This is a genomic window from Microbulbifer maximicatervae (SeqCode) (assembly GCF_052467695.1).
On the sequence record NZ_CP174320.1, the window covers coordinates 3359888 to 3417558 of the forward strand.

The following is a 57671-nucleotide window of genomic DNA, read 5'->3' on the forward strand; positions in this document are numbered from 1 at the left end:
AATATTATCGAAAGTAACTTACTAGATGGGATTCAGTTGGATGGTGATGCCCCAAATTTAACCCAAAATTATATATATGATAATAATCGATATGGAATTTATATTGCTGATTCCAGCTTCGGGAACTATAGCCAGAACACCTCTGAGATGAATGGTTCAGTGGGTATCTATATGGAAGCAGCTAATCAGTTTTTTAACTTTATTCTCAACAACACATCCAAGGGAAATGCTGATTTTGACTTGGAGGATCTAAATGCAAATGCATGTAGTAATATTAATGTCTGGCGTGGAAACACTTTTACTACTGCTAATCCCAGTTGTTTAAATTAAGGCTTTTTGCAAGGTTCACCTTAAAGTAAACTGGGTGAGCCTGTGTTCAATTCGTATCCGCTCAACTATTTTGCTTGTTGTCTATAAGGATTAAATTTCACTGATACATTATGTGGTAATGTAGTATCAGACATGTTTCTAACTCTGATTACAAGGTGCTGATTAATCCATGAAGCCTGATAGCTTAATTGATCATCCTGAAGGCGGGAAATTTCTTCAGGTGTTTAAGTCGAGCTCAATAGTAACAAGGGAGGATGGGCAGAAGCGAAGCGCATTGACGCATATTTACTTCTCCTTACAGAAAGATGAAGTATCTAGGTTTCACCGGGTCGAATCTGATGAGGTTTGGAACTTATATAGGGGGGAAGGCTTATATCTCTATATTTGGACTGAGGGGGATAGCTGTTTGCAAAGGACTGAGATTTCCGCAGAGAATAATACATTTTGTCATGTTTTTCCTGCTGGTGCTTGGCAGGCTGCTGAGCCAATTGGGAATTCTGTTTTGGTCGGATGTTCGGTAGGCCCGGGGTTTGAATTTTCGGATTTCAATTTAATCAAGGTTGATGATCCTGTAGCAAAACAACTGTGTGAGATAGATAGTTGTTTGAGTCGCTTCATTCGTTAAGCCTAAAGTTTAAGCTGTAGTTACGCTTTACTATTGATGGATATTTTGGCGTAAATTTTATGGAGTCTATTTTAAGCTTTTCACTTCACGTCTATGCACGAGTTTTGATTATTTTACTTGCCCAAGCTTCTCTATGCCATTACCTTTTACATGCCAGAGCTATTGAGAATATTTTCCTATGGATATTTCACTCTTTGGGCTCAAAATGTATCCCAATATTCTTTTTTCTGATTTCAAGAATTTTTATTGCCTGGGCATAATGGTTATGACTAAAAATTGTTATTGGGTTTACTTCAGCTCTTTCGGATAATGTAAATGCCGATGATGTGTACGCTGATACCATTGCGAGTACAGAAATAATAAGTAAGGATCTCAATTGTAATTTGATTGGGTTAACAGTTGCTGGGCTGACCGGTAGCTCGGGTTTAAGTGGCAACTAGCTGTGGTGGTGAGTAGTAATCAATAGCTAAACAGTTTTATTAGGGGGGTACAATACTATTTTAGGAGTTCATTATGAATATTTGGCAGGAAGGAACGCAGTCTAAACTATATTCTTATCTATTTTTCGGTAGTGCGTTAGTAATCTCTGGAAGTGTAAATGCAGATATAGTGTGTGGCGGTACTATTACAACTCCAGAGGTGTTAACTGGGAACTTTTCTTGTAATTCCGGTGTAATAGTAACTGGCCCTACAGGAAGCCTGAACTTGAATGGATTTACGTTTGATTGTGAAGGGGGGGCAGGTGTCATTCTTGAAGGTACAGGAGCTGTATTATCTGGAGGTGCATCAGGAGGTACATTGGATGAATGTGGTACAGGAGTCATTGCAGCAGGTTCCGGTAGCCACACAATTACGGGTATAACATTTAGTGAGGTTTTTGGAGAAGGGGTTTTCCTCGACTCGGACAACAATACGCTGTCTGGTTCGATTATTGATGTACCAATTGGTGGTGAAGGTGTGTTTATTAGAGGCAGTAACTCAACGGTGATAAATAACGAGATTGTTAGTTCAGATGGATTCGGGGAAAGTGGTATCTTTTTTGATCTCGGGGCAGATAATTCGACCGTAATATCTAATAAGATAACCGGTTTTAGTGATTATGGTATGGAAATATGTAGCAATGGTAATTTCATTGCTCAAAATACGGTTGAACTCACTGGTTTTACAGATCCTATTCCCGGCACTGCGGTAGGTATATCGTTGGCTAAGTTCGCCATTCCCATCTGCTTTTTTTTTGATCCGGATAGCCAATTCGGAAATGTAATTATTGGCAATATAGCAACTGATAACAACTCTACCGATCTTGAGGATACTAATCCCTTCCCCTGCCTTAATACCTGGTTTGGCAATACGGCTGATAATATAGAAGGGGCCTGTATTGATCAATGAGCCGTAAAATTATTCCCTAGAAGGCCAGCGAAATCTTATTCTTTTGACTGATGTTTGGTGAAAGGGTGCGCGGATATTAATATAAGCCTTGGCCGATTGCTAAAATATCACACCGGGATTATCCGGTGTGATATAGACGTGATTAGCTCATTTAGAGGTTCGTTATATATTGGAGTCTTGCTGCTTGCATGGTAGAGCCATAGGGTTCTAATCTATTTTTTCGTTGGGTCGTTTATCGATATTCATATTTTGACGAATGCCGGACTCTGCTAGTACAGATAAGAAAAAGTCATTTGGTGTAAATTCCAATAGGGTTGCCAGGGTGTAGTCAGCATCTTTAAGGACATCTGGGCTGCCTATGCCTACAGCCGTCATGCCATTTGCGGACTTAATTGCACTGACTCCAGCGGGGGCATCCTCAAAAGCAATACAAAACTCTGGATCAATTCCGAGACCTTTGGCGGCGGCTAGGAATATATCTGGTGCAGGTTTAGGTGCAGATTTTTCCGGGTCTGCAATAACAGAAAAGCAACGGGATATTCCCAGGGCTTCCAATACCGCCGGTGCGTTTTTACTCGCTGAGGCGAGGCCGACCGGAATATGCTGAGAATTTAACCATGCGAGCAGTTCACCGGCGCCCGGTAACAGGTCTGCGGGGGATAGGCTGCGGATTAATTCCTGGTAGCGGCTGTTTTTCCTTGCAGCCAGTGCAATTTTTGCTTCTTCAGTGTAATTCCTGCTTTTTTCCCCGAGAATTACCTCAAGGGAAGCCATTCTTTCCAGGCCCTTTAAGCGCTCTTCAGTATCCGCTGTCCAGGAAAGGTTGAGCCCTTCAGCCAGCTGTTGCCATGCGATCAGGTGGAGACGTGCGGTGTCTGCAATAACGCCGTCGAGATCAAAAATTGCTGCACGATAGATCATCAGGATACCTCCTCCATCGGTGCTATTTGAATGGTTTCTGTTTGCCCTGGTGTCTCCAGGAATAGAATTTGCTTGCCGTGATGAAGACTGAGTGCTTCACCTTTCACCAAGGTGTACCTGGCGCTGTAAGAATCGACATCGACTGCGATCGTGCGGCCACGGAATTGCAACCGGAAACGATAGCCGTCCATTCCATTGGGCAGATATGGATTGAAGTTGAGTTCATTGCCGTGCAGCCGCATGCCAGCAAATCCCTGGACCATACACATCCAGGTGCCCCCCATACAGGCAGTGTGTATACCGTGCTGGGTATTGTTGTGGTGGTTATCCAGATCCATTCGCGCAACTTGCTGGAAGTAGTTCAGCGCTTTATCCGGATACCCAACTTCACTGGCAATAATGCTGTGAATACAAGCGGATAAAGTGGAATCGTGCGTGGTGAGCGGTTCATAGAAGTCGAAATCCCGACGCTTCTGCTCAATTGAAAATTCTGAACTTTCCAGTAACAGGCCAAGAACGACATCCGCCTGCTTACAAACTTGGTGTCGATAGATCACCAGGGGATGATAGTGAAGTAACAGCGGGAATTGACCGGCTGGCGTTTCGGCAATATTCCAGCGGGGTTTGTTTAGAAAACTATCGTCTTGAGAATGTATACCCTGCTTTTCATCGTAGGGCAGATACATGCTTTCTGCGGCCTTGGCCCAGTTATCAATTTCCTGTTTGCCGAGTTGAATACGCTGGGTTAACTCATCGCACGCTGCAGGATCGAATGATTTTAACCACTGTAATACTTCAACAGCATATTCAAGATGGGCTTTGGCCATCAGGTTTGTGTAGAAATTATTGTCAACCAGGGCGGTGTATTCGTCTGGTCCGGTAACCTCATTGATACAGAACTGGTTGTCGCGAAGTGCGTTGAAGTGGCCAATCTCCAACCACATACGAGCGCCTTCTATCACGACTTCTGCGCCCTTGTTGCGCAGAAAATCGACATCACCGGTAACCCGGCAGTAATGTCGTACGGCGTAGGCAATATCCGCATTGATATGGTATTGCGCAGTACCTGCCGGGTAATAGGCTGAGCACTCCTCACCGCCGATGGTGCGCCAGGGAAACAGTGCTCCCTTTTGAATCGACATCTCCCTCGCTCTTTTTCGTGCGGCATCGAGGATTGAGTAGCGGTATTCCAGTAGGCCGCGCGCTAATTCGGGTTGGGTGTAGAGGAAAAACGGTAGTACATAGATTTCTGTATCCCAGAAATAGTGGCCGTCATAGCCGTCACCGGAAAGTCCTTTGGCTGCAATATTGGTATTGCCATCCCGACCTAGGGATTGGAACAAGTGGTACTGGTTGAAACGTACTCCCTGCTGCAGGGCATCATTTCCACTGACCTGAATATCGGACTCAAGCCAGAAATTGTCCATTTGTATACGCTGAGTTTCGACATGGCTCGCAAAACTTTTAGCCGCACAGCGCTCCAGGTAATGATGCAATTCGTCTGCTGATATCGGCTCAGCATTTTGCTGTGCAAAGTAAGCGACGTACTTGGTTAGGCGAATAGGGGTGTTGCGGCGGGCAGCAAAGCGATAGTCAACCGAGACGCAGTCTTCACTGCGGAGGTTATTGGACGTGTAATCGCTGTCACTCTCACAATGGTGCAGGGCTGCGCATCGTATAGAGAAGCCACTGCTCTTAACGGATAGAGGCAGGGCTAAATAACCATCTTCAGCTGTATTTTCCAGCCATTCGATATCTCCCCGATCAATAGGGGAGGCTAGGCGTGGGTCCTCACTGCGTTCTGCTTGGGCAAGGTCACCATCTAGGCAGGATTGCAGGTGTACCTCTCCGTCAAAATCGATGGGAGTGAGTTCCAATTGCAGAGCTAATAGGTTTTTCTCACTGAGGGAAACCAGGCGCTGCACTTTGAGTTCAATGGTTTTTCCTTTTGGGGAGCGCCAAGTGAGTTTTCTCTCGCTGATCCCCGCGGCCATGTCTAGGCGACGCTCGTAGTTGAGCAGCTCGCCTTGGGCGAGACTAAAGCGTTCTCCATCCAAGCTGATATAAATGGTCTTGCCGTCGGGAACCGTCAACATCCTCTGGTTGTTGCGCGCGTAGCCATAAGCAGACTCACCATAGGTGATAGGTTCGCTGGCGTAGACTCCATTCAGGTAACAACCATCCGTGAAGGGTTCTGGATCGAAACCCTCCTCAAAGGTACCGCGCAAGCCGATATAGCCATTTCCGAGGGAGAATAGGGTGGCATTGAGGCTGTAATCTTCGGGCTGGAAGGTGTCCTCCACCAAGTCCCAGGGGTGGATCTTGTGTTTGATTTGTTGTTTTTGCTTCATACCACTTTCACTGGATTGGAGATTGGGTCCTAGGGCCGGGCCTGCTGGGCCTTCGGCAACTGGCATTCAGTCTATCCGTAGTTGATGTCTTTTTGCAATCGATTGCAAGCCTGGGGTTAAGCCTGGCTGTTACCAGAATATAGACCTGATTTTCATTCCCGAAAAGTCTGTAAGTTACTGAAAAATAGAGGTTATTTTCTTTTGCTGGGTCAACTGCCAGTTGATTTGTGACTGATCGGCATAAGACATTCCCAAATTTTTATTGGTTTTTATGCAAGCGATTGCAATGTTTTGCCTGACTGATACATACTGGGTCCCTTCAGGCATTGGGGCGAAGTCGCCTTTCTCCACAAAGTCTGGGTAAAAAATGTACAATAACAGGTTGGTACGGCTGACTGCCTAAACCACAGAGCCAGATAGAATCCACTATGAAGAATCAGCGCATACTCTTATCTCTATTCGCTATCTACTTTGTCTTTGCCATTTTGTTGAACAGCGTAGGCACGGTGATCCTGCAGGTAATCAATACCTATGGGGTGAGTAAGTCTGCTGCGAGTGTGCTGGAGGGATTCAAGGATATCCCCATCGGTATTGTGTCTTTCCTGATTGCCTCCCAGCTTCCCCGACTGGGGTTTAAGCGGGCGATGCTGGCGGGGTTGGCAATCGTCACCCTGGCTTGTACAGCTATGCCCCTGTTACCCGGGTTTTGGACGGCGAAGTTACTGTTCTTGTCCGTGGGTGTTGCGTTCGCATTGGTAAAGGTTGCCGCATACTCCACCGTGGGATTACTAGCGCAGGGCCGCAGCGCACATGCGAGCCTTCTAAACACCCTGGAGGGGGTGTTTATGGTGGGGGTTCTCAGTGGTTACTGGCTGTTTAGCGCTTTTATTGATTCATCGAACCGAGGGTCGACTGCCTGGCTCAATGTCTATTGGGTGTTGGCGGTGGTCTGTGTGATTGCATTTGTATTGCTCTGGTGCACAGAGCTGGATGAATCCGGGGCGCGAATCGAAGAGGCTAGCCCGAAACAGGACTTTATCGCGATGATAAAGTTGATGGCCAAACCCCTGGTATACATCTACGTGATCTCCGTATTTTTCTATGTATTGATTGAGCAGGGGATAGGAAGTTGGTTGCCGACCTTTAATAATGAAATTCTTAAGCTGCCCGCTGCAATGAGTGTTCAGGCTGCAAGTATCTTTGCCGCAGGGCTGGCGTTGGGGCGACTTGGTGCCGGTGTGATGATGCGTAAAGTACACTGGTACCCGATGCTGAATGTGTGCTTAGTTGCGATGGGAGTACTGGTGGTCGTTAGCTTGCCCCTGGCGAGTAATATTGTGGCGAATCCCGATGTAAACTGGCTTAGTGCCCCAGTGGCGGCTTTTGTTTTACCGCTGATTGGCTTGTTTATGGCACCTGTGTACCCGGCTATCAATTCTGTGATGCTCAGTTCATTGCCCACCCACCAGCACTCTGCAATGACAGGTTTACTGGTGATTTTTTCTGCGCTGGGCGGTACAACTGGCTCACTGATTACCGGGTCGGTTTTCGAGGCCTTTGATGGCCAGGTGGCTTTCTACTTATCCCTGGTACCCATCACAGTAATTCTGATTACCCTGTTCTTTTTCCGTCGCGCCGTAGAGCGGGGGGATGAGACGCTTGAGGCCTCAGCCCCCCTGGCTGGGTAGCGGGGTGGTTTTACAAACTTGGGCGACGGGCCTAAGATGGCATTTTTCCCGCGAACAAGGTGAAGTACGCCATGCCCAAGGGGTCCTCCTCTCCCGTTTCCATGTCCGATATTGCTCGGTTGGCGGGAGTTTCTGAATCTACTGTTTCGCGAGCGCTGAACGATAATCCATTGATTAACGAAAAGACTCGCGAGCGTATTCAAAAAATCGCGAGCTCCATGAATTACAAAATCAATGAGAGCGCGCGAAACTTACGCCTGCAACGCAGCCATACAATTTCGGTTGTGATTAATACGGGGCGCAGTGGTGGCCAGACATTTTCTGATCCATTTATGATCGATATGATTGGTTCAATTGCCGATCGCCTCGCAGTGCATAAATACGATTTACTGTTTTCCAGCAGTATCGCCAGCCGCTCGGATTGGCATTCTTATCTGATGAGTTCCAGGCGGGCTGATGGCGTTATTGTGATTGGCCAGGGGGTGGACGATACCCCACTTCGTGATCTGCAGCAGCAGGGGGACCCTCTTGTTGTCTGGGGAGGGACCTCAAGGCAGGGGGCCGAATATTGCATCGTCAGTAGTGACAATCAAATGGGTGGGCGTCAGGCCACAGAGCACTTAATGAACTTGGGGCGGCGGCGAATTCTCTTTCTCGGCGACACAGCTCACCCGGAGGTCAATGGGCGATTTGAAGGTTACTGTGCCGCGCTCAATGAGGCTGATCTGTCTGGCACGACCAGGCAGTTGGCTGCAGGCTTCTCCAGTGAAAGTGGTTATCAATCCATTATCGACCTGGTTGCGCAGGAAGGGCTTAGTTTTGATGGCATTTTCGCCGCCAGTGACAGTATCGCTATGGGGGCGATAAAAGCGCTACAGGCCCGTGGCTATAAGGTGCCGGAAGATGTTGGCATAGTGGGTTTTGACGATATCCCAATCGCGCCGTTTTTTACCCCTCCTCTGACAACCGTGCGCCAGAACATCCACCGAGGTGGCGAATTGATGGTGGAGAAAATGATGGAACTTCTCTCTGGAAAACCGGCGATGCCAGATGTACTACCTACCGAGCTGGTAGTGCGGGGTTCTTGTGGTGCCAATCCGGATTACCAGCCTGTAGAGGAGTTCTTTCAAGACACTTCAGGTGACCGTTAGTCGCAGGCCCTCACCATTTTGTTTGCCAGCAGGGGCGTAGTTAGTGCCCCTGCCGTTTCCCAAGTTTGAGCCACACTTGTAAAACCGAACTCTGTGGCTGGACTCGAAACATGGCAGGTGAGAAAACTAAACTGACCAGAATTCAGGTACTGGGACTGTTTGCCCTAAGCTTGGCAATTTTTCTGATTGGAAATGACCTCACTGCGTTTTCCGTAGCAATTCCAGCCATCGAAAAAGACTTCAACTCCAATATCACCACCACCCAATGGATTATCAACGGCTATACACTGGCTTTTGGGGTGCTGCTGATCTCGGGCGGGCGTTTGGCGGATATGTTTGGCCGGCGTAAAATCTTTTTCCTCGGCATGGCCGCCTTTGCATTTTTCTCCCTCCTCGGCGGCATAGCTACCAATATTCCAATGCTGTTGGCGGCGCGGGGATTGATGGGGATCGGTAGTGCCCTTATGTGGCCGGCAATCCTGGGGCTGATCTACGGGATGTTACCGGAGGATCGCTCGGGCTTTGCCGGGGGCTTGGTGATGGGCATGTGTGCCGCTGCGAATGCAATTGGTCCGGTATTGGGGGGCATTCTTACAGACTTACTGAGCTGGCGCTGGATTTTCTTTATCAACTTGCCGGTGGCTGCATTGGCATTTTGGGTCTGCTGGAAGGTTATCCCGGATGACACACCGGAAAATGTCACTGAGCGTATTGATTACGGTGGTGTAATCACCCTGACCACATCGCTGTTTTGCCTTCTACTGGCGCTGGATTTAGTCGTGGATATCGGCTTTAAGAGCCCGGTGATTATTGTCTTGGCACTAGCCACCTTGCTGTTTATGGGGGCGTTTATCCTGGTTGAGCGCCATGTGGGCAGAGATGCGTTAATTCCCGTAGATGTAGCAACGAATCACGGTTTCTTTGCCGCAGGTATAGCTACCTTGTTGCTGTCTGTGGTGTTCTTTGCAGCCCTTGTATACGTTCCCCAATACTTGAGTAAGGTCCATAATCACTCGGCGATGTACTCGGGAATGGGGCTACTTCCTATGATGGTCTCATTTGGTTTGGTGTCTTTTATTGCCGGTGGGCTCTACGAAACGCTCGGTGCAAAAACGATTGTCTCAGCGGGCACCATTGCCATGTGTATCGGTATGTTTATGCTTTCTCATTTACATAAGGAAACAACTTTTTTGCAAATGGTACCGGGACTGGTGGTTCTCGGGGCGGGTATTGGCCTGTTTTACTCTGCTATTACCACTGCCGCAATTACGGTTGTAGCGCCGGAGCGAGCGAGCTTGGCGGGAGCAATTCTCTATATGTTTCAGATTGGTGGGGGAGCAATAGGCTTGGGTATGAATACCACAATTGTGGCAATGGCTCCTGATATCTCTACGGGGATTGATCGCGCTTTTACGGTTAATGCCTATCTGGCGATGGTGGGGCTGGTAGTGTGCCTTTTGTTTGTTTCAGGGAAGCCAGCGGATAGGGCTCCCCTGTCTGAGAAATGATTTATTGCTCGCTTAAATTTCTATTGCCTAATTCTGCAAAATTTACGTTCGTGATGATGCCATCAGTATTGTAACTGAGAATCAATACTTTTTGATAAGAGACCGGTTGGAAAATAGCCTTATTGGTTTGGCTATACATATACACTTTGGCTTTCTCGGATTTATTGCTGATCAGTGGGTACTGATATTCGCCAGAGGGTTTGCCCAATAAATCCAGAGCTTCGAGAATACTGGTTTGGCCTTCGCTGATAAGTGGTACTTTTGACTCATCAAAATCGGTGGAATCTTCAGCAAGAGAGCTGACAAAATCCTGCCCAACCAATTTATCGTTATAAAAGTAGAAACCCTGGTTACGGGTACCGCTAATATTTTCGCTAACCGCCTTTTTGCCAGTAGTGGGGTAAGCATAAGCGAGTGTTAAAATTTGTTGGTTGTTTTTTACAAACATGCCTTTTTCATAAGGCTTACCGAGCTTCTCTTTAATGGATTGCTCAGTATCCACGCCTAACGCTACCTCTTTTTCTCCCAGGGGTTTTGTGCCAATGCCGGTACATCCGGATAGCACAAATAGGGAAAAAATAACCGTTACCAGTCCTTTCACTACAACCTCCTGCACTGTATCTTCCAGGTTCCCTGTGGCCTGAAATATTCGGCGCATCCTACAATTCGCATGTTTTAATTGCCAGTGATTTATAAAGATGATCGATGACCCGAGATTACACTGCTGTAGTATGAATTGAGTGGGTATAGAGAAGTGCACGAATTTAGGCATGTCGTGCGCTTTTAGAAAATACAGCGTAGTGAATGACAGCGTAGTGAATGACAGCAGAAGAAGAACTCAGTTCCTGATACTGCCCCCTCATTCCATTATTTTTTTAAATAAAATTGATAGGCATTTTTTACCAGGACATTTTCTGCTTGTGCTTCATCGAGGGTGTCGCGAATTAATAAAATGTCTTCAGGTTTGAAGGGGCGCGGTGCCCTGGTAGAGGGAAGATCGGAGCCAAACATCAGGCAATGTGGGTTGGCCTGGTAGAGGTCGACAATTGCCGCTGCGGGGTCGAAATCCAGGCGGCCAAAGCCGCTCGCTTTTACCTTTACCCCTTTTTCTGCCAGTTTGAGCAAGATGGGAAAACCCTGCTTAGTGATTCCCATGTGATCGATAGAGGCGGCTGGTAACGCGATCAATTTATTATAGAGAGGGGTCAATGCAGAGGCTTCAACGTATAGTTCGACATGCCAGCCTGCCAAGTCAAAAACTCGCCGGGCAAGAGTATCGATAAAACCGATCTGTTCCGAGCCACCCCGTACCAAATTAAAGCGCAGGGCTCTGACTCCATGCTTGTGGAGTGACAAAATGGTGGTGTCGGGAGTGTCGGCGGATAGCTGTGTGACCCCAACATAGCTTTTGCCCAGCTTTTCCAGGGCATTAATAAGGTAGGTTTGATCCAGCTTCTGGAATGAGCCGGAAACTACAGCGCCCCCCACTAGCTGGTAGTTTTGTAACTTGAGTTGATAGTCGTCCACGGTAAATGTTGGCGGCAAGTAGCCGTGATTTGGGAATAGGGGGAACTTGGGATTTATGATGTGGAAGTGACTATCAAGTAGTCTCTGTTTTTGCTGTTCCATAGTCGGGTGTACCGTGCTCGCTTAGATTTCCTGGATGACTCTTACTCGATCTGCAAGAGCGCGCTGTGAGACGGGAATGTCCGGGGCGAATAGCTCCCAAGAGTGAATCACGCCAGGTCGAACATGGAGCTCTGTACTAACACCGGCATCGGTGAGTAATTGGGCGTATTGCATATCCTCATCGCGAAAAATATCTAGCTCGCCAACATCGATAAATGCTGGCGGTAGACCCTTGGCATCTTGCAGGCGGGCAGGGGCTGCATGAGGACTGACCGCAGGGCTGCCCACCTGATTGCCCAGGTAAGCGGTCCAGCCGGTGAGATTATCTTCATAGGTCCAGATAATAAATGGCAATAACTCGGGATCGGGAGTAACCGTCCTGTCGTCCAGCATTGGGTATAACAATATCTGCCGTGCCAGGGACGGGCCTTTTTTGTCACGGGCGACAATTGTCAGGGCTGCAGCCAGCCCCCCTCCGGCACTATCTCCCATGATGCCAATTCGCGTGGGGTCAATGGAGAGTTCCTGTGAGTGCTGTACCAGCCAAATGAATGCCCGATAGCAATCATCAATCGGTATAGGGTAGGGGAACTCCGGAGCCTTTCGGTAATTTACTGATAAAAATGGCACGCCGCTGGCAGCTACATATTTGGCGATGACCAAGTCGTACCGTGAGATATCGTGGCAGATGAGCCCACCGCCATGAATGTAGAGAATGGCGGAGCCTGGTTTGCTATTCTCCTTTTGGTACCAGCGTAACTGGATCTCCTCTTGGTCTGAACTCTTTAGGGTAAAGTCCCGAAAGGAAACATCTGATGGAAAACTGCGACCCTGAAATAGTGCTTGGGTGACCACGGCTCCATTCTTACGGCGAGTATTCACGTCCCCAATAGGCGCTTCTGCCAAGGTATCCAGCAAGTCGCCAAACTTGCCAAGGGCGCTTGAAAAGTCCGGGTCCAGGGAAAAGCTCATTGACGAGATCCTTATCGGAGTTCCTATCAGCTAGTGGTCCATAGCTAGATATGGACCTTTGCTAAATGTGGACCTTCGGCAGCGAAATGCCAGTACTTTTAGCTGGGTTCTGCGACACCGCTTTCAGCCACCAAGGTCTGAATAGATGTTGTCGAAGTTGACTGCACCTCTGATTTGTTCTCGCTGTACCGCTCGGTCAGATAGTTACCCTGGCCACGCAATAAAATGGTGGTTTTTACCAGCTCCTCCAGAACGTCAATCACCCGGTCCCGGAATGGGGAATCTTTGAGGTGCCCTTGTTCATCGAATTCCTGCCAGGCCTTGGCAATAGAGGATTGGTTGGGAATCGTAAACATGCGCATCCAGCGGCCGAGAACCCTCAAATTGTTGACGGTATTGAATGACTGTGAGCCACCGGAAATCTGCATGACCGCCAGGGTTTTTCCCTGGGTTGCCCGGCTTGCAGATTGGTCCAGTGGTAGCCAGTCGATCTGATTCTTGAAAACAGCCGAGACATTTCCGTGTATTTCCGGGCTAATCCACACTTGACCCTGGCTCCAGGCAGACCACTCGCGCAGTTGCTGCACCTTGGTGTGATCCTGGCTGGTGCCGTCGTAAAGAGGGAGGTCGACAGGGTCAAACAAGCGAACCTCGGCACCAAAATGCTGCAATATTTCAACAACCTGGTTGGCCAATAGACGCGAAAAGGAGTTGGGTCTCAGGGATCCGTACAACACCAGAATCTTGGTAGGGTCACCATTGGGAGGGGAGTCCACCAGGCGATTAAGAATATTGATGGGGGTGTGGTTCGGTAGCATCATGAGTTACCTCCAAATTTCTATATTTCTATAATAGTCGAAATATTAGGTAAAGCAAAGGTACATCAGTCTCAGTCGGGCCTTTCTGAATCCGCTTGGAACCGGCTAGTCGAATAACGGGTTCACAGGGAGTCAAAATACTGAGCCAGCATCGAGACTTAGGCTTCCTTTAGTTTCTCCAACACTGGAGGAGATAGGACAAACGGAAAGAGAGTCCAGCAGAGGTTGCTCCCAATTATTAGAGGGAGTGGGTACGTTTAAATGCCTCCCTGATGGACTACTTCAATATTGAATCCCTCTGATTGGCAAGGTTCTTCAAAGTACTTATTAACTTGTTTGAAGATCTCAGGGGTATCAAAGGCGGCTCGTTCTGGATGTGATTTTTGCCTTTGGGCAATTTGCTGTAAACATAATTTATCATCGGCTTTAAGATAGATTAATTGATGGGGAAAAAGGTTATCCAGAAATATCTCTTTGAACCAAGATCTTTGTTTTCTTGTATTGCCGGGAAAATCCAGTACTACCGAGATGCCACTCCTCAAGATATCCTGAGTATGTGACTTGATCATTGGTTTTAATCTTGCAGAATACTCTATGTAAGTGGAGAGTGAGCAGATCTCATGGGGATATAAATTAGACAGCCACTCATCTTCGGAAATAAGAATAGCTCCTGTAGTTTGTGCTATCTCCGCAGCTTTTGTACTTTTTCCTGCGCCCATCTTTCCACAAAATAAAAAGAGCATTCCGTTTTCTTTCACAGTTCTTTCCATTAATCTGATTAGAGAAAATTTCGACTATGGGAAAATAATGCCTGAAACTTTATGCTTGGTAAATAGTGGCAAAGGGAGCTCATGAAGTGGCGATTTAGCTAAGCATCAGGGAAATACCAGACTTGCGGTGGCCGAATATGCTTGAGGCCATCTAGATGGCTAGTATCTAAGACGTGGGAATCTTTACTGCCTTAGATACTTATATTCAGCCCAAAGGTGAGCCTGATATAGGTATTTCGTCTCTATGCAACAAGATACCGATTAACTGCGGCATTTGACAAACACCATTGAGTTTAACCAGCTTTGATCGGCATCAAAATCTTTTATCAGGGGGGCTTCAGTAACGCCTGTAAATTTTCTTAACCCATGAGAAATCATATAGCTTGGTATATAGGATGGCGGCTTTGCAGCTGTCAAATAGTTACAAACTTCCAGCTTCCTTGCGCCGCCCTGATCAAGAGAGTTAATGCTGGCGAATAGTTTTTTTCGATCTCCCTCTGGCATCGAATTAAATTTTTTATTGAAAATCACTCTTAATACATTGTGCCCGGTTTTGTCGCTAACCCTCTGTGTGTCGAAATAAGCAAAGGCACTGGCAACCATTAACAACTCAGCTGCCTCATCAAATTTGGATTGTTCGGTACATGTTTTGGCGGCAGCAGTAATATCTGTCGGTGTATGGGTAGATAGTACTGATGTGGCACTGATACATCCGAGAGGCGAAGTGGCTTGACTATCCTTACTGACATAGTTGTTGGCTTGCGCGCCCAAAACAAATGCGGCGAGTAGAAGAGCAAGAATTGGAGGCAGGATTTTGCTCATGATTCGAATTTCCTTTCCTTAGTGCCTCCTTAATCATAGACGCCGAAGTGCCAGTATTATCTCAACCACCTGAGAAATTTATTCGCCAGTTGGAGTGGGTTTTAGTGAGATTTGTTTAAAAATCTGAATTGGAGATGTCTAGGGCTAATCTCCTGCCAATGGGGGAAGAAGTGTGCTTTCATGCCGTTGAAGTACAGGAGACTTCAGTTAAAGCGTGCCGCTTGCAATTCTCTGGTGCTAAGCGGCACCTAGTAGCCATCAGCTCTTACAGAGTCGGATTTGTCGCAATTGCTATTAAGTTAGTTGAGAAATTACTCTGTGTTAGGTTGTGATTCTTGAGAAGCTTGGAATAGTGATTTTATCAGATTCTTGGTGATTTCTTTTTGGTGTTCAGCTCTCAGGTTCTTCATGTACGCAGACTCGTCGGGAACAACTATTTCAGGCAGTATTTCTTTCACTGCTGAGTCGCCATTCCATTCTACGGTCGCTCTGCTGTCGAAGCTGGTTCTGAACTTTATATATTTATCCTTATCGACAAATACATAGCTATTTGAGAAGTATTCAGCATCGTTTCTGTTGGTAAGTGTGAAAGATGACTTTTTTCCAGAATATAGCTTTTCACCGATTTTAAAACTGAAGTTTTCAATAGTCTCTGGTGATCTTGACTTGTAATGCCCTTGCTCTATAGCAAAGTCAACTTCATCTATAATATCGCCCATTTCAGTGGAGATGATTTCATCTGTATTTTCCCATGTGATGCTATCGATAGGGTATACATAGACATTGATAATATCGGTAGGATACTGCTTATTATCGTACTTTAGGGCAATTCCCAGCATGGGTTCATCGAAGGTGCTGCTTTCGGTGAGTACAAAGTTATCTGTTTCTTCTGGAGTGATCAGGTCTTGCTGATAATTGCTTGCATTTTGCGGTCGCATAGATCCACATGAGGCGATAAGAATACTACTCAATATGATAAGTGCCTTGCTTTTCATTCTCTCTCCTTGATAAGGCTGCTTTCCTGGGGCGGAAATTATAAGTTTCTATTTGTTCTATGAATGTAATATTTCAATAAGCCTACCACTCCTTGGGTACTCAATTCATCGTTTGGTAAGTATAAATATCTAAGTTGTACTCTTCTTATATCCTGAATCCGGCTTAGCTTTAAATCAACTCTACGCCTTAAGGGGAAGATTTCTTGTCGTCTATTTTTTTATCGATGTTAGCTGAAGAGTGTGATGCCGATTCTTTTAAAGTTGCCCCAATTATATTTTGAAACTTTCAATAATCTGAAAAGATGATTTAGATGTCCAAACTCCGCCCCTAAACCAGCTGATTTAACGTGCGTAATATCACTTCCAAGGTTGTGATTGAATCCTAAATACTGGAGGGATATTTGGCCTGTCATTTATGTTGGCCTTGTTACAAATGGGCAGATATTTACATAACTGCCTTAAGCTCGTAACTGATTGGTCATGCTCTGTAGCTACTATTTGGCGCCCCCCGCTTGCGGGTAGTTTTATGAATGTTTAATTCGGAGATGGATGTTTGTCAGTACTGAAAAGTGCGTAAATTATGAAAATGTAAAGTAGGGTAAATGACTAAAATTGACCAGTCAGTACTGTTGTAATTTAGCGGTTCACGACAGGTGTGCACGCTTGTTCCAATTGGTCAATTCAACTGAGGGGAAATACTTACTGGGATTTTTATTTTAGCGGTAACTATCAAGATACTTATCAGGAAAAGAATAATGCATAAAACAATTGGTTTGGTATCAAGTTTGCTTTTGAGTTTTTCGATGTCTGTTGTCGGCGAAATTGATGCTAGCGATGATAAAGTGAAGCGCCTGGATTTACAGGGGCAGATTGATACAAAGGCTCCCTTATCAAAGACCTTGTGGGCGGGAGCGCATAATGCCTATGCATCCTATCAGTGGGATCAGGGTGTATATACCGATGTAAACCAGTGGTACGCGCCGGAGAAATTATTCAGTCGGGGAATACGTCTGGTCGAATATGATACTTACCCCGCTTCCAATTTCAGCTCAACACCGCACCTGTGTCATATGGGCCTGGAAGAGGCCACTATGTGTATTTATATGTTTGGTACAGCCGCAACGCTGGGGGATGGGCTGGATGAGATTAAGGATTTTCTTGAAGATAATAACGATGAAGTCATATTCCTAAAGTTTGAGGCTTACGATTCTGATTACCACCAGAACTTCCGCAATAAGATTGGTGAGAAAATTGAAAGCAGGTTGGGGGATCTGGTATTTAAGCCTACCGACTGGGGCTATACAGAAGATGATTGCGCCTCCCTGCCGGCGCAAACACTGACTAAACAGGATGTGTTGGATGCGGGACGCAACGTTATCCTATTTATTCAGGTGCCCAGAGAGTATCCGCACACTGGTGATAACAATCTGTGTGATTACCATGACGAGTCAAACACATCGAAATTCAGACGCAATGTCTGGATCGGTGTGGATGAGATGGATGCATCTGGAAACCTCACTTCCAATGAGCCACTTGCACAAAATTCCAGCCAGTTAACAGCAGATATCGACGGTAATCCCAGCGCAACCAGCCACTACAACAATGGGAATTTAAGTGTCGCCCTGGATGCAACAACGGAATATAACAAGGATGACATCAAGTATTCAGGCAGTGAGATCCTGGAGAAAGCAGTATCTGGGTATAACATGCTTGAGTTGGCGCTGGTGGAGGCCAATGCGACCACTATAGGTGCTTCTAAAGCACCCCAGATTGAAGATTTTATGTGGTCTTGGCGGAATGACTCTCCCAGTGGTAACAATAGTTGCGCCTGGTTAAGTAATGACAGTGAAATTCGCGACTATAGCTGTAGTACGGAGCGAGTGTTTGCCTGTGTAGACGATGAGCGAAACTGGCACATCAGCAGTGCATCGGGAGCCTGGAGTGAAGGTTATTCCGCCTGTGAAGCTGATGGCTACCGCTATGGAATGCCTTATAACGCTTTGGAAAATGCCGCGCTCTATGCCAAGAGGAATTCAGAAGGTGTAACTACCTCGGTTTGGGTGAATTACTACGAACCATTTGATGGGTTCTGGATCGCCAACCAAGATAGTTACTCGGATTTTGGCTACATCAAAAAAGATGCCGTGGGGGGTACCGGAGGTGATGCGTTTGATTCAATCGACCTGGTAAAACGCAAACTGCTCGGCAGCGGCACTATGAATCTGAAATCTGTCCAGATTCGTTCCGGTGGCCGAATTGATGGTTTTAAAGCTTGCTATGAATTTAAGCAATCCCTAAGCCATGCCACAGCCAGTGATCATGAATACTGTATTGAATACGGTGATGGAGACGGTGGCTCGATGGGGAGTGTACTGAGTTTCAACTCCGCCAGCAGCGAGTATTTGGATGATGTTAAAATTTGTGTCGACGATGAAAAGCATGAAACGGGTAGTGTTTACTACCTTAAATTGACGTCGAGCAATGGCTCATCTATTTCCGGAGGCACTCAGCAGGGGACTTGTACAACTTATTCTTCCACTTCATCCCAGCAAATTTTTGCTTTCCACGGGCGCCACGGTGATGAAATCGATGCTTTGGGCGTGCACAAGTTGTCCAACAGCTTGGTAAATCCAGGGTACTACGCAACCGAGTGGCTGGACCTGGATGATCCCTCCTCAGGTGGCATTGATTATGAGAGCTTTAACGAACACAAGTCAGCGGGAAATATCAGCAATAGCTGTGCTGTCAGTGATGTTGCTGGTATTGAGGCAAGGGTTGTTGATACGAAGTTGGATTATTCCTTAACCGGCGAAAGCATGCATATAGGCGATATCGGCACTAATTACCGCTTCTTCTGTGCAACAGAGGATTGTAGTGACTACGAAGTAAAGTATTTCTTCTCTAACGCAGCCTGCCTACCTTAACGACTCACAATATCCCGGCGGTGAATATGCTGCCGGGATTCCTCTTACTACTCGCTCACTAAAGGAAGCTCTCTCGGCTGAATACGGGGATTTCGCCTATAGTCGAACTCAAGCAATGTGCGGTATCAATCGGCAGAGCGAAGCCCATGAAATATGACGAGATACATGAGGATCATGCTGATCCCCTGATCAACCAATTACATCGAGCAATAAAATATGCCGTTAAATTTCTCGCCATTCTTATGGTGTTGGTCATATTCTGGACCATTGCGGATGTCGTCTATGTGCTCTATGAAAGGCTTATGGAGACGCCATTCCTATTGCTGGATATGGAAGATATCCTCGAGACTTTTGGGGCCTTTCTCGCCGTTCTTATTGCCATTGAAATTTTCACCAATATCCGACTCTACCTGGGTACAAATGTGATACCGGTGCAATTGGTATTGGCTACAGCCTTAATGGCTGTAGCTCGGAAGGTTATTGTGCTCGACTTGAAATTTGTTAACGCGGAGCAAATAGTCGGTATTGCCCTGGTGACTATCGCCCTGGGAGTTTCCTACTGGCTGGTGAGGGAAAAAAGTAATAAACCTGGTTAGTACTTGTGAGTTTTTGTCCTTGATAATGCTCACTTTATGATTTTATTTTTTGTATTTATATAGTTGGCTAAAATAGAATCATATCGTTAACTGCATTAATAGCTACTTACAATAGTTAGCCCGAACTAAGAGAGCCGGGCATTTGGCTGAGTGCCAAACCCACGATAAACCTTATTAATGAATAGGTCTTTCTGCTTCAACCGCACAAGGTGGTTGCAGGTTGTTACTGCGAAAGGTAGCTGCACTAATCCTTGCTTCTGGCCAATGGGAACTAGTGCCATTAGTGGGTTTCGTTTATAGCCTTTGATACTTTTTCCTTTTCTATTTCTAGCGATGGCCTTTGCCAGGTATTCACCTTGCTGAGAGGCGAGGTAGCCCAGTTTGGCCTCACCAATATCGGCAATATCTCCGAGTGCATACAAGCTTGGTTCGTCAATAACTTGAAGTCTGTTATCGACTTTCACAAATCCCCGCTCATTAAGGATATGCGCTAAGTGCGGTTTAAGGTAATCATTGTTGGGTAGCACACCAGTCGCTTCAAAAACCAGGTCTGCATCGCTGGCTTGGCCGCTGTTGAGATCGATATAGCAGCCATTCTGATATTGGTAGCGGCTGTTAAACTGAATTTCTACACCTAAATTCTCTAATTGTCTCTGGGCTTTGATTTGTGCTTTAGGCTTGAAGTTGTCCAATAAGACCTCTTTATTGTGTGCCAGAATTACTTGAGTTCTCGGCATAGCGTGTGCGATCTCTCCTGCCAATTCGACACCAACGACCCCTCCACCTATCACCATGACTTTCCTTGCTTGTTTCAGTCGCTGATGCTCGTTCAACAGTTCTTGGTTTCTGGATTGAATATCCATTGCGCAAAGGGATTTGGCCATTGGCATACTCGGATATCGGGTGCCGGAAGCGAGTATGGCACTGTTGAAATGTAACTCTGTTCCATCTGCCAAACGCGCTGATTTCGCAGACATTTCCATTACATCCCCTGAATGAAGCGGCCATAGAAAAAGTCCCTGTAGTACTTGCGCGCTTGATTCCCGGTGCTGGATGGATCGGTTACATTGCGCAAGGTGGCAAAAGTGACTTCGAAATAATCTTTTTTGTCTACCAGAATGGTATGGACGCCATTTCTTTCCAGTGCTTGTGCGACAGACACACCGGCGAAACCACCGCCTACTATCAATACTTCCGCTTCAATTACCATATTTTTCAACCATTAGAGGGTGTACAGGTCATTTGAATCCATTTTATGGTGTAGCGAATATGCTGTTAATGTGTGATTATGAGACTCTGATGTGCATATTTGCACATGCTGAGCATGGGGGGCTTGAGGTAAATAATGGATAAATGGACTGAGTTAAGGACCGCTTACAAGCTGGCCAAGCTTGGCACTCTGAGTGCAACGGCCCAGGAGATTGGTATCCACAGGTCCACCGTGATGCGCCATATTAATGTACTGGAGGAGAGCCTTGGGGTTGTACTATTTCAGCGCAATGACAAAGGCTATATTCCAACGGAGGCGGGGCTGGAGGTTATGCGACTGGGAGCGGTGACGGACAGCCATTTTTCTCAGTTGTCCTCGCGGTTACAAAGCAAAGAGCAGAATTTGCAAGGCAACCTCACCATCACCTCTGTCGGCGAATTGGTAGACCTGTTGATGCCGCTCATTAGGCAGTACCAGGCCCAGCACCCAGGTATGCTTGTCAATTTAATCGGGGACCTGCGCAATTTTAACCTGGAGTACGGTGAAGCTGATATTGCAATTCGTGTCGGTGAGAAACCAACGACACCCGATAATATCGTGCTGCCATTTTTCACTACAGAGTTCGTTTTCTATGCTCACAAATCCTATATTGAAGAGTATGGGCTTCCCGATAAAAGTAATCTTCAAGAGCACAGGTTTTTGGCTCTAGGTGATCGCCCGTTACACTTTGACTGGAATGAATGGATTTATAATCATATTCCCGATCAAAATATTGTGCTGACTGCTTCCAGTCAGCAAATTCTTAACCCGGCAGTGCTTTCAGGCTGCGGTATTGGCGCCATGCCGAGAATCCTGGCTAAAAAATTTGAAGATATTATTGAGATTCCTACGCCTGAAAGCTGGCAAGTCTCAACTTGGATACTTGTTCATCGCGATATGTTTAACATGCCAAAAATCCGTGAGTTTCTTAGCATCTTAAAGCTCTGGCGAAAATGAACAATACCAAGTGCCAGCCCAGAGAAAATCATAATAGCGGCCATTAACTTTTCTGAACCAATCGATTCGCCAGTTAATAACCAACTGAAAAAAAGTCCAAAAACGGGGCAGAGTAAACCTAAAGGCGCAACAGTAGACAGCGGGTACTTAACGATTAACCGGTTCCAGAACCAGTATCCCAGCAGGGTGGTTGGGTAGGCCTGAAACAATATGGAGAAAATTAACTTTCCACTAAGGTTGTTTTGAATTTCATAAAATATATCCGCACCATTTTTAATATAGGTAGCAGCGAACAGTGGTAACGGTGCAAAAAATAGCCCCCAGACAATAAAGCTAAATACTTGCTGTGTGCCACTGGCCTTTACAATGAGCCCACTGATGCTCCAGCTGGTAGCCGCTATTAGGATAAGTGCAATACTGATAAGGGGCACAGTGCCATCTTCAACCATCAAACTTAGCAACAGCCCTCCCAAGGCAAGTAGAGCCCCAAGAGCTTTCTGCGGGATAATCTTTTCTTTCAGGAATACCCAGCCGAATAGTAAGCTAATCGCAACATTTACTTGCAAAAGAAGTGAGGCCATTCCCGCAGAGAGTCCGCTAGAGATTGCCCAGGTGGCCATCCCCCAAACCCCACAGCCAAAAGTCAGGCTGTAGGCCAGAACGTACTTCCAGCTGACTGTCGGCCTGGAAACGAAAAGCACTGCCGGAAAGGCTGCCAAAGAAAAGCGTAAAGCCACCAGAAGGAGTGGGTCCAGATCTTCCGTTCCCATCTGAATAACAATGAAGTTGAATCCCCACATTGCCATTAGTAGCACACCAAGTAATAAATCCGAGTACCGCATCAGCCCCTCCAATTTGTCTCGGGGCTAACTATCCAAGAAATGAAAAAAGGTATACAGATGCAATTTTTGTATAAAATAGGTATACAGTTTGGGCGGAGGCGGAATCGGAGAGGGGATAGGTGCGGTATAAAGAGCTTGCCGAACGCTGTATAGAGGATATTCAGTCAGGGAGAATACCAAGCGGTCATAAACTACCGTCCCTCAGGCGGTTCGCTGCACAAAACGAAGTGAGCCTGACAACAGCCCAAAGCACCTACTACTTGCTGGAGGAACTCGGCTGGGCGAAGGTTCGACCGCAATCTGGATTCTTTGCCTCAGTTCCTCCCAGCAGTAACCCGCCTCCCATAATGCCCGCATTCACCTGCCGAACAACAGATCCAGTAAATCACGATTGCTATTTCCGTGGGTTGGGAACAGGGCCATTGGGTGTTGCGTCTTTATCTCCAGAGCTATTGCCGTTAGATTCCCTGGAGCGCAGTATGCGGCGGGCAACCCGAGAGGCTGGCGCCAGTATGCATGGCTATCCGGTTTCCTCTGGGGAGCCGCTTTTGCGCAGTGCGCTTAGCGCACACTTTGCCAGCTATGATTTGCATTTCTCTGCCAATGAATTAGTAGTGACGAATGGTTGTATGGATGCCGTCCGCACGGCGATTGCCATTACGACTAAGCCCGGTGAAGCGGTTGCGATCAGTTCTCCTTGTTACAACGGTCTTCTTAATCTGTTGGCTTTGATGGGGCGAAAAGTTGTTGAGATACCGACTGTTGAAAACGGCTTAGACCTCGCACAGCTAGAGCGCTATATGCAGCAGGGACTGGTCCAAGCGGGTCTTTTTAGCAGCAGTCATATGAATCCTACGGGTGTGTCCCTGAGCTCGGAGCAGAAAGAGAACCTGGCCGCACTGGCTGGTAAATATCGGATTCCAATTGTCGAGGATGATGTGTATTTGGAGCTCGGATTTCAAAGAAGTCTGCCCATGCCCGTGCGCTACTGGGACCGGAGCGGGTATGTGCTTTGGTGTGGCTCTATCTCCAAGACACTGAGCGCAGGCTATCGACTGGGGTGGTGCTTACCAGGAAGGTATCGAAAACAATATGAACGCTATCGATTTACCGAAAGTTTCGGTGTGAACTTGCCCGTCCAATTAGCGGTAGCTGATTTCATCGGTACCAACCAATACTCCCGTCATCTGCAGGGGCTCAGGCAAAAACTTTCCTTCCAGGTCGCATCCTATCGCAACTACTTAAGTTCATCCTTGCCCGATGAATCGCGTATCAGTGACCCCCATGGAGGAATGGTGATTTGGTTGCAGATCCCAGGGTTGGACAGCTGGAGTCTTTGCCGTATGGCTTCCGAAGAAAATATAGCCTTGTTGGGCGGTGCAGATTTCAGCACGCTTGATCTCTACGGTGATTGTGTGCGGGTGAATTGTGGTTGGCCGCTTGAAAGTAAAGATGGAGGGAAGACTGAGGCCGGATTTCAGCTGGAACGTTTTATCGAGTTAACTCACTCATGCCGATAATTAATATTATTCAGATATTCACAACCTTGGAAGAAGGTACCTGAACTTTCATATCGTTACACTGCTTTTGATAGTTTTTTTTCCTCTGCTAGAATCCGCGTCCCTTTTAGGATGATTGTTCACGGAGGACATCTAATGAAAACTCTTGCCACTTTTACAGCAGCGATTGCTATTGCCGGTGCGGTTCCCGCTCAAGCAGAACAGACTTTTGAACTGCCTAAGTTTAGTCAGTGTTCTGTAGCAGCTTCTGCAAGCAATACTAATGATCGCGAGGTTTATCGCATCTTTTCAGACTTCTATTATGAAATAGAAGACTCTCGAGAGTATGCAGTTAAGGCTGTGCAATACTGGGCTGAAAGCTTTGCAGAAGACTGTGCCGGGGAGACAACTCAAGTCAGCCTGGATATGGTTCAGTGTGATAATTTTATTGGCGGTGCGCCGGTTTGCAGAATAGAAAGTGATGAAGGTGATTACGTCATTGTGAAAGACTATGTTGATTCAACCAACGTAGTACTCTCTCAGCATGATCAACAGAATTGGCCAGGAATACATTCTTCGAATGATCAGGAAACCCTGTGGATGGCCAGACCTGAACTCTGCTATAGCGAGCTTCTGGAAGGCGGCGGTGACTCTCAAGCATATTACTTGGACACCTACAGCTATCGCTACTTTGGTGATTATCGCTATGTATTGGCAAGGGGCAGCCGAGACTTGGTGCAAACTCTTGAAAGCCAATACAGTCAGTGTGAATACGACACTTCGGGAATCGAAGCCTATAAAATGCAGTGTTCTGAGACTTCCCAGGGGACGAAGGTGTGCGCAACTGCACATACTGGCGCCGGCTATTTCGTATTCGTGAGTGACGATCATCACGGCATGCACGTTATTTTCAACCGCTGGGACTGATTACACTATTAGTCCACTTATACAGCGCCTCCCTGTAAGGGGAGGCTCCTGATTGCGAACCCTAATTAGCTTGCTCTATACAGTGCGCAGAGCTTATTGCCAGCAGGGTCTCGTAAGTAGGCGAGGTAGATTGGGCCTACGGCGCTATCCCGTACGCCTGGGGGCTCTTCGCAGCTGGTACCACCGTTGGCAATACCTGCAGCATGCCAGGCATCAACCTCTTCAGAACTGTTTACTGTAAAGCCAATAGTGCTGCCGTTGCCATGGCTTGCGGGCTCCCCATTGATGGGTTTGGTGATGGCAAAAATACCGTTGTCATTAAAATAGAAGCAGCGGCCACGATCATCAATAGTGCCGGGTTTGTAACCCAATATTCCGAAAGTGGAATCGTAAAATACCTTTGATTCCTCGATATCGTTGGCCCCGACCATAATATGACTAAACATTGATGTCACCTTAAATTAATTTTAGGGTAGTTGTGCGTGAAAGATTGTATACCAATACTATTAAACATCAATGAATAATCATTCACTCATTGCCTGATAGAATTGTTCGTATATCCGTTACCTCCAGGCTGTACCTCTCAGGGTGTGTGGACTGGTGCAGCTTTCTATCTATTGCGGTTTATATATGAGATGCCTCACAGATATATTAAATATTGTGCGATTCAATGATCATTAATATTTATTTTAAATTCTGTTGTTGATAATAATGTGGTGGCTAATTCGGGTGATATCGGATTTCTTATCGATATTTTTTTGCTTGACTGACTGGTGTTTGTTTTTTGTTCTGCTTGATAGATTGTATTTTCTGGTTTGGTTTATTTTTATTGTGGTATATAGGTTGATAGTGTGAATTTTAAGGGGTTAAAATTCTGGAGGTTTGATTTGATAAAAAATAATAAATGGTTTTCGCTTAAAGGTTTACTTTGGGTGTAAATTGCGCCAATTATTTCATTAAAAAATTTAATTTTATGGTCAGGTTAAGCTGTCGGCCGTATTTTTTAGGGATAAAAAATGAAGCGTCGAGATCTATTAAAGGCTGCAGGTGTAATGTCTGCATCACCGCTTATGGGAGTGGCATCAGCTAAGGCTGGAACAAGTAATGCTTTGGATGGCTCTAGTTTCCCAGAGTCAATAATGGTTGGTGATCTATCAGATTCCTCCGGAGTGCTCAGTGTAATACAGGGAATCTTACCCGATGATGTTATTGGCCATCTTCTTATGGCTGAGGGTATTCCACTGGCGTCCAACCATCTTACACCTAATGGAAAGGGAGCTTTGACCCGGCTCGACTTTACTGGGCGGAGCAATAACAGTGAAGTTCCCTATACCCGAAAAATGATACGTACCGCGTCTGCGATAATGCAGGAGCAGGATTTAACAGGCTTTGATAAATTCAATTTGTTAGGTGGGACAATATACTCAAGCCCGAATCTGGGATTTATGAACTACTGCAATACGGCCCCCAACTATATGGGAGATAACCGTTTTGCAATGAGTTATGAAGGGGGTATGCCCTATGAGTTTGATGCTACAACTCTAGAGATGGTAACCCCTATTGGAGAAGTGAATGAATGGAAGTCGAGCTTACCTCCGCTGCTTGAAAATCTAACCCCAGAAAAGTGGCTATTTCCCCAGGTTCGGACCACCGGTCACCCTTTCTTTGATCTGGAAACAGGTAACTGTATCACCATCAACTATGGTGGAAATATTGGTGATTCTGGTAGCTCAGGATTTATTCGATTAATTCGCTGGGATCGAGAGGGTGCATTTGAAAGTTGGAAAATTCGGGATCGCCAGGGTAACAACGCCTATATTGCTGCAAGCTCACACTCTCTTGGAGTAACGCGAAATCATATCATTGTCTTTGAAACTGCAGCGAGAGTTGAATCTACCCGAATTATTGGAACACGAATTGTTCTGCCTCAAGAACACCGGACCCGGTGTTGGGTTATTCGGAAGGCCGATATGGTGCCGGGTGCTGATACTATTATCGCAGATTACCTGGAGCTCGGCTTTGATACTTCGGACATTGTCTGCAACTACGATGACAATGCGGGTGAGATTACCCTGTATGGCCAATATATGGGGGCAATGGATAAATCTGAGCAGTTATTCCGCTTTGAAATCCTGCAGAAGGGAGGTTTGGTACCCAAGTGGTTGTCCGGATACCCTGCAGCACCGCTGGATGTTGGAGGTTTGGTACGTGCCCGGATTCGAGTTAACTCAAATTCAGCTATTGAGATAAAAGAAGATTACCGGGTTATTCGGGATGATGCGCTTTCCTGGGATATGAATGATCCGGCTTACCGTGGGCACTTCCAGTTCCCTGAAACCTTTGAGCACCTTTATTGGGCTGCTGTGGGTTACAGGCCTGACCATATATCTATGCGGGTTTCCTGGGCATATCGCGATTATCCTGAGCGCCACTACGGCTATTGGAATATGCCTGAAGAAAGTCGTCCCTCTGCCTTGATTCATATGGACTGCGTCAATATGAAAATTGCGGATGCCTTTCAGTTCCCAGAAGATTGCGTAATGCGTACACCGCAATTTATGGCCCGCCCGGGCTCCACGGCCCAGAACGACGGTTATGTGATTGCAGCAGTTGTACGCAAATATCCAACGACATCCGATTCCAATGGTAAAGAGTTTTGGATTTTTGATGCGGCACGTCTCAGCGGTGGGCCAATTTGTATCCTAGCTAACCGATCACTGGAATTTGCAACCACGAATCATGCACTGTGGGTGCCATCCATTGGTCGTCGCCCTTTATCGGCCTACCGGTCAAATTACGCTGATTTTCTTCGCAGTAAGGCGCCTGATCACAGCAGTAATGTTCGGGACATCATCGATGGGGAGCTACTTCCCCGTTTTGGTTGATTTATCCAGTCTAAGTTAATGCAATAAAGGGAATTTAGGTATGTGTGCAGAAATAATAACCAAATCCAAACATTTATTGAGGTGGTGTAAAAAAGCTCTTTGTGTAGCAGGCGTTTTCATGGCTGCTACAAGTGTTGCAGAACAGCTACCGCCGCCAATTGAAGTGCCTGAGGTATTAAAAAACTACCAGGATACTCAGGATTGTTTCCCTGGTGTTATCCATGATCCGACCAGTATTGATGAGGTTCAGCAGATAGTACGTGATGCAGCGGATCAAGGCCGTAAAGTGATGACCGGGAGTCGCAGATTCAATAGTCAGATTGATGCGGCCTGTGCAGGAAATGGAGAGGTGCAAATCACTCTGGAAAATATGGATCAGGTCGTTAGCCTGGACAAAGATAACCTGTTGGTTACTGTTCAGGCCGGTATGAGATTCCGGGATTTGACCGCCTATCTTCGAGAGTATGAACTAAGTGTGCCGATGGTGACAGAGCTGGCCATATTCACGATAGGCGGTATGCTGGGAAGCGGTACTCACGGTTCAACTTTTACACAAAAAAGCAGCATGATCTCTGATTATGTCACCGAATTGAAGTTGGTTGATGGCAATGGGGACTTACGGGTAATCAGTGGTGAGATGCTCAATGCCGCCAGGGTAAACCTAGGTGTTTTAGGCGTAGTTGTTGAGGTGACCATAGAGGTTGAACCTGGCTATAAGGTACAAGCAAAAGTAAAGGGGTATCACAGCGATGATGAGCTGGAGGAGGTTGTTCTTGATTTGGCTCGAAATAATCATTCAGCAAATGTTGCCTGGTTCCCGGGATTAGGGCGCTATACCGTAACAACTTACAACAAGGTACCTTTGTCGACTAAGGGTAATGCCTACAATGCCCAGGCAGATGTATCGGACTTCTCCGAATATTTATTTGGACTGATATTTGATAGCCTTCATGAAGCCGATAGTGCCGCATTGCAGTGTTTTGCAGCTTCTCTTCGCCATACTGCTCGCTCCAGTTCCTATTTCAGGGATGTTGATTCAGGCTTGAAGAAGTTTATTAAGCCCACTGGACACGCGGACTTGATGCAACATTTCGTATGTAAAGAGCCAGACAAATGTGTCTGGGATAACCTTCCAATTGCACTTCAGGAAGTCGCGATTCCATTTGAAGAATTGCCCAACTGGATTGCGGATGTCCGCCAGATTATTGCAAATAGTGAAAAAACCTGTTTTCCGCTGAATGGTATTTATTTCCGTTTTGGCAAGGCTTCCGATAGCTATTTAGGAATGACAGCAGGCCGTGACACAGCGTTTGTAGGGATTGAATATACCCTTCGTCAACGAGGTGAAGCTGTGCCAAAGAACTACTTTGTCAATTTGGAAATTGAGCAAATGTCTCTCCGGAAGTATGGAGCCAGACCTCATTGGGGTAAGAATTCAGTCGCTATTTTTGAGGACATGGCTGAGCGTTTCCCCAAGTGGTCCCAGTTTATGGATGTTAAAGAAGAGTTGGACCCAAACAATATATTTTCCAACCCCTTTTGGAATCGAGTAAGTGGGGCTGATCCTTTGGAAAACTATTTAACTCCTGGCTGCAATCCCGATGGTCAGTGCTATTGTCAAATAGATGAACACTGTGAGGAGGGTGCTAGCTGCCAAGCGGGAGTTTGGTATTCAGGCGCAAGGATTTGTAAAGCTGACTAGAGCACTTTGGGGGGTGATATTTCCACCCCCTGCGTTTAATTGGTAGTGAATAGCAATAAGAGGCTTCTAACTGCTAAGCGGGAAAGAATGCTCGAGAGACTAAGCCTACAATCGGTTTTCATGCCTTATAGGTATTCTTTCCCTGCTCTTTATTATTAAGTTACAGGTTGCTGGTCACAGCAATTGGTAATGCGCTCTCTCACAAGTTGGCAGAAGTGTGCAGGATCTTCCAGAGGCAGCATATGATTTGCTGAGCTTATCTCTTGTGGATGAGCATCTGGAATCAATGTACCCGCCGCAAGCGATACAGTTCTAAATAGCTGGTGAGTATTGCTGCCGTAGGCCACGGAAACTGGAATAGATATGCCTGAAAGACTAGTTGGGTTCAGTGCGGGTTGTTCAGTTTGATTAAGCTGCAGAGGTAGGGTGTAGGCATTATCCAGCTGCTGTACACGATATTTAAGGGGCTGCTGAGAGAAGTAGCCTGCTTGATTCCCAGAGCCGTCGATTAGTAGCTTAACGGCAGTATCCAGCTCACCTTCAGCTGTTGTTTTAAAAATTTCTGCAAACATAGATTCAGCATCTCGGCGAAACTCTTCCATGTTATTGTTTTCAATGTATCCCGGATATCCAGGCTCATAAAGGTACAGACTTTTGATTAATTTAGGTGCCTTTATAGTAGCATTTAAGCTCACATCGGCACCATAGGACCATCCTATTAGGTGGACAGGACCTATATCTAGTGCCTCAATCAGCCCTACCAGGTCTGCTGCATGGGTATCAATTCCAAAGGGGCCTTCTGAAGGGTTACCCGGGTTACCGAAATGCCTTTGGGTGAATGAAATCGCTCTAAATTCACTTGATAGAATTTTGCAGTGTTCTTGCCACATACGAGCATCGGCCAGAGCACCATGTACAAAAACAATGGGTTCTCCCTGTCCCTCCTGGAAATAAGAGATAGAGTGGTTGTTTACAGTGATAGAGTCTTTTGGATTTCTGTCCATGGGGCTAGCTTCCTGGGAGCCACTTTTTAGCGCTTATCATAGTCTATAGGAGCTTTATGCTTAACATTTTCTAGTCCAGTTGTTAGGAGAGGGAGACAGCTGCCCTAATGGCTCTCTTATGAGAGTAACCGATAGGTCTCCTATGGGTAATCAACGAGTTTTTCGGGTATAGTTGATTTGTTTTGACGTAGTAGGTAGATGTAAATGGAATCGCTGATAAAGGACCGCTTGAAATCACTGGAAGTAGAGCGAGATATTGAAATTATCTATGCCTGTGAATCAGGAAGTCGCGCATGGGGATTTGAATCCCCTGATAGTGACTGGGATGTAAGGTTTATCTATAAGCGTAATATTCAGCAATATCTCACTATAGGTACTCCCAGAGATGTCGTTGAGGTTCCATTTGATAAGAAACTTGGCGATGAACTGGACTTGGTCGGCTGGGATATCAAGAAGACTTTAACTTTAATGAGGTCAAGTAACCCCACTTTAATCGAGTGGCTATTTTCGCCAAAGGTCTATTTTAGAAATGAAGATATTTTGGAATCATTGCAGGATTTGGCTCTAAAATGTTGGCAGCCGCGAGCATTAGCTCATCACTATGTCAGTATGGGATTTAATACTTATTCCAGATTTATTCAGGAGGGTGATAAAGGCTTTAAAGAGATTAAGGTCAAGAAGTTACTTTATGTGCTGCGTTCACTGCTTAATGCCCTGTATATAAAAGAGTTTACAAAAATTCCTCCTGTGGACTTTAGTCATATGTACAACGAATTGTTGCCTTCCTCAGGAAGTGAGTGGCTTCTGGATATTCTTTCCAGTTTGATTGTGAAAAAGAAGGAGCTTGAAGAGGGTGATTTGATAGCCGTTGATGGCAAACTGGATAGCTGGATACAAGAAAATTTGGATAGATCTGGTGCCAATTCTATAGAGGAAAGGCCAAAGTTGGATCTTACAGAATTTGACAGGCTTTTTCGTAAAGTGGTTGGTGTATAGTCTTTTAAATCAGGCGGATAGGGCGTCACTTAACACGCGAGTATACAACCCCAAAAGTACTGAGTAACTTGTAATACTGCCCAGTGAATAAACTCAAAGCTGAATAGACGCCCGCAAGAATGCAGGCGTCAAAAGAGGCTCAGCTTTGGTTTTCCAGCAACTGATCCAGCGGCAACTCAGTGCGGTAACGCACCTGCTTCAAAGAGAAACTGCTTTTAATATGATCGATGCCAGGGAGCTCAGTGAGTTTTTTATCCAGGAATTCCTGGTAAGCCTGCAAATTGGGTACAACAACGCGCAGCAGGTAGTCGAAATCACCGGTCATCAGGTAGCACTCCATCACTTCCGGCCATTGGCCGATAACCGACTCGAAGTCCTGCAACTCTTTTTTCACTTGGTGGTTAAGAGTAACCTGGATAAATACACTTACCGGCAACCCAACCTTTTCCGGTTCAAGCAGGGTAACTGCGCGTTTTATAAATCCTTGCTCGTTTAGATTTTTAACCCGCCGTGAACAGGGGGAGGGTGAGAGGCAGACTTTTTCTGCAAGCTCAATATTTGGAATGGTGGCATCCTGTTGAAGGATTTCCAGAATTTTCTTGTCGATGGCATCCAGTAAATAGGCCATGGTTATATTCCGTATCTCATCTCTCTGAACGTACGCCGGTACCGCCGGCTGCTAATCATCAACCTGCCAGTGAATCTTTGCTTCCCAGCGTTCTCCGGTAAATTGTGTGCATTGCGTACATGGTTTTTTTTGGTTTGTTATGGCAGTAGCTTCCTATACTGCGCATCTTTTGTGAGACCTTCTCGTTTTTTATTAATTTCCCGCTAATGGGTACGTTGCCCAACCGGTTGATACTGGTTAGCTGTAAACGGGCGGAAACTGATATCCCCTGATCAGTTCCAGGCTATGCCTCTCAAAAAGCTGAACCTTTGGCGCTTATTTAGTCATACAGAGTGTGAAGGCCAGAGGCGAGCACCATAAGAGGGCATCTCCTTTCCGTTGTATCCCCCAAAATACTTCATTTTGAGTGATTTGTTGCCAGTAGCTGGTCATCTTTAGCGAGTTATGGCGGCATTATGCCTGAGTTGGGCCAATTTTGGTATGACCTGCTCTGCCGGGCAGTGTTAATTTTAGCGCTATTAAACAGCTCTGGTCTGTTCTGCTGTAACTCGGGAGATGCCGCGAATATTTTCGCGACATGTTACTGGCGTCGAGAACCGGAGTGATGAAAGCAATAAAGATAAAATAGGTGGTACCCATGGCAATGGTCGAAGGCGATCAGGAATTGGGCTTTGATAGCGAGTATTCGCTGAAAGCGGCTTTTACCCGTGAATCCGGCCGTGTATTCCTGACCGGAATTGACGCCCTGGTTCGTTTGCCCTTAATGCAAAAGCGCATGGATGAGCTGGCGGGCCTCAATACAGCTGGCTTTGTTTCCGGCTATCGCGGCTCCCCATTGGGCGGTTACGACCAGGCCCTGTGGCGGCACAAGAAGTTGTTGGCCGAGCGGGAAATCCATTTTGAGCCGGGCATTAATGAAGACCTGGGGGCGACCAATATTTGGGGTACCCAGTTGCTGGATCACTATCGCCAGCAGGCAACGAAAGACGGCGTCTTTTCTATTTGGTATGGCAAGGGCCACGGTGTAGATCGCACCGCAGATGTTTTCCGCCAAGCCAATATCCAGGGTACCTCAAAACTGGGTGGTGTTTTGGCGCTGTGTGGGGATGACCACACTGCGGAATCCTCCATGTTTTCCCACAATACCGACCAGATTTTTGAGTCGGTAATGATGCCGTTGATATTTCCGTCCTCCATTGATGAGTACCTGACCCTGGGCCTCGCGGGCATTGCCTTATCCCGTTTTTCGGGCTTGTGGGTGGGCTTTAAGGCAATTACTGAAACTGTAGAGGCCGGTGCTTCCTTGATTGTGCCGGAGTTGCCCCAGTTTACAATTCCAGCTGACTTCCCAATCCCGCCACACGGCCTGAACTACGATCCCCACCTGAATTGGCCTGCCGAGCGCCTCGAGTACGAGCGCCGTATGCTGGAGGAGCGTTTGCCCGCAGCCAAGGCATTCGCCTATGCCAACCGCCTGGATAAAACCACCCACAGTGCGGAGCGAAAACGCTTCGGGATTGTAACGGTGGGTAAGGCCCACGGTGATTTGCTTGAGGCTTTGAAACTGCTCAACTTATCAGAGGCAGATCTGAACTCAGCAGGCATCTCCATCTATAAAGTGGCGATGTCCTGGCCGCTGGAGCCTAGGGGCATCAGTGAGTTCGCCAAGGGCATGGAGCGCTTGCTGGTAGTCGAGGAGAAGCGTCCTCTGGTGGAAGATCAGCTGAAAAACCTGCTCTACGGTTGGGAAGATAGTTATCGTCCGAAGGTAGTCGGTAAGAAAGACCTGGATGGCAAGGATCTGTTGCCGGCAGTGTGGGGCTTTGGCCCGGATCAGGTGGCCAAGGCCATTGCCCGCTGGCTGGTGGATACTGAACTGGCGGCACAGCTGATTCCCCTGGCAGAAAAACTGGGGGGCAATGTCGCTGCAAAGGCTCAGGGCTTGCTGGCTCGTGAACCCATTTTCTGTGCGGGTTGTCCTCATAACACTTCCACCAAATTGCCAGAAGGCAGTTTGGGGAGTGCCGGTATTGGCTGTCATATTATGGCTTTGGGTAAAGGCCTGCGCACCGATACCTATTCCCATATGGGAGGCGAGGGTGCCCAATGGGTGGGCCTGCACCGTTTCTCCAGCGCCGAGCATATTTTCCAGAATATGGGCGATGGAACCTACAACCACTCTGGGCTATTGGCCATTCGCCAGGCCGTGGCGAGCCAGGTGAATATCACCTACAAAATTCTTCTGAACGATGCGGTGGCCATGACCGGTGGTCAACCCGCTGATGGCGAAGTTAATGCTCCCTCCCTGGCTGCACAGTTGCTGGCCGAGGGAGTTGGTACCGTTATTCTTTTGACAGAGAACCCCGATCACTGGCGTGAACACCGCAGCGAACTGCCCGCTGCCGTAGAAGTTCTCCCCCGCTCTGAGCTGGATGCCGTGCAGCGCCGCCTGCGGGAAACTGCTGGTGTGACGGCAATTATTTATGAGCAGGTCTGCGCAGCCGAAAAACGCCGCCGCCGCAAGAAAAAACAGATGGTCGATCCATCCCAGCGATTGTTGATCAATCACCGGGTCTGCGAAGGCTGTGGTGATTGCAGTGTGCAGTCCAGCTGTATTGCGGTGGAGCCGTTGGAAACGCCGTTGGGGCGCAAGCGTCAAATCAACCAGTCCAGCTGCAACAAGGATATGCGCTGTGCCGATGGTTTCTGCCCGAGCTTTGTCACTGTGGAAGGGGGAGAACTGAAAAAGCCCCCGGTGCACTCCCTGGCGGATGCCTTAGACGTGGCCATTGCCGGTTTACCCTCTGCGCCGGTCGCGACTCTGGCCCAGCCCCTCAGTATTTTGGTGGCCGGCATTGGTGGCAGTGGTGTGCTTACTGTGGCGGCACTGCTGGGCATGGCGGCGCACCTGGAAGAGAAGGGCAGTACAACTTTGTACTTTACCGGTCTCTCACAAAAAAATGGCGCCGTGGTGGCTCACGTGAAAGTGGGAGAAAACCCCGAGGCGATTACCACCGCTCGTATTCGCGATGGTGCGGCGCAGTTGTTATTAGGCTGCGATATGGTCACCGCCGCTGGCCAGCGGACCAAATTTGCCACCGGCGAAATGCGTGCCCTGGTAAATACTGCTGAAGTACCGGTAGCGGCCTTTGTTCGCGACAACGAGCTGGCATTCCCTGCCGATGCGACCCAACAGAGTATTGAGTCTCTGTGTGCAGAATATTTTGCCTTTGATGCGAATAAATATGCCCAGGCACTGTTTGGTGATACCGTAGCCAGTAACTTGATGATTATGGGTTTTGCCTGCCAGAAAGGACTGCTGCCAATCGGTGAAGCGGCCCTGGAGCGGGCCATCGAACTCAATGGCGTGGCGGTAGAGAACAACCTGCGCGCTTTCCGCGCTGGCCGTTTGCTGGCGGAGAATCCTAAAGCGATCGAGCAATTGGCAGTGCCGGCCAAGCCGGTGAAATTGGTGGAGCCTGAGGAGTCGGTGGAGCAGTTGCTGGAGCGATTGGCAGCAGAGCTTCGCGACTATCAAAGCCCGGCCTATGCGGCAGAATTCCTTCGCCATATAGAGGCGCTGCGCAAAGCAGAATCCTCACTGCCAGCTGCTCGGGGCGATCTTACCCGTATGGGTGCGCGCAGCCTTTATAAAGCGATGGCTTATAAAGATGAGTACGAAGTGGCGCGCCTGTACACCGGTGAAGATTTCAAGCGACAGCTACGTGAGACATTCAGCGGCGACTACACCTTGAAATTTCATATGGCGCCGCCGCTTCTTGCTCGCCCCGATAGCAGTGGTCGCGTGCGTAAAATGCAGTTTGGCCCCTGGATGGGCAAGCTGATGCCGCTGTTGGCTAAGGGTAAAGTTCTTCGCGGTACTGCACTGGATGTCTTCGGTTACACCCAGGAGCGCCGTGCTGAACGGCGCTGGGCCCAACAGGTGGCCAAAGCAGTTGATAGCGTGGCCGCGCATCTGTCCGGCGAAAACCTGTCAGAGGCACAAGAGCTGCTCGAAATCCCCCTTCAAGTGCGAGGCTATGGCCATGTGCGCGAGGAAAAATTCGCGGCGGTCAGCGATCGTTGGGATGAGCTTTCTGCAGTATTTGTGGACGGGGAGCAAGAACCGACTTCTCTGGCGGCGTCCTAGACGCCGCAGTTCTTTTAATCGGTGTCAGCCCGGACGAAACGGGATAAGGCGGTTTAGCAACCAGCCGCTGACACCGGTAATCGCCACCGGTGCCTGTACCGCAGAGAAGCACAGGCACTCTTGATCTTCTGTTACCGTCGGGCGGTGCACGTCGCCGGGTTCCCGCAACAGAAAGTCCCCTGGACTATAAACACCATCGCTATCAGAGAAGCTGCCGTACAGAACCAGGGTGAGTTCGTAGCCCCGGTGATCGTGCTCTGCAACTTTGCCGCCACAACTCAGGCGATGAAAGCTCACTTCATATTGATCCTGCCCGGTTTTCAGTCGACACATTTTTAGGGCGGGCGCGATAGTTTTCCACTTGATCGGGGGATTTTTCTCCAGCAGCTTGTGCACGACTGGCGGCGCATCCGCCAGCATGGGCTCTGTGGATTTGGATCTCTCGGGAGCCACTTGTTGCTCCGGTTCAGCTGCCTGATCAATACGTCCCATCAGGCGTTGGAAAGCCTCATCGTTTACGGCCTGTGGTGCACAGGACTCCAGAATGGAGCCACCCAGGGTGTTCATGGTTTGATATTGAGCGCGACACTCGGCACACATTTGTATATGGGCGGAAACGACCAGGCTGGCGCCTTTGGGCAGGCTGCCGGAAGCGTATTCAAGGAGTAAATTTTTATCGGGGTGGTGGCGAATCATACTAAACCTACTTGGCCAACCTCGCTTGTAACTTCTTTAGGGCCAGTCGCACGCGGGACTTTACCGTGCCCAATGGTAATTCCAGCTCCTTGGATATCTCACTGTGGGATTTTCCCTCCATATACGCCTTTTCCAAGACGTGGCTCTGTTCTGCCGGCAGGCTGTGCAGGCCTTCCGCAACTTCCTTTTCGTTGCGTCTTCTCTGTAGAAATATCAACGGTTGGTGTTCGGGAGTTTCATCCCAAACATCCACGGCCTCAATAATCTCGGTGTTTTGATGACGCCCGTTGCGGCGCAACATGTCGATACGAGTGTTGCGCATAATGGTGAATATCCAGGTGCTGGCAGAAGCCTTACTAGCATCGAAGCTGGGGGCCTTGCGCCAGACTTTAAACAGGGTTTCCTGAACTAGCTCATCGGCGGCTTCAGCGCTAATTGCCTGAGTGGTGCGGCTGTGATGGAAACCCTTAATTAGTGGGGCAAAGTGGTGAAAGAGCTGCTCAAAGGACTGGCGATCACGCTCCGCACCGACTCGCGTCAGCAGGGCACTCCAGTCCTGGTCCTCTCTTTGTGGCAGTTTCACCGGGCGTATTTCACTTTTTGCTTGGGGGCTATGCGCCATGTTAACGGTCTTTCTGTCGTTGTCGATACTCACGCAATCAAGCATGTGTGGAAATTAGTGTTGAGACCTGTTGTGGTACATCCGTGTACCACACTCTGCAACAGACTCTCAGGGGGAGACTTCCAAGTTGTCTGATAACTACTTACGCAGAGGGGGCATAACTGGATCTCCCTGGCCTACCTTTTATTAAGCGGTGATCCAACCGATGGGGTGTGGCGTATTTATCTGCAGCTTGAACAGTAAGGAATCCGATGATGAGCGCGTTGATTGAGGAGCTAGAGGAGTACTACAAAGACTTCTTGATGCAGGAAACTGGCAGCCTTGGATCACTATATAGCGACGATGTCATTTTTTGTGACCCGTTGCATCGGATAGAGGGATTGCCTGCTCTAAAGAGTTACTTTGCGGGAATGAGTAGGGGGCTTACCCAGTGCCGCTTCCAATTTGATGATCTGCCGGTGGTGGGCGAGGGCAGCGCTTGCCTTTCGTGGACCATGCACTACCGACACCAATCACTCAAAGGTGGACGCCCATTACAACTTCGTGGCTGTAGCCTGTTGCGTTACACCGATAAGATTCACTACCACGAGGACTTTTACGATATGGGTGCCATGGTCTACGAGCAGGTGCCGGTATTGGGCTCCTGCATAGGTTTTATTAAGTCGCGAATGGAGCGCAACTAAGTGTCCCAGGGGATTCGCGATAAAACCATCTGGATCACAGGTGCTAGCTCGGGTATTGGGCGCGCGCTTACATTGCGCCTGGTGGAGCAGAATAATTTTGTGATTGCCAGCAGTCGCAGGCTCGATGCGCTGACGGAGTTACAGAACATAGCCCCCAGTCGCCTCAGGGTTTTGGATTGTGATCTTAGTGATGATGCGGTGATGCCGGGTGTTACTCGGCGATTAGCGGACTTCACAGATCACCTGGATATGGTGATTGCTTGCGCTGGTACCTGTGAATATGACGACGACCTTCAATTGGATGTCACCATGTACCGGCGGGTTTTTGATGGCAATTTCTTTGCCTTGGTGAATACCTTGAAATGTGCGCAATTACTGTTAGCTGCAAGTCGATCTCCGGTATTTGCTGCGCTCGGCAGTCTCTCGTCAGTGGTACCTTTTCCCCGAGCCGAAGCGTATGGCAGTTCCAAAGCGGCGGTGGCCTATTTTCTGGAGTCGGTGCGCGCCGATACCAGCCTTACTCCACTTCGAGTGGTCCATATTCGCCCGGGGTTTGTCGACACCCGCCTTACCCAGCGCAATGACTTTGACATGCCTTTTTTAATGACTCCAGAGCAGGCCGCCGAGCGCATTGAACAGGGGCTCTGTGGTGTTGGGCATACAGTCGATTTTCCCAAACGGCTCAGTTGGCCTCTGCGGTTTCTGGGTTTTTTCAGCTCAATCTGGTTCCGTTTTTGCGTACCCAAAATGACAAGAATCCGCACACTAAGGAAGAATTGATGCGAATCGCTATTGTTGGCAGCGGCATTGCCGGTCTTACTGCCGCTTATCTATTGAATCGAAAGTACGATGTCACCCTGTTTGAAGCACAGGCGCGCCTGGGAGGGCATACCGCTACGGTTGATATTGACGAGGGGGAACGCCGGTTAGCAGTGGATACTGGCTTTATTGTTTACAACGACTGGACCTATCCGAATTTTATTCGCTTGCTTAAAGAGCTGGGAGTTCAATCCCAACCCACCTCCATGGGCTTTAGTGTGCGCTGCGATCAGGAGGGGTTTGAATATGCGGGTAACAATCTCAACAGCCTGTTTGCACAGCGCTCGAACATCGTCAGCGCTGGGCACTGGCGTATGCTCTGGGACATAGTGCGCTTTAACCGAAATGCCCTCCGCGACTGGCAGGAGGGGAGGCTGAGCGAGACATTGACCCTGGGTGAGTATCTACCTGCGAACGGTTACTCCGCGGAATTCGCCAATCGCTATTTGGTACCTATGGGCTCTGCTATCTGGTCTGCCAGTGTGGCGCAAATGCTGGAGTTTTCTGTCAGTTTCTTTGTCCGCTTCTTTGTCAATCACGGCCTGCTCAACCTGGTGCGTCGCCCGCAGTGGCGAGTGATTAAGGGCGGGTCGCGTGAATATATTGATCCGTTAATACAATCTTTCGCAGATAAAATTCGCTTATCTACGCCCATTGAGGCGGTGCAGCGCTGCAGGGAAGGTGTGAATGTTCGCACCGCAGCAGGGGAAAATTTGGAGTTTGATGCCGTTGTTTTCGCTTGCCACTCCGATCAGGCCCTTCAATGTTTGACCGACCCCAGCGGCAGTGAGCAAAAAATCCTGGGGGCTATACCCTATGCAAAAAATGCCGTGGTCCTGCATACAGACAGCACCTTGCTACCCCGTCACCGTCGCAGTTGGTCGAGTTGGAATTACCAATTGCGCAGTGAACAGGATGCACTGCCTGTTTTGACATACAACATGAATATACTTCAGGGCTTGAATACCGAGAAAACCTATTGTGTCACCCTGAATGCCGAAGAGCGTATCGATCCCAAGTCTGTGCTCGGTCGTTTTGAGTACGCCCATCCCCAGTTCTCTGTGGCCGGAACACGAGCGCAACAGCAGTGGGATAGTATTAATGGTGTTAACCGCACCTGGTTCTGCGGTGCTTATTGGGCAAATGGATTTCATGAAGACGGTGTAACGAGTGCGTTGCGAGTGGCTCGGGGGTTGGGTGTTGACTGGTAAGGAGGCCGGTATCATGGAAAGTGCGATTTATACCGGGTGGTTGGAGCACCGGCGCTTTGCGCCCAGAGCTCATCAGTTTCGCTATCAGGTTTTTATGATGTACGTCGATCTGGCAGAGGTGGAAGCCATTTGTCAGCTCTCACCTCTTTGGTCCTCCCAGCGGCGAGCACCTGCGAGATTTTGTCGCAGTGATTTTTTTGGCGATGAATCCCTCAGTCTTGATGAGGCGGTTCGACAGCGGGTGGAGGAGAAAGCGGGAGAGCAGCCTGCGGGACCTATTCGTTTGCTGGCCAATTGGCGCTACTTTGGCTACAACATGAATCCACTCAGTGTTTACTATTGTTTCGATGCTGAGGGCCAGAATGTGGATTGGTTGCTCCTGGATGTGCACAACACACCTTGGAAAGAGCGTCACAGCTATGTTTTGGACTGTCGTAATAATACCAAGCTGCAAAAAGCGACCTTCGCAAAAACATTTCATGTCTCGCCTTTTATGCCCATGGCCCAAGGGTATCGATGGAGAGGGACAAAACCTGGAGGAAAGCTGACAGCCTACCTGCAAAATTTTGATGCGAGTGCCGATGATACAGAAGATGGCACTCGCCCAATGTTTGATGCAACCCTGAGTTTACAGCGCTGCGAAATTAGCGGCCGATCGCTTAATTCAATATTGATCCAGTACCCCTTGATGACCGTAAAAGTTATAGCCGCCATTTATTGGCAGGCACTGAAATTATGGGTCAAGCGTATCCCGGTATTTTCGCATCCTCGCGACGACGCCGAGGTTCAGGCAGGAGATAAACAACTATGAGAGCAGTTCAGGAAGTTGATCAGGCTTCGTCGTCAAAATCAGAAGTATCGGCACAGTCCTGGCTCGTTCGCCTGGCCCGCAAGCTGGTGTTGGAAAAACTCAAGGGTATTGATCGTGGCCACTTGCTAATTGAAGAGGGGGAGCAGTGTTACCATTTTGGCCAGAGGCCAGAAGAAGCAGAGATCTCGGCACATATTTGCGTACACGATCCATCCAGCTATATACAGGTGCTTTTAAATGGAACCATTGGTTCTGGAGAAGCCTTTATGCAGGGCGCCTGGACTTCAACCAATACTGTGGACCTGATTCGCCTGATGGTTGACAACATGGAATTGGTGGAAGGTATCGATAGTCGTTGGAGTTATTTACCCCGGTTAGGCCTGCGCTGGTTACATCAGTTGAATGCGAATAACCACAATGGCTCACGTAAGAATATTTCTGCACACTATGACCTGGGCAATGAATTTTTCCGGTTATTTTTAGACAGGACCATGCTGTATTCATCTGCGGTCTACCCGTCTGAAAACGCAACCCTGTTTGAAGCCTCTAATCACAAACTGGAACTGATCTGTCGAAAGTTAAAGTTAAAACCCTCCGATCACCTCCTTGAGATTGGTACTGGTTGGGGGGGGATGGCCATTCATGCTGCCAAGTACTATGGCTGTAAAGTAACAACCACTACTATTTCCCAAGAGCAATATGACTATGCCCGCCAATGGGTGAAGCACGAAGGGTTAGAGGAGCAGGTGACCCTGCTATTACAAGACTATCGGGACCTGAAAGGTCAGTACGATAAAATTGTATCGATTGAAATGGTGGAAGCGGTAGGTCACGAATTTCACAAGACCTTCTTCGCCGGTTGTAGCGAATTACTCAAAGAGGATGGCCTGATGGTGATGCAGGCAATCACCATTCGCGACCAGCGCTACCACGAGTATCGCAAAGAGGTCGACTTCATTCAGCGATATATTTTCCCCGGTGGCTGCCTGCCATCTAATCAGGTTATCGCGGACCATATTGCCAATTCAACAGATATGCAAATTGTTGGGCTCGAAGACATCACCGCCCATTACGCCCGCACGTTAAGTGACTGGCGCAAAGCATTTTTTGAGCGAATTTCCAAAGTGCGCGAGTTAGGTTTTGATGAGCGCTTTATCCGTATGTGGGAATTCTATTTATGCTATTGCGAAGGGGGGTTTTTGCAACGAGTGATTGGTACCGCCCAATTTGTGTTCGCCAAACCTCGGTTTCTGGGTAATTTCTAAAGTCTCTCCGGTTACTGTTGTGATGTGTTTGGCTTTCAGAATGGCTCAGGATCAAGGCGTGATTTCAGGGGGTTGTTTAAACCTTTTAAGAGTTTGCAATCCAAGATTATTACGGAATCAACCAGAGGCTCTCCTGCATGTGGCGTTTTGTCGCTAATGCCTTACTCTTCGATATCGCTTGGCCACTGTGCGTCATAGTGGCCAAGGTGTGGTTGGTGGTACCCTTTACTCTGTTGAACCTTTTTGTACATCTGCGCTATATCGCCAATTTGCCCAGGGAACCGCTTTGGTTAGCGGGGGTGTTTATCTTTGGTGTGTCTATAGACTCTATCTTGTTTCATTTGGGGGTGATGCGAAATGACAGCGGCTCCTCCTGGCCTCCCTTATGGCTGATCTGCCTGTGGTTGAACTTTGCCATGACCTTACGATACAGTTTGGTTTTCTTACAGAATAATCTATGGTTGGTGGTAATCCTGGGTGGTTTTTTCGGACCATTTAGTTACTTTACCGGTGCATTCCTAAATGGCACTGTGGAATTGCACAGGCCCTTGTGGCAATCCCTGGGAACATTAAGTGTAATTTGGGCCTGCATCCTGCCGTTGTTTGCCTATTTGGCAAGAAAGATTTGTCAAAAAGAGGTGAGCAATGCTTGAATTTATTGCGATGTCGGCTATTGCCGGAACTAACTGTCACTATGAAGGGCCTTTCCTGGTCAAAGGTTTGGCCTATGATCCGGATAATCAACAGTTGCAGTACTGCGAATATTATACTTCGCAAGATAATGGCGAAATAACTGTTTTCTACTATGCACCCCAGGGTGATTTGATAGCAGAGAAAACTCTTCGAGAGCGAAATGGCCCCGCAGCTGGTCGCAGTGCCTTACCTAGCGTCACTCAAATAGATCGGAGGCACGGCGAAGTCCGTGAAGTCCTTTGGGATGACGGCCAGTGGATGATGCGCTACAGAGCCAACGAGGGCGAAGCCTGGAAAGTAAGTTTGCGAGAGGCAAGAAGTGTTGATGTAGTTGATGCAGGCTTTGATACTTATGTGCGTGACCACTGGGACTTATTGTCTTCAGGAAAAACGCTTAAATTCAATTTTGCTTCGCCACTGCATGGTCGATCGATAAAGCTGCGCGCTAAGGCAGTATCCTGTAATCAAGCGGCAGGTGAAAATACTTGTATACGAGTAGATGTTTCCCAGCCTCTTATCCGCCTTTTCGTAGAGGACTTAAATCTCACTTACGATACAGAGAGTCGGCGATTAAAGAGTTTTAAGGGCATAGTAAATATCCTCGATCCACAAGCGAAATCTCAAGAATTAGAAGTGTTTTACCAATATTCAATTCTGCCTGTAGGAACCCAGCCTGCAGATCCATAGATAGAAAGAGCCCTCCGCTAATAGCTACAACACTATTTACGCCTGTTGGATTTGTTGCCCAGCGGGTCATTCATTTTTAGGCGCCGGACTGGCGCCAAGTTCTACCAGCAGCTAAACCTAAAGAAGAAAAGCGTGACAAGCTCACTATCCTGTGGCGAAAGCGATATGGGGTGTTTGATGAAGACTGCTATTTCTGCAACTGCTGGAATTATGATGTCGCTGCTTTACGGCTGTGCGAATCAGCCAGAGCAGGTTCCCGGTGCCGGTGGAATCGTTATCGATACCTGGGGCGTTAATATGAATCAGTATCAAGCGGACCTTGCAGAGTGCAAGGGAATCGCTTACTCCACGTACAGTGACCAAGGGCGCAGAACAGCTGCCGGTGCTGCGGGTGGTGCTGTAGTAGGTGGTGCGCTCGGTGCAATAGTCGGTGACAGCGGGCGTGCTGCGGTAGCCGGAGCTGGTGCCGGCGCGCTTGTTGGGGGCTTGTCAGGGGCGGGTAGTGCGAGCTCTGAGGCAACCTACATCATCAAGAATTGCCTGGTTGGTCGCGGATATCGGGTGTTGAATTGATCTTCTGCGTAAAACTGCGGTCCAATTTCTCATCAGTCCTCTGCTATTCAGCAACCTCACAGGACTTGGCACTGGCCGGGGGAAGTACCCCCGGCCTTTTTTCTGTTTTACAGCTTTAATTTCAATCTTTTTCTTTCTCCCGGTTATCACTTTTAATTTCTGTGCTAGGGAGCCTCTGAATAATTCCGTAATGCCTCTGCGGGTCTTGAAGGCTGCAGATGTTAGGCGCAGCTCGCCGCGAATGGCCGTAGCCCTTTGCAAGAGCTGCAACGCAACAGCTGCGGCCTTCAAGGCCCGCCCTTCGGGGCATGCAGAGCGATTCACACTCCGCGTTGCAACTTCTTGAAAGGTCTAGACATTCCTGCGAAGTCGCGCCTTGATTGTGAACCGCTCTGCATGCCAGAGGCATCACGGAATTATTCAGAGGCTCCCTGGATAGTAGGGCCACTAGTTTCTAGAAAGTAAAATTGTAAGGGTGCAATAAAGTCTACAGCTGAATGGCGTCTAAACTTTTAAGGTCATTTGTGATTTCCTTTTCTTCAAGGAGCCCGCCATGTCTACTGCATCAACTATTAATGCCTATGCAGTCTTAGAGGCCGGCGGTCCATTTAAGACCTACCAAATTGCAGCAGGAGAGCTGGGTGCAACAGAAGTTGAACTGGAAATCATGTACTGTGGCATCTGTCATAGTGACTTGAGCATGATTGAAAATGAATGGGGTATTGGACAGTACCCTATGGTTGCCGGTCACGAAGTCATCGGCCGTGTCACCGCGATGGGGGAGCAAGTAGCTCATCTTAAAAAGGGCACGGTGGTTGGGTTGGGGTGGAATTCAGGCTACTGTGAAACATGCCATACTTGTCGAATTGGTGACCTCAACTTATGTAGAGAGGCAAAGTTCACCATACTCACCAATGGAGGCTTTGCCGATAAAGCCAGGGCGGACATGAGTAGCCTGGTTGTGATCCCTGATGGTGTGGATTATGCATCAGCCGGCCCCCTTTTATGTGCGGGTATTACCGTATTCAATCCATTGGTCCAATTTGATATCAAACCCACTGACAAAGTGGCTGTGATTGGTATTGGTGGCTTGGGCCATCTTGCCTTGAAGTTTTTCCATGCCTGGGGCTGTGAAGTTACCGCGTTTACATCCAGCGAGGAAAAACGTAAAGAAGCCTTAGCTCTGGGTGCTCATAAAACACTGAACTCCCGTGATCCCGCAGAGATTCAAGCGGCGGCAATGAGCTTTGATTTTATTCTGTCGACTGTGAATGTCAGTCTTGATTGGGATTTGTATATCCAGGCTTTGAAACCAAAAGGGCGTTTACACTTTGTTGGAGCTGTAACTAACCCAATCCAATTTACTCTATTCCCCTTGTTATTTGGGCAGCGCTCAATTTCAGCATCTCCAGTCGGCAGCCCTGGTACCATCGAAACTATGCTTGAGTTTGTGGCGCATCATAAGATTAAACCTGAGATAGAGATTTTCCCAATGAGCCAGATAGAAGCGGCATTTGAGCATTTGAAATCTGGTAAGGCTAAGTATCGGATTGTTTTGTCGCAGGAAGGGTAGAGGGATATTGTGCTCAGACCACGATGTCAAAGAAAAGAGCGTCCAAAGTCCTACTGTTTTAAATCCTAAGCAAGTATCCACAAGTCTAGATAGAAATAGATACAAGTAACAATAATAATCCAAATGCTAGAAAGCAGCGTCCATAAAAAACATAGCGGCAACAAGTGCGAGTTAAAAAGGAGTCTTCCAGCCTCAAATATTCTTTTTCTCTAATAAAGTTATCAAAAAGTTTGTGTTTCTTGATCTCATTGATGTCAAAGGACTCAGACATGAGAAGTTGTTTGTACGTGCCCTCGTGTTCAAATTTTAGGTGTTTTTTTACTGATGCTCTATATAAAAAAGTTTTCGCAGCAAAAAATAAAAATATGATCGTGAGGGATACAAGTAAAGCAGCTTCGTACATTATTGGCACCATTTGATCTTGTAGATGTTAGATCATGAGTAGAAGCTATCATCTTTAAGCGATTTTAGACAAGTTTGTTTACCTTTAAGCTTCTGTTGAGCGATCCTAGAAGCGATGAGCTGCAGGTAACCTTACACTTAGGGTTTCGCCCTTAGATGCCCGTGCTGGAGGCTTAACTCAAATATATCTACATTTACTGTCCAGCAGTTGTGGCTAGACTGTTTAATCATCAACAAAAGATGACAAGTGTCATATAAATTTGATGACAGAAATGACTTACCCAATTTCTGCTATTGCCTGATATTACATATAAATATTATTTCTGCACCGGTGTTACGGTGTTTATGGAGGCTTACATTGATCAAGAAAGTTTCTTTAATCGTTGGCGCGATAGTATTCCTTCTGGTGGTAGTCTGTACTATTTGGGTCCTTACAACGCCCCCGCTGCCCAAGGATATCCAGAAACAGCTAAATCTGAGTCTTGAGAAACCACTACCTGAACTGATCTCAGGTCAGAGCGGATATGTTCGCTCAGGGAGCCTTAAAATTTGGTATCAGCTTAAAAGCCCAGAGGGGATATCTGTTCGTGGCACTGTGTTACTGATAAACGGTATGGGCTCTTCTTCTCTGTATTGGCCATCTGAAGTCTATGAGCCACTCTTAGCTGCTGGCTATCAAGTACTACTCACCGATCATCGTGGCTGCGGTGCCTCGAGTTGGGTTACCAACTGGACTAAGGAGACTGCTTACGACCTTTCTGACATGATGCGCGATAACCTTGCGGTTATGGACTCCCTGGGGATTAAGCAAGTTCATGTTATGGGCGCCTCAATGGGAGGGATGATTGCGCAAGAAATGGCCCTGCAATACCCCAATCGCTTGAAAAGCCTTACTTCAATCATGTCCTCAGGTTTTCTCGACGACCCCGAGTTACCCCAGGGAAAAACCTTCAGATACAATATGCTTCGGCTATTTCTTCGCTATGGACTCAGTGGCTCCGATGAGGGTATGGCTAAGTTGATGGTAAGTACTTATCACAGTCTTCAGGGGCAGGGAGGCTTTGATGTTGAGCATATTACACACACTACTCTCTACGAACTACGTCATAGGCAAGGATTTGATCATAATCTGCCAGTTCAGCAATTTACAGCCATCTCTCTTTCTGGCTCGCGATTAGAGCGATTGGAGGGCTTAGAGGTCCCCACTATGGTTATCCACGGTGATAGAGATCCCCTGTTAAGTATTGCTCAAGCCAAAAAGTATGCAGCTCGCATTCCAGGTGCTAAAACGTTGTGGGTAGAAGGCATGGGCCATGCCATGGCACCTGTATATGTGAAAGAATGGATGGAGCATGGAGTACAATTTTTGGAAGCTAATAACTAATGCCGACATATCACTATTTACAAAGGTTCTATACTTTCCCCAAGAATCTGAGAGGTGCTTTGAACTTAGTACCATATTTTCAGCTCTTTATATACTTACCCTTTATTTTCCATACTTTTAGTGAAGTTGCTTTTGGAGTGGTAGTGATTTGCCACTTGCTTCTCTTTCCTTTGTTCTTCCTCGTATTTTGGTGTAAAGGAACCAAAGTCACTGGTATTGTCCTGGTGTTAAACCTTTTAGGTGTTATCACTTCTTTCTATTCACTTGCTGGTATTGGTTTCTTTGCCTTTGCGGCTGCAGCTTGCTCGGCGTACAGGCAACTCTATGCATCCCTTGTTTTGCTGTTTGTTGTAACTTTTTCTTACTTGAGTACTGCCTACTTAACTGGACAATCACTATATGTTGTTTTGACGGGACTATTTTTTACAACTATCAACGGCCTGAACTTTCTATTTCAACTGAGAAAGTACTTATCTAACCTGGTTATTAAACAAAGCCAAAAGGAAATTTCCTCTATGGCGAAGACATCCGAGCGTGAACGTATTGCACAAGACTTGCACGATTCGCTCGGTCAGAGTCTCACGAGTATCACTTTAAAGGCGGAGCTTGCCGAACGGCTTCTCGAAGTTGATCCAGCAGCGGCACTGCAGCATATCTTTGATATTAAAAAAATATCCAGAACAGCGATTACCGAGGTTCGAGAAACGGTATCGAATTATAAAATCAGTACACTGGCCAATGAGCTGGCGAGTTCAAAGTTTGCGCTGGAATCAGTGAATATTACCTGTATACATCATATCGAGGCCACAGAAATACCCCTTCAGGTTGACAATACATTGGCAATGACTATTCGCGAAGCCACCACGAATATTCTACGTCACAGCCAAGCGAGTATGTGTGAAGTTTCGCTGTGGCTTGATAAGCAACTACTTTCTCTACATGTTTGTGATAATGGAAAGGCTATGGGAAAGGTATCTATGGGGCATGGCCTCAGTGGTATGAGCGATCGCTGGAGCCAGCTTGGAGGAAGTTTGAAAATAGAATTCCAGGGTGGTTGTCATATCTACGCCACAATTCCCCTCAAATAAGTAGTTGTATTAAATGATGATTAAAGTGCTTTTAGTTGAAGATCAAGCGATGGTGCTCGGTGCATTGAGAGCACTACTTGACTTGGAGAAAGATATTCGGGTCGTCGCAACTGCGAGTAATGGGCGAGAGGCCCTTGAGATTTTCGATAATTGCAGCCCGGATTTGGTAGTTAGTGATATAGAAATGCCTGGGATGACAGGTCTTGAACTCGCAGAACAATTACAGCGCCTTATAAATCCTCCCAAGGTTGTGATGTTGACAACTTTCTCAAGGAGTGGCTATATTCGTCGAGCACTCAATGCAGGGGTAAGCGGCTATCTTCTTAAGGATGCTCCTCCGAGCCAGCTCGCTAACTGTATTCGTCAAGTTTCAGCAGGTAAAACTGTGGTTGCTCCTGAATTAGTGCAGCAAGCACTCAATTGTGGGGACAATCCGCTCTCTACTAAAGAGCAGAAGATTCTTCAGCTCGCTTATGCCGGGAAAACCACTGAGGATATTGCACGAGAAGTTTCACTCTCTCCGGGTACCATTCGAAATTATATCCATAGCAGCTGCCAAAAATTGAATGCGAGCAATAGAGTTGAAGCAGTGCGCCTAGCTCAGCATCATGGATGGCTAAATATCTAAGTACCATGGATCAATGAAGCCAGAAGATGTTCTTTTCGGCGAAAATTATACTTCAAAGTGTTATGTATTGTTTGGTGCCGTTATCTCTATTATAAGATTATTCTTGGTGCAGAATAATCACTATTATTCGAGTGTCGTCGCAAGTGGGTTAAGTTCGAGATGTATCATTTTGCTTCCATTTCTCTGTATGTGTTGCTGTTGATAAGTCGAGTTTTACTGATTCCTGTATTTGTGAATTTGATTGAGTTGCTTTGGAGGTGAAGAAATTAACAATTGCTAATATTTTGAAAGCAGAGGTTCATTTAATTGTTTTAGGTGGTATGAGAATTTTTCTATAGCCAAGAATTGTAAGTAAGCCTGAGGGTGGGGGTCACGATAGTATGTGTTCAGAGTTTTCTGCAGTGCTAGTATAGTGATAAGTTTGAAGTATCTCGCTAAAAAAAGGGGGGTAACTGAAGCAACTAAATCAACTTGAAATTGTTTATGAAATTGCTGGCCAGAAATCGGCCAATCTTTAGAGTTGCATTAATGTCTAACCCTCAAAAGGGCTATTAAGTTCTTAATGTAGTGGCCTATCATTAGGGGTGTTTTTTTAAGAAAGCTTGCGGCCTATCCATTTTCATACTTGTGTTAATTCCCTTTGGAATTTGGGGTTAATAAATCATCCAAGAAAAATGTTATGTTTATGACTAAAGTGTATATCTTGCATATTTGATGCTTTGGGGCAATGTTTGGTCCAGAGTATAATAATTCCCTATATCTACCTTCTGTTCTGGATTTGAAGTTGAAGTATCAAGCAATGGATTTACTGCCCTCCCGCCTTTCTTGTGTAATTTTTCAGCGAACCAAAGTGGTACATTTTTTCCGCTTAATGAAATCTCTCGGTGCTCTTATATTTCTATTTCTTTTTTCTGCTCAGGCATATGCCCAAGTAAAAGCTTATGCATATGGTGATGGTTCAATTAATATAACTTGGCCGGGGCCGTATGGTGGGGTTCAGCTTTCAGAAGCCAAAAACAAAAAATATCAAAGAACTATTCAGGTTCCAGGAAAGTCAAGTTCTTACACTGTTACAGGAAGAAGTGACGGAATCTGGTCATATAGTGTCTCTGGGTGGGTAGTTAGTGGTGGTGGATGTAATCCAAACTGCCCATTTGCATTTCTTGATAAGATAAATAGGAATCCACTATTTTTTTGGTGTCATCTGCAAACGCCTCTCAATATATTGGCAGTGTAGAAGTGGAGGTACTAACAAACCCAGGTGTTCCGGGTGCGATTAGTCTAGCGGCCAGTGACGGCGATGGTAGTTACTCAATTAGTTGGGGTGTTGCTTCGGGAGTGGTGGACCGATACGAGCTCCAAGAGCGCAAAGAAGGTGGATCCTGGTCTCGAGTATATAACGGGGCTTCCAGGACCAGGAATATAGGTGGTAAATCCACAGGGGTCTATGAATATCGTGTGCGGGCCTGCAATGATAGCGCATATAGCTCCAAGGTCAGCTGTTACAATTATACTTCGATTAAAAAGATAACAGTTATAAAGGCACCATCTAGTATTAACGTTCCAGTTAATAGTAAAAACGGCAGTATCTCCATATCTTGGGGCAGCGTTTCCGGTGCGTCGAGTTATAAGGTTCAAGAGCAGAAGAATAGTGGCAGCTGGACAGATATTTATAATGGATCCGCAAAAAGTAAAACGATAAGTGGTCGTGGTACTGGAACTTATAAATATCGTGTCGCAGCTGTGATTAGTGGCAAGGTTGGGGGCTACCGGACTTCTAGTAGTGTTATTGTCTCTCGGACTCCGGGGATTCCAGGGGGATTGAGCGCTCCTTCAACAGCTAATTCTGGGAGTTATACGGTAACTTGGAATTCGGTATCAGGGGCAACGAACTACAATCTAGTTGAGGGAGGCTCCGGTACGGGAAACTGGAGTCAGTCCACTACTAGTAAGAGTATTAATAAAAGTAATGACGGAAGTTATACGTACAAGGTTCGTGCCTGTAAGGTTTATAGCGGTGTAACAGCTTGTAGTGGCTGGACGAGTAGCAAGACGGTTTCAGTCAGCCTTCCCAAGATCACCGGGCCGACCAGTAGTAATACTGGTGAGTATAAGTTGAATTATGCCAAGACCACTGGCAGCGATGCTGAACTACGAGTTTATAAAGGAGGGTCTCTTATCGGGGATCCTGAAGTAAATACTAGTGGAGGAACGTTTTCTGTAGGTGGTGCTGATACAGGAACCTGGAACTACAAACTTTATTCAGGTGAAAAATGCCGACAATATAATGCGCAGGGTAATTGTACTGAGCCCGGCGCAATGGCACTTAAAGGTGAGCATACAGTTTTAGTTGATATTCCCACTGCAGGAGCCATAAGCCTAGCCTCCGCTGATAAAGATGGTAATTACTCCATAAGTTGGGGAGCCGCATCCGGAACGCCCAGCCGATATGAATTGCAGGAAAGGAAGGATAGCGGAGCTTGGTCCAGTGATATACATGGGGATAGTGCGCGCTCTAAAAATGTATCATCAAAAACTACCGGTGATTACAGTTACAGGGTGCGCGCTTGCTTTAGTGGATGTAGTCTTTATTCGGCAGAGAAATCTATCACTGTTGTTCGGACACCTACGGCTATTAATACACCAGCCTCAAGTACCAACGGCAGTGTGGCGATCTCATGGAGCACTGTCTCGGGTGCCGATAGCTATCAATTGCAAGAGCAAAAGAATGATGGTGGCTGGTCGGATATCTATAATGGTACAGATAAAAATATCACGGTCACTGGTAGGGGCACTGGGACTTATAAGTATCGTATTGCCGCGGTAGAGAATGGTGTAGTAGGCAATTTCCATACTTCGGGAAATGTAATCGTATCTCGGGCTCCAGCGGTGCCAACAGGGTTGTCTGTCCCTGGCAACTCTATTAACGGTATCTATAACGTTAGTTGGAGTGCGGTTGCCGGTGCAGATAATTATAGGTTGGAAGAGAGTGGGGCATCGTCAAGAAGCTGGCTTCAAAGCGCAGTAAATCGGACTTTTACTAAGATTAACAATGGCTCTTATTCATATCGCTTACAGTCATGCAGTACCTATAGTGGCGTAACTTCATGTAGTGCTTGGACTAGCGCTGCCACCATTAATGTAGATCTACCAGACTTTTTCGCGCAGTCCGTTGACAGTGGTGATGTTCAGCTTGTCTGGAGTGAATGGCCGGTAGATAAGGTGGCTCTGCGGAGAGGTAGTGAGACTATCTATGAGTCAAGCTGGGGCTACTCAGGCCAAGCACGTACATTTACCGATACGCTGTCAGCAAGTGGAAACTATAGCTATACGTTGGTGGGGTGGAAGTGTCTTCCTGGGAGTGTTGATGGGTCTTGTATAAAAGAACCCCAGGGTAGCCGGGGGCCAGTCACTGTGGATGTGGTGATTAAACCCAGCATCCCGGTGTTAACTATTGATACAGGTAATGATACCAATACTTCCTATAGTGGCATGTTAACTGCCACTTCTGATAGTACCGGTCCTATTGAACGAGTCCAATGGCAGGTGCGGGCAGTAGGTGATGGCTGGCCACCAGACATTCAATATGATTCCACTGCTACTTTTACTCTATCTGGATTGTCAGATGGCAATTACCAATTGCGTAGTAAAAACTGTAATTCGGATGGATGCAGTGATAATTGGAGTTCAAGTGTCACATTTGAAATCTGGAAAATAGATCCGCCTTCTCGGCCGGAAATATCTCCTATTTCAAATAGCATTGATGGCATAATTCGTATTGACTGGCAGGATTTAACCGGCCAGTTCGCACATAAATATGAAATCTATGAGAATGGGGCGCATTCTCCGATAGTTACGCTGAAGAGTACATCGAATAACAAAAAAGCGCCCAATACACCGCACAGTTACGAATCTGACAAGCTTTCGGACGGAGATTATAGTTATGCGGTTATTGCTTGTAATCCAGCAGGTTGCTCCTCTCCCAGTGCCTCCCGGTCATTTATTGTCGCTCATAAACCGGCGGGTCTCAGTGCACCATTCCATTCAGATAAGAGTAATGGAGCAGTATATGTGCAGTGGAATTCAGTGCCAGGCAGCGATATTTATTACGAATTAAGACAGCGGCTAGTCGGTGGTGCTTGGTTTGAAAGTGATACTGATACCATAAAAACTAACGAGGCAGTTGTGAGAGGGCTCGCAGAGGGGGGTTGGGAGTTCTCAGTTCGAGCTTGTAATAAATATGCCTGGTCTTGTGGTAGCTTTAGTCCCGCTTCTTCCGCGGTAACTGTTATTCCGGCCCCAAACTGGGCAAATGCGGATTATGTGCCCGCAGATAATAGCTATAGTCCAGCTGATAACTTTGTTGCTCACGATAGTAGTGTTGGGATATTACCTGCCAGTGGTGATGTATTAGGTGGGCAAGCCAGCTATCAGGTTCAAATCGATGTTCCACCGGGACGCAATAATGTGGAGCCCCATGTAGATTTCAAATACTCAAGCCGCAGTGGCAATGGCGTGTTAGGAATGGGGTGGTCGATCTCCACTGGTTCTGCGATCAGTCGCTGTGGAAAAACTCTTGTCCATGATGGACATACCAAGGGTGTTGAATATACTGCAAGCGAAGATCGCCTGTGTCTTGATGGACAGCGTTTACTTCTTATCAGCGGTACTTATGGAAGTGGTGGAGCTGTATATCGGCCAGAACATGATGATTTTACCCGTATAACTGCCTTTGGTGGCATCAATTCAAATAGTTCATATTTCATAGCGGAGTTAAAAAATAACCGGGTCCGCTATTATGGAAGCGAGTCAGATAGTCGCCATATACCGGAAGGAGCCCCGGCACCGCTTAGCTGGGCTATTAGTCTGGAATTGGACCGCACCACGGCAGAAAACTCTATCGCTTATCAATACCAAAAATATAGTGATGGCGAGTATTTGCTGAGTGACATTTATTACACTGGCAGTGGTACTTCACTGGGGAATCGTAGGGTCAGTTTCTTGTATGAAACCAGGCCTGATATATCTTCCAGATATTTATCCGGTGGATTAACTCGTCAAACTAAACGCCTGGATAAACTGGTTACATATGTCGGATCAACGAAGGTGTTTGAATATCGTACGACTTATAAACTGAGCAAGGCCTCTGACCGAAGTTTGTTAATTGACTTGAAAAAATGTGGCTATGAAGTTTCTTCATTTAACTGTCTTGAGCCGGTTAGCTTCACTTGGGAAGATAGCGTACAAGAATTTGCGTTGGAGCCTTTAGGATATCTGAACTCTTCAGGAAATATTGTCAAGCAGCTACAAGATAAACGTGAAATTGAAGATGTAGTTCCGAAAGGTGATGCTAATGGTGATGGAGTTGTTGATTGGCGAACATGGCAGACTGATGCTGAGGGAAGATTTGTCTCCTCTAAGGTCGATGATCTGCAAACATGTAGTCTTAATTTTATCAACCAAGAATATCAGTGTGTTTCTGGAGACTTTAATCAGGATGGAAAAACAGATAGCTGGCGTTCAAAGTCAAGTGTATTAGAGATTTCTTATGCTCCAAGCAAGTGGACTTCAACTAGTGTTCCATTTTCTGCTAGCTCAGGGGAGTTCGTCTCCAATATTTCTGACTTTAATGCGGACGGTTGGCCGGATTTACTTATAGAGCGTGGAAATCATGAGCAGGCCTCTGTATATCTATATCTGCATACCGGAAATAGTACTGCTCCATTTATAGATAATGGAAAAAAGATCTTTACCTATGAATATAATGGTGACTACCGTAAGTCATCCATGCAGGTTATGGGGGATATGGATGGAAATGGGTTGCCAGATTTTATGGTGTTTAACCATTTCTTACAGCCATCTGGCTTAAATATTTCCCGGCAGCCACTTCCAATAGGAATATATTTAACAAAAGCCAGCTCCAAAGGAAATGTTACATTTTCGTTGGTTGACCTTGATCCATATAATTACAACCAGCCATTTAACTTTCATTATTTTATGGATGTAAATGGGGATGGCTTACAAGATTGGGTGGCATATAGAGAGGAAGGTGGATTATCTCTTAGTTTAAATATGGGGGCGGGTAGGTTCTCCAGTTGGAGTGCATTAGAAAATAGTAGTGGGTTAATTGAAACAAGAAAAACAAAGTATTGGGATAATGATGCGGCTGAATGGACGCGAGCAGTGTATGCCAAGTATGGGGGAAGTTTTAGGCAGATCGATATAGATGCAGATGGGCGAACGGAAATTCTAGTGCCCGGTACTAGGCTCGTTAGTTCCTGCCAAAAGCTACAGAGTTTTGAAGGGGGATCAAGCCTTAAGTGGATCACTGTTTGCGGTGATGATCTTTATACAAAAGAGTTGGACTACTCACCGGATGGTGGGGGGGTTACACAGGCTATTAATGTCGATGAGTTTGACGATAGCGTTTATCAATACAACGCAATTAAGTTCATAGAGAAAAGTGACGGAACCTACAGAACTGAGCTGGTTCCCACTGGGATTATTGGGTCCGCAACCCAAACAGCGGTTTTTGATGGTTTTGGCAACGGCTTAGCGGATTTGGTGTTTACCTATGGTTGCCGTAATGAGTGGTGTTCGATATCTGGAGGCAGTGGCGCTATGGCTGGCAAGCCTTTCGGTGTTTATGTCAACCGAAATCGGGGCTCAGCAACCGGTAATGAACGTTACGAACCCACCGACATGCTGGTCGCCGTAGAAGATGGGTTAGGTGCCCGCGATGAGTGGCACTATCGCCCCTTATCCTCCCACGATGAGCGTTATCACTCCAGCGCGAAGCCTTTCTATGAGCGCGGCGGATACTTGGATAGTTTGTCATCTTCCGTGAAGGAAGATCATTTCGAATTTACCTCCAGCATGTACGTGGTGGCAGAGCACCGCCAATCCAATGGTGTGGGCGGTTTAAACAAGAAGCAGTACCGCTATAAAGGAGCTGTATTTAACAATAAAGGCCGTGGTTTCCAGGGTTTCCACACCATTATTGAAGAAGACCTGGCTGCAGATATCGAAACCCAGTCTGACTTCCATCAGATATTCCCGCTCGCCGGCACGCTGCATAAACAGCGTAAATGGGAACTGGAAGATCGTTCTTCCGATAATAGTAGCGTTGAAGCTTTTGAAGAATCGAAATTTGAATGGCAGTTCTGGCCGAAGGATGAGCACTCATCCCCAAAACTGGTGGATGCCCTTACGGATTCGTGGAGTGTTTCCGCCAATGATCCCTATTTTGTCGGTCCTAAAAAGCAGCGTTCGATTCACCGGACTTTAAATAGGTCAGGTAATAGCCGCACGCATCTCTATACCCAGAGCCAAACCACAAGCTTTGATGCCTGGGGTAATGTGTTACTGGCAGAAAACCGCTATGAGGAGGCCAATAGCTCTCATATTGTGGTTTCTACCACCGATACCCAGTATGCAGCCGCGGATAAGGCTAATTGGTGGATCAATAAGCCTTCAAAACAGACAATCACCAAGAAATCCATCCAAAGCCGCAAAGGGGTTTCTATTGCCGCGAATACCGATACCCAGCAATCGGTAGTGGTGGATTTCCTACTGTGGGATAGTAATGCCCGCAAACCCAAGCGGGTAAAAACGACGCCTTCCAGTGGAAAATGGACGCAGGTAGATACGGTTTACAATAACCGCGGCCTGCCCACCAAGATTACGACCTCAGCAGAAGGGGAGGCAAAGACACGGGTAGTAGAAACTACTGCATTTAGTGGCGATGGATACTTCCCTAAAACGGTTAAAAATGTTTTGGGCCATACGGTAACTACCGAGACCAACGCCAAGTTCGGCCAACCGGACTCCATTACAGATGGCAATGGCCTAACCACCCGCTTTAGTTACGACGCCTTTGGTCGCACAACTAAAGTGACAGCCCCCTCTGCGCTGGGCCTTAAGGCTGCACCTGATAGCTTTACTGCTTTACAGTGGTGTAATTCCGGCTGTAGCCGCGCACCCGGTGCAGTGTTTAAAACCATTCAGCAGCAGGCTGGTATGCCAGAGCAGGTTACCTACCATGATCAGCTCGGCCGCGTGATCCGCACTGAAGTTCAAGCCTTCGATGGCAGCGACTGGATTGCACGAACGGTAACCTATAACGCTCTGGGTCAGACCACTTTCGAATCGGTGCCGCACTATGCCAGCAGCGGCACCAGTTACGGTACCCGCTACCTGGATTACGAT

At 47.1% G+C, this 57671-nt stretch carries 46 protein-coding genes (2 of these 46 running past the window's edge); 29 read left to right on the forward strand and 17 right to left on the reverse strand.

What is annotated here, in order from left to right; all coding sequences use genetic code 11:
• From ACJJI8_RS14890 to ACJJI8_RS14900, 3 genes are all read left to right on the forward strand, one after another.
• Window positions 1-330 carry the end of a right-handed parallel beta-helix repeat-containing protein gene (locus ACJJI8_RS14890; protein WP_444932817.1) on the forward strand. Its footprint begins 477 nt before the window's first position, so 330 of the gene's 807 nt are visible here — the last part of the coding sequence; its start codon lies off the left edge, out of view; the stop codon is at window positions 328-330.
• Window positions 331-499: 169 nt separating this feature from the next.
• Window positions 500-955 carry a cupin domain-containing protein gene (locus ACJJI8_RS14895; protein ID WP_444932818.1) on the forward strand — a complete coding sequence of 152 codons (456 nt, stop codon included), beginning with the start codon at window positions 500-502 and terminating at the stop codon, window positions 953-955.
• A gap of 513 nt (window positions 956-1468) precedes the next feature.
• On the forward strand, window positions 1469-2344 hold the full coding sequence (locus ACJJI8_RS14900) for a right-handed parallel beta-helix repeat-containing protein (protein WP_444932819.1): 876 nt from the start codon (window positions 1469-1471) through the stop codon (window positions 2342-2344).
• Window positions 2345-2551: 207 nt separating this feature from the next.
• Here ACJJI8_RS14900 and pgmB read toward each other — a convergent pair whose 3' ends face one another.
• Window positions 2552-3265, reverse strand: coding sequence for a beta-phosphoglucomutase (gene pgmB / locus ACJJI8_RS14905; RefSeq protein WP_444932820.1), 714 nt, complete (start codon window positions 3263-3265; stop codon window positions 2552-2554).
• Window positions 3265-5682, reverse strand: a complete 2418-nt coding sequence (locus ACJJI8_RS14910; RefSeq protein WP_444932821.1) for a glycoside hydrolase family 65 protein — start codon at window positions 5680-5682, stop codon at window positions 3265-3267. Before ACJJI8_RS14910 ends, pgmB begins: the two co-directional genes overlap by 1 nt.
• A gap of 362 nt (window positions 5683-6044) precedes the next feature.
• Here ACJJI8_RS14910 and ACJJI8_RS14915 point away from each other — a divergent pair, with 362 nt between their 5' ends.
• From ACJJI8_RS14915 to ACJJI8_RS14925, 3 genes are all read left to right on the forward strand, one after another.
• A complete protein-coding gene (locus tag ACJJI8_RS14915; protein WP_444932822.1) occupies window positions 6045-7304 on the forward strand; it encodes an MFS transporter in 1260 nt (419 codons plus the stop codon).
• A 71-nt stretch (window positions 7305-7375) separates the two neighbouring features.
• Window positions 7376-8455, forward strand: a complete 1080-nt coding sequence (locus tag ACJJI8_RS14920) for a LacI family DNA-binding transcriptional regulator (protein ID WP_444932823.1) — start codon at window positions 7376-7378, stop codon at window positions 8453-8455.
• A 110-nt stretch (window positions 8456-8565) separates the two neighbouring features.
• A complete protein-coding gene (locus ACJJI8_RS14925) occupies window positions 8566-9963 on the forward strand; it encodes an MFS transporter (protein ID WP_444932824.1) in 1398 nt (465 codons plus the stop codon).
• A gap of 1 nt (window position 9964) precedes the next feature.
• Here the strand turns inward: ACJJI8_RS14925 and ACJJI8_RS14930 are convergent, their stop codons facing one another.
• The 7 genes from ACJJI8_RS14930 to ACJJI8_RS14960 all read right to left on the reverse strand — a co-directional run bounded on the left by ACJJI8_RS14930 (window position 9965) and on the right by ACJJI8_RS14960 (window position 15969).
• Window positions 9965-10465: a hypothetical protein gene (locus ACJJI8_RS14930; RefSeq protein ID WP_444932825.1), complete on the reverse strand. Its 501-nt coding sequence runs from the start codon at window positions 10463-10465 to the stop codon at window positions 9965-9967.
• A gap of 365 nt (window positions 10466-10830) precedes the next feature.
• Window positions 10831-11592 carry an amidohydrolase family protein gene (locus ACJJI8_RS14935; protein WP_444932826.1) on the reverse strand — a complete coding sequence of 254 codons (762 nt, stop codon included), beginning with the start codon at window positions 11590-11592 and terminating at the stop codon, window positions 10831-10833.
• A gap of 21 nt (window positions 11593-11613) precedes the next feature.
• On the reverse strand, window positions 11614-12564 hold the full coding sequence (locus tag ACJJI8_RS14940) for an alpha/beta hydrolase (protein WP_444912734.1): 951 nt from the start codon (window positions 12562-12564) through the stop codon (window positions 11614-11616).
• 98 nt (window positions 12565-12662) lie between these two features.
• Entirely contained in the window at window positions 12663-13385 is a 723-nt protein-coding gene (gene arsH, locus ACJJI8_RS14945) for an arsenical resistance protein ArsH (protein ID WP_444932827.1), read from the reverse strand.
• 254 nt (window positions 13386-13639) lie between these two features.
• Complete coding sequence (locus tag ACJJI8_RS14950) at window positions 13640-14140, reverse strand: P-loop nucleotide/nucleoside kinase family protein (RefSeq protein WP_444932828.1); 501 nt, start codon at window positions 14138-14140, stop codon at window positions 13640-13642.
• A 273-nt stretch (window positions 14141-14413) separates the two neighbouring features.
• A complete protein-coding gene (locus tag ACJJI8_RS14955; RefSeq protein ID WP_444905652.1) occupies window positions 14414-14974 on the reverse strand; it encodes a hypothetical protein in 561 nt (186 codons plus the stop codon).
• 311 nt (window positions 14975-15285) lie between these two features.
• Entirely contained in the window at window positions 15286-15969 is a 684-nt protein-coding gene (locus ACJJI8_RS14960; RefSeq protein WP_444932829.1) for a hypothetical protein, read from the reverse strand.
• Window positions 15970-16724: 755 nt separating this feature from the next.
• On the opposite strand from ACJJI8_RS14960, the gene ACJJI8_RS14965 reads away from it, so the two are divergent.
• Together ACJJI8_RS14965 and ACJJI8_RS14970 are read left to right on the forward strand one after the other, a co-directional pair.
• Window positions 16725-18893, forward strand: coding sequence for a jacalin-like lectin (locus tag ACJJI8_RS14965; RefSeq protein ID WP_444932830.1), 2169 nt, complete (start codon window positions 16725-16727; stop codon window positions 18891-18893).
• A gap of 146 nt (window positions 18894-19039) precedes the next feature.
• Window positions 19040-19489: a phosphate-starvation-inducible PsiE family protein gene (locus ACJJI8_RS14970; RefSeq protein ID WP_413665304.1), complete on the forward strand. Its 450-nt coding sequence runs from the start codon at window positions 19040-19042 to the stop codon at window positions 19487-19489.
• 125 nt (window positions 19490-19614) lie between these two features.
• Here the strand turns inward: ACJJI8_RS14970 and ACJJI8_RS14975 are convergent, their stop codons facing one another.
• Both ACJJI8_RS14975 and ACJJI8_RS14980 read right to left on the reverse strand, forming a co-directional pair.
• The gene (locus ACJJI8_RS14975; RefSeq protein WP_444932831.1) at window positions 19615-20466 is read right to left on the reverse strand and encodes an FAD-dependent oxidoreductase; all 852 of its coding nucleotides are present in this window, start codon (window positions 20464-20466) and stop codon (window positions 19615-19617) included.
• Window positions 20467-20471: 5 nt separating this feature from the next.
• Entirely contained in the window at window positions 20472-20699 is a 228-nt protein-coding gene (locus ACJJI8_RS14980) for an FAD-dependent monooxygenase (RefSeq protein ID WP_444932832.1), read from the reverse strand.
• A 135-nt stretch (window positions 20700-20834) separates the two neighbouring features.
• Here ACJJI8_RS14980 and ACJJI8_RS14985 point away from each other — a divergent pair, with 135 nt between their 5' ends.
• Window positions 20835-21695: a LysR family transcriptional regulator gene (locus tag ACJJI8_RS14985; protein ID WP_444932833.1), complete on the forward strand. Its 861-nt coding sequence runs from the start codon at window positions 20835-20837 to the stop codon at window positions 21693-21695.
• On the opposite strand, the gene ACJJI8_RS14990 is transcribed toward ACJJI8_RS14985, so the two are convergent.
• Window positions 21626-22537, reverse strand: a complete 912-nt coding sequence (locus ACJJI8_RS14990; RefSeq protein ID WP_444932834.1) for an EamA family transporter — start codon at window positions 22535-22537, stop codon at window positions 21626-21628. The genes ACJJI8_RS14985 and ACJJI8_RS14990 overlap by 70 nt on opposite strands.
• Before the next feature lie 119 nt (window positions 22538-22656).
• Here ACJJI8_RS14990 and ACJJI8_RS14995 point away from each other — a divergent pair, with 119 nt between their 5' ends.
• Together ACJJI8_RS14995 and ACJJI8_RS15000 are read left to right on the forward strand one after the other, a co-directional pair.
• Entirely contained in the window at window positions 22657-24057 is a 1401-nt protein-coding gene (locus tag ACJJI8_RS14995; RefSeq protein WP_444932835.1) for an aminotransferase-like domain-containing protein, read from the forward strand.
• A 135-nt stretch (window positions 24058-24192) separates the two neighbouring features.
• Complete coding sequence (locus ACJJI8_RS15000) at window positions 24193-24963, forward strand: hypothetical protein (protein ID WP_444932836.1); 771 nt, start codon at window positions 24193-24195, stop codon at window positions 24961-24963.
• Window positions 24964-25028: 65 nt separating this feature from the next.
• Here ACJJI8_RS15000 and ACJJI8_RS15005 read toward each other — a convergent pair whose 3' ends face one another.
• The gene (locus ACJJI8_RS15005; protein WP_413665310.1) at window positions 25029-25409 is read right to left on the reverse strand and encodes a VOC family protein; all 381 of its coding nucleotides are present in this window, start codon (window positions 25407-25409) and stop codon (window positions 25029-25031) included.
• Between the two features lie 570 nt (window positions 25410-25979).
• On the opposite strand from ACJJI8_RS15005, the gene ACJJI8_RS15010 reads away from it, so the two are divergent.
• Both ACJJI8_RS15010 and ACJJI8_RS15015 read left to right on the forward strand, forming a co-directional pair.
• Entirely contained in the window at window positions 25980-27848 is a 1869-nt protein-coding gene (locus ACJJI8_RS15010) for a carotenoid oxygenase family protein (protein WP_444913443.1), read from the forward strand.
• 118 nt (window positions 27849-27966) lie between these two features.
• Complete coding sequence (locus ACJJI8_RS15015) at window positions 27967-29550, forward strand: D-arabinono-1,4-lactone oxidase (RefSeq protein ID WP_444932837.1); 1584 nt, start codon at window positions 27967-27969, stop codon at window positions 29548-29550.
• Between the two features lie 155 nt (window positions 29551-29705).
• Here ACJJI8_RS15015 and ACJJI8_RS15020 read toward each other — a convergent pair whose 3' ends face one another.
• On the reverse strand, window positions 29706-30554 hold the full coding sequence (locus ACJJI8_RS15020; protein ID WP_444932838.1) for an alpha/beta fold hydrolase: 849 nt from the start codon (window positions 30552-30554) through the stop codon (window positions 29706-29708).
• 204 nt (window positions 30555-30758) lie between these two features.
• Between ACJJI8_RS15020 and ACJJI8_RS15025 the strand changes: the two genes are divergently transcribed.
• Window positions 30759-31550, forward strand: a complete 792-nt coding sequence (locus tag ACJJI8_RS15025; protein WP_444932839.1) for a nucleotidyltransferase domain-containing protein — start codon at window positions 30759-30761, stop codon at window positions 31548-31550.
• 139 nt (window positions 31551-31689) lie between these two features.
• On the opposite strand, the gene ACJJI8_RS15030 is transcribed toward ACJJI8_RS15025, so the two are convergent.
• Window positions 31690-32178 carry an Lrp/AsnC family transcriptional regulator gene (locus ACJJI8_RS15030; RefSeq protein ID WP_413665315.1) on the reverse strand — a complete coding sequence of 163 codons (489 nt, stop codon included), beginning with the start codon at window positions 32176-32178 and terminating at the stop codon, window positions 31690-31692.
• Between the two features lie 637 nt (window positions 32179-32815).
• Between ACJJI8_RS15030 and ACJJI8_RS15035 the strand changes: the two genes are divergently transcribed.
• Window positions 32816-36328: an indolepyruvate ferredoxin oxidoreductase family protein gene (locus ACJJI8_RS15035; RefSeq protein WP_444932840.1), complete on the forward strand. Its 3513-nt coding sequence runs from the start codon at window positions 32816-32818 to the stop codon at window positions 36326-36328.
• Between the two features lie 24 nt (window positions 36329-36352).
• On the opposite strand, the gene ACJJI8_RS15040 is transcribed toward ACJJI8_RS15035, so the two are convergent.
• The gene (locus tag ACJJI8_RS15040) at window positions 36353-37024 is read right to left on the reverse strand and encodes a ChrR family anti-sigma-E factor (protein WP_444932841.1); all 672 of its coding nucleotides are present in this window, start codon (window positions 37022-37024) and stop codon (window positions 36353-36355) included.
• A 7-nt stretch (window positions 37025-37031) separates the two neighbouring features.
• Complete coding sequence (locus ACJJI8_RS15045; RefSeq protein WP_444932842.1) at window positions 37032-37646, reverse strand: sigma-70 family RNA polymerase sigma factor; 615 nt, start codon at window positions 37644-37646, stop codon at window positions 37032-37034.
• Between the two features lie 254 nt (window positions 37647-37900).
• On the opposite strand from ACJJI8_RS15045, the gene ACJJI8_RS15050 reads away from it, so the two are divergent.
• The 14 genes from ACJJI8_RS15050 to ACJJI8_RS15115 form a co-directional block, all read left to right on the forward strand.
• Window positions 37901-38329, forward strand: coding sequence for a nuclear transport factor 2 family protein (locus ACJJI8_RS15050; protein ID WP_413665319.1), 429 nt, complete (start codon window positions 37901-37903; stop codon window positions 38327-38329).
• Entirely contained in the window at window positions 38330-39109 is a 780-nt protein-coding gene (locus ACJJI8_RS15055) for an SDR family NAD(P)-dependent oxidoreductase (RefSeq protein WP_444905638.1), read from the forward strand.
• The gene (locus tag ACJJI8_RS15060) at window positions 39109-40359 is read left to right on the forward strand and encodes an NAD(P)/FAD-dependent oxidoreductase (RefSeq protein WP_413665321.1); all 1251 of its coding nucleotides are present in this window, start codon (window positions 39109-39111) and stop codon (window positions 40357-40359) included. Before ACJJI8_RS15055 ends, ACJJI8_RS15060 begins: the two co-directional genes overlap by 1 nt.
• A gap of 13 nt (window positions 40360-40372) precedes the next feature.
• On the forward strand, window positions 40373-41170 hold the full coding sequence (locus tag ACJJI8_RS15065) for a DUF1365 domain-containing protein (protein ID WP_444932843.1): 798 nt from the start codon (window positions 40373-40375) through the stop codon (window positions 41168-41170).
• On the forward strand, window positions 41167-42435 hold the full coding sequence (locus tag ACJJI8_RS15070; protein WP_444932844.1) for a class I SAM-dependent methyltransferase: 1269 nt from the start codon (window positions 41167-41169) through the stop codon (window positions 42433-42435). The genes ACJJI8_RS15065 and ACJJI8_RS15070 overlap by 4 nt, the downstream gene beginning before the upstream one ends.
• Window positions 42436-42572: 137 nt before the next feature.
• Window positions 42573-43088 carry a DUF2878 domain-containing protein gene (locus tag ACJJI8_RS15075; RefSeq protein ID WP_444932845.1) on the forward strand — a complete coding sequence of 172 codons (516 nt, stop codon included), beginning with the start codon at window positions 42573-42575 and terminating at the stop codon, window positions 43086-43088.
• On the forward strand, window positions 43081-43815 hold the full coding sequence (locus tag ACJJI8_RS15080) for a hypothetical protein (protein WP_444912754.1): 735 nt from the start codon (window positions 43081-43083) through the stop codon (window positions 43813-43815). The genes ACJJI8_RS15075 and ACJJI8_RS15080 overlap by 8 nt, the downstream gene beginning before the upstream one ends.
• Before the next feature lie 177 nt (window positions 43816-43992).
• The gene (locus ACJJI8_RS15085; RefSeq protein WP_444896834.1) at window positions 43993-44388 is read left to right on the forward strand and encodes a YMGG-like glycine zipper-containing protein; all 396 of its coding nucleotides are present in this window, start codon (window positions 43993-43995) and stop codon (window positions 44386-44388) included.
• Between the two features lie 553 nt (window positions 44389-44941).
• The gene (ahr, locus tag ACJJI8_RS15090) at window positions 44942-45961 is read left to right on the forward strand and encodes an NADPH-dependent aldehyde reductase Ahr (protein ID WP_444905634.1); all 1020 of its coding nucleotides are present in this window, start codon (window positions 44942-44944) and stop codon (window positions 45959-45961) included.
• Window positions 45962-46721: 760 nt separating this feature from the next.
• A complete protein-coding gene (locus ACJJI8_RS15095; RefSeq protein ID WP_444932846.1) occupies window positions 46722-47747 on the forward strand; it encodes an alpha/beta fold hydrolase in 1026 nt (341 codons plus the stop codon).
• Between the two features lie 515 nt (window positions 47748-48262).
• Complete coding sequence (locus ACJJI8_RS15100; protein ID WP_444932847.1) at window positions 48263-48835, forward strand: sensor histidine kinase; 573 nt, start codon at window positions 48263-48265, stop codon at window positions 48833-48835.
• Between the two features lie 13 nt (window positions 48836-48848).
• On the forward strand, window positions 48849-49463 hold the full coding sequence (locus ACJJI8_RS15105) for a response regulator (RefSeq protein ID WP_444932848.1): 615 nt from the start codon (window positions 48849-48851) through the stop codon (window positions 49461-49463).
• A 784-nt stretch (window positions 49464-50247) separates the two neighbouring features.
• Window positions 50248-50700: a hypothetical protein gene (locus ACJJI8_RS15110; protein WP_444932849.1), complete on the forward strand. Its 453-nt coding sequence runs from the start codon at window positions 50248-50250 to the stop codon at window positions 50698-50700.
• Window positions 50661-57671 carry the 5' portion of an RHS repeat-associated core domain-containing protein gene (locus ACJJI8_RS15115; RefSeq protein WP_444932850.1) on the forward strand. It continues 2625 nt past the right edge of the window, so only the first 7011 of its 9636 coding nucleotides appear in the window; it begins with the start codon at window positions 50661-50663; the stop codon falls past the right edge of the window. Before ACJJI8_RS15110 ends, ACJJI8_RS15115 begins: the two co-directional genes overlap by 40 nt.

Bases quoted from the DNA above. Each gene is read 5' to 3' on its own strand.
- ACJJI8_RS14980 (WP_444932832.1), bottom strand. From the start codon at position 20,699: ATGGTAATTGAAGCGGAAGTATTGATAGTAGGCGGTGGTTTCGCCGGT.
- ACJJI8_RS15020 (WP_444932838.1), bottom strand. From the start codon at position 30,554: ATGGACAGAAATCCAAAAGACTCTATCACTGTAAACAACCACTCTATC.
- ACJJI8_RS14920 (WP_444932823.1), top strand. From the start codon at position 7,376: ATGCCCAAGGGGTCCTCCTCTCCCGTTTCCATGTCCGATATTGCTCGG.
- ACJJI8_RS15045 (WP_444932842.1), bottom strand. From the start codon at position 37,646: ATGGCGCATAGCCCCCAAGCAAAAAGTGAAATACGCCCGGTGAAACTG.
- ACJJI8_RS15065 (WP_444932843.1), top strand. From the start codon at position 40,373: ATGGAAAGTGCGATTTATACCGGGTGGTTGGAGCACCGGCGCTTTGCG.
- ACJJI8_RS15105 (WP_444932848.1), top strand. From the start codon at position 48,849: ATGATGATTAAAGTGCTTTTAGTTGAAGATCAAGCGATGGTGCTCGGT.
- ACJJI8_RS15010 (WP_444913443.1), top strand. From the start codon at position 25,980: ATGAAGCGTCGAGATCTATTAAAGGCTGCAGGTGTAATGTCTGCATCA.
- ACJJI8_RS14955 (WP_444905652.1), bottom strand. From the start codon at position 14,974: ATGAGCAAAATCCTGCCTCCAATTCTTGCTCTTCTACTCGCCGCATTT.
- ACJJI8_RS15035 (WP_444932840.1), top strand. From the start codon at position 32,816: ATGGCAATGGTCGAAGGCGATCAGGAATTGGGCTTTGATAGCGAGTAT.
- ACJJI8_RS15050 (WP_413665319.1), top strand. From the start codon at position 37,901: ATGAGCGCGTTGATTGAGGAGCTAGAGGAGTACTACAAAGACTTCTTG.
- ahr (WP_444905634.1), top strand. From the start codon at position 44,942: ATGTCTACTGCATCAACTATTAATGCCTATGCAGTCTTAGAGGCCGGC.
- ACJJI8_RS15025 (WP_444932839.1), top strand. From the start codon at position 30,759: ATGGAATCGCTGATAAAGGACCGCTTGAAATCACTGGAAGTAGAGCGA.
- ACJJI8_RS15015 (WP_444932837.1), top strand. From the start codon at position 27,967: ATGGCTGCTACAAGTGTTGCAGAACAGCTACCGCCGCCAATTGAAGTG.
- ACJJI8_RS14960 (WP_444932829.1), bottom strand. From the start codon at position 15,969: ATGAAAAGCAAGGCACTTATCATATTGAGTAGTATTCTTATCGCCTCA.
- ACJJI8_RS14965 (WP_444932830.1), top strand. From the start codon at position 16,725: ATGCATAAAACAATTGGTTTGGTATCAAGTTTGCTTTTGAGTTTTTCG.
- ACJJI8_RS15085 (WP_444896834.1), top strand. From the start codon at position 43,993: ATGAAGACTGCTATTTCTGCAACTGCTGGAATTATGATGTCGCTGCTT.
- ACJJI8_RS15030 (WP_413665315.1), bottom strand. From the start codon at position 32,178: ATGGCCTATTTACTGGATGCCATCGACAAGAAAATTCTGGAAATCCTT.
- ACJJI8_RS14940 (WP_444912734.1), bottom strand. From the start codon at position 12,564: ATGAGCTTTTCCCTGGACCCGGACTTTTCAAGCGCCCTTGGCAAGTTT.
- ACJJI8_RS14990 (WP_444932834.1), bottom strand. From the start codon at position 22,537: ATGCGGTACTCGGATTTATTACTTGGTGTGCTACTAATGGCAATGTGG.
- ACJJI8_RS14925 (WP_444932824.1), top strand. From the start codon at position 8,566: ATGGCAGGTGAGAAAACTAAACTGACCAGAATTCAGGTACTGGGACTG.
- ACJJI8_RS14910 (WP_444932821.1), bottom strand. From the start codon at position 5,682: ATGCCAGTTGCCGAAGGCCCAGCAGGCCCGGCCCTAGGACCCAATCTC.
- ACJJI8_RS15000 (WP_444932836.1), top strand. From the start codon at position 24,193: ATGAAAACTCTTGCCACTTTTACAGCAGCGATTGCTATTGCCGGTGCG.
- ACJJI8_RS14915 (WP_444932822.1), top strand. From the start codon at position 6,045: ATGAAGAATCAGCGCATACTCTTATCTCTATTCGCTATCTACTTTGTC.
- ACJJI8_RS15075 (WP_444932845.1), top strand. From the start codon at position 42,573: ATGTGGCGTTTTGTCGCTAATGCCTTACTCTTCGATATCGCTTGGCCA.
- ACJJI8_RS14900 (WP_444932819.1), top strand. From the start codon at position 1,469: ATGAATATTTGGCAGGAAGGAACGCAGTCTAAACTATATTCTTATCTA.
- pgmB (WP_444932820.1), bottom strand. From the start codon at position 3,265: ATGATCTATCGTGCAGCAATTTTTGATCTCGACGGCGTTATTGCAGAC.
- ACJJI8_RS14895 (WP_444932818.1), top strand. From the start codon at position 500: ATGAAGCCTGATAGCTTAATTGATCATCCTGAAGGCGGGAAATTTCTT.
- ACJJI8_RS14935 (WP_444932826.1), bottom strand. From the start codon at position 11,592: ATGGAACAGCAAAAACAGAGACTACTTGATAGTCACTTCCACATCATA.
- ACJJI8_RS15005 (WP_413665310.1), bottom strand. From the start codon at position 25,409: ATGTTTAGTCATATTATGGTCGGGGCCAACGATATCGAGGAATCAAAG.
- ACJJI8_RS15100 (WP_444932847.1), top strand. From the start codon at position 48,263: ATGGCGAAGACATCCGAGCGTGAACGTATTGCACAAGACTTGCACGAT.
- ACJJI8_RS15040 (WP_444932841.1), bottom strand. From the start codon at position 37,024: ATGATTCGCCACCACCCCGATAAAAATTTACTCCTTGAATACGCTTCC.
- ACJJI8_RS14985 (WP_444932833.1), top strand. From the start codon at position 20,835: ATGGATAAATGGACTGAGTTAAGGACCGCTTACAAGCTGGCCAAGCTT.
- ACJJI8_RS15080 (WP_444912754.1), top strand. From the start codon at position 43,081: ATGCTTGAATTTATTGCGATGTCGGCTATTGCCGGAACTAACTGTCAC.
- ACJJI8_RS15060 (WP_413665321.1), top strand. From the start codon at position 39,109: ATGCGAATCGCTATTGTTGGCAGCGGCATTGCCGGTCTTACTGCCGCT.
- ACJJI8_RS15070 (WP_444932844.1), top strand. From the start codon at position 41,167: ATGAGAGCAGTTCAGGAAGTTGATCAGGCTTCGTCGTCAAAATCAGAA.
- arsH (WP_444932827.1), bottom strand. From the start codon at position 13,385: ATGATGCTACCGAACCACACCCCCATCAATATTCTTAATCGCCTGGTG.
- ACJJI8_RS14975 (WP_444932831.1), bottom strand. From the start codon at position 20,466: ATGTCTGCGAAATCAGCGCGTTTGGCAGATGGAACAGAGTTACATTTC.
- ACJJI8_RS14970 (WP_413665304.1), top strand. From the start codon at position 19,040: ATGAAATATGACGAGATACATGAGGATCATGCTGATCCCCTGATCAAC.